This window comes from Nonomuraea sp. B5E05, assembly GCF_039880665.1.
Taxonomy (GTDB): Bacteria; Actinomycetota; Actinomycetes; order Streptosporangiales; family Streptosporangiaceae; genus Nonomuraea.
This window is the reverse complement of the sequence record NZ_JBDPMJ010000017.1, coordinates 113,438-169,273: the sequence shown is the minus strand read 5'-3', so window position 1 is coordinate 169,273 and position 55,836 is coordinate 113,438. Positions and strand designations below refer to the sequence as shown.

Below are 55,836 nucleotides of genomic sequence, written 5' to 3'. Positions count from 1 at the left end.
TGCCTGCGGCTGGTGGCGCCCGGCGGCATCGGACGCGTGGCGTTCACCGGCTCGCACGGGCCGACGGTGCTGCCCGTCAACTACACGGTCCACGACGGTGCCATCGTGTTCCGCACCTCCTACGGCGGGCCGATGGATCAGGACCTGCGCACCGGTCTGGAGGGCGTGGACATCAAGATCGGTTTCCAGGTGGACCAGATCGACGTGACTCGGCGTGAGGGCTGGAGCGTCCTCATCCAGGGTCCCGCCCACCATGTGCCGCACGACGAGACGCCCGATGCCGACGTCACCCCGTGGGCGGGCGGCGAGCGCCACCTGTACATTCGCGTCGTCCCGCACCAGGTCACCGGCCGCCGCATCCACGGCCTGTGAAGACCCTTCGCGGTCAGCCCTGCTCGGCCCTCACCACACGACCTCGGACAGGGGACGGCGTACCGAACCCTTCTCGTCGAAGGTGACGCCCAACCTCATGAGCATCTGCGGGTGCTCGCCCGAGCAGAGCCCCTGCCTCATGAACTCGCGCAGCAGGCCCATCTCCAGCGCCTGGGTGTGGAAGGCGGCGCTGACGCCGTACGCCGAAGCACGCAGCAGAACGTGCTGCAGCGCCTGCCCCGCGGCGATCCACTCGTGGCGGCCGTCACCCTGCGTGGTGAGCAGCGCTACGACTCCGACGGCCGCCGCGCCGCGCGGGTCGGCTTCGTAGCCCCAGTCATGCCGCCAGGCGTAGTCCCGCTGCGGGAAGCGCGGCTGGGTCGGCGCCGCCGCGCGCGGGTAGCCGTCCGCGGGCACCCCGTCGGTGCGGCTGCTGCCGGGTGGCCTGGCCCAGCGGATCACCTCGAGGCTGAAGCGCCGGTCCTGCGCCTGGACGCCCTGGGCGGCCTGGGTGAGCGCGGCGAGCACGTCGACCGCCTCCGGGGAGCGGACGGGGGTCAGCTTGGCCCCTTCGTTCGATGCCGCCGCGCTCAGCCGGTCAATGAGCCTGTCCGGCACCCGCACGTCGGCGAATCCCGCCCGGTGGGTACGGCGGTGGCGGATCTCGCCGGCCAGGACCTCGGTGGTTTCGTCGGGCTGCACCTCGGCACCCGGCTGGAGCGTGGCGAGCAACGACGGGCGGTCAGGGTCCGGCAGGACGCGTACGACGGGCTCGAAGCCCTCGTGGCGCAGCACCGTACGCATGGTGAACAGGGCCGCCCCGCAACTGATCAGCACCTCGCGGCCCGCGGCGTCGCCGACGCGCAGTTTCCTGTCCGGGTCGGCCCGCAGGCTGATCGTCTCCCCCGACACCGAGAAGGTCCAGGGCTGCGTGTTGTGCACGGACGGTGCCCAGCGCGCCGCCTCCACCGCGGCGTCGAGCACCTGCTTCGCCGAAGGGATGGCCATGACTCTCACCTCCATAGGGGGTCATGCTCAGCGCATCACGCAGGAGAGGTGCCCGGTCAGGGCCGAAGGTCCCGGCCTGGAGGGTCGTCGGCCCTCCGATCCGCGAACCTGCGGCGGGAACCAGGGGGTGGGACCGGTTGCGGAGGATGTTCCTTGTGCGTCGTGCCTCGGACATGGCGCTAGGCGAGGACGGCGCGGCAGACGGACACGATCAGCTCGTCCACGGACGGCGGCGGCGCTCGATGGCCCAGCAGGTGGCGCCGGACCGCGCCGTAAGGGACGTCGACCACAGCGAAGAGCAGCCGGTCACGGTCGACGCCGGAACGCGCGGCGAAATCGTCCAGCGTGACCGCCACCCGGGCGTCGCACTGGTCCAGATCCTGACCGAGCTCGGCCGGCCATCGCGCGGCCAGGTCCTCGCGGCGGTGCAGGAGGAGCAGCGCCGCCTCGGCAGGATGCTCACGGCACCAGCGTGGGACGTGCAGCGCGGCAGCCTCGGCGTCTCCGGCCGCCAGCGCACGGACGAACCCGTCCTGGAATCGTCGCACGGTACGCAACCACAAGCGGGCGATCAACAGATCACGTGAACCGAAACGGTGGTAGAGCGAGCCGGTCGGACCACCGAGTCGAGCGGCGATCGCCGCCATCGTGGGGGCGCCCGGGCCGCTCTCGGCCGCAATGGCCAAGGCCGCGTCCAGGATCTGGTCGTGGCTGAACTTGGCCGGTCTTCCCATGGAACGCGCCTCCTGATATTAGTTGATGCATTCTAGAATAACTCGACCTAAAAGGGGGGTGGAATGTCCACGGCATCCGCTGTCGTCAAGCGGTTCTACGCCGCCGCCCAAGTCGCCGACGGCGCCGCGATCCTGGCCCTGCTCCATCCGGACTTCCGGGCCCGGACCGCACCGGGCATGCCCTGTGGCGCCGGTGGCGCCTTCCACGGGCCGAAGGAGGCTCTTGCGCACGTCTGGGGCGCGGTCTTCGCCGACTACGACACCGCGCCCTACGACGAGACCTGGCACGAGACCACCGAGGGGATCATCGTCGTGACCGGACACTACCGGGGTACCGCCCGCGCCACCGGCCGCGCTCACGACGCCGAGTTCGTCCATCTGTGGCAAGTCACGGACGGCCAGATCTCCTGGCTGCACCAGTACACCGACACCGCCCGCTGGCACCAGGCGCTCGCTCAGGAGGCGGAGTGACAGGCCGGACCCCGGGTGCGGAGCTGACGCGGAACGACGGCCGGCGGGATGCGAGGCCACGCCAGTGCGCGCCCTGGTGCTGACCGGCCCGGGCCAGGCCGGCGTCCACGAGGTCGAGCCGCCGGCCGCGGCACCCGGGGAAGTGATCGTGGACGTCGAGCGGGTCGGCGTGTGCGGGACGGACGTCGAGCTGTTCACCGGCGGGATGAGCTACCTGCGCACCGGCCGTTCCTGGTATCCGTTACGTCCCGGCCACGAGTGGTGCGGGCGCGTCGCCGCGGCCGGGCAGGGCGTGGACGGCGCCTGGCTCGGCCGTCGCGTCACGGGCGACACCATGCTCGGTTGCGGACGTTGCGAACGCTGCCGCGACGGCCGCCACCACGTCTGCGCCGGCTCGGCCGAGATCGGCATCAGCCGGGGCCGCCCGGGCGCGCTGGCCGAACGGCTCGCGGTCCCCGTCACGGCCCTGCATCGCCTGCCGGACACCGTGGATCCCACGCTCGGCGCGCTCGTCGAGCCGGGAGGCAACGCGCTGCGGGCCGTGCGCGCCGCCGAACTCGGCTCGGGCGAGCGGCTGCTGGTCCTCGGCACGGGCACGATCGGCCTGCTCGTGGCGTTGTTCGCGCACGCTGAGGGAGTCGACGTTCACCTGATGGGCCGCGACGAGGAGGCCCTGTCGCCGGCCCGGCGGCTCGGCTTCGCCAACGTCTGGACCCGCCCCTCGCTGCCGCCACTGCGCTGGGACGCCGTCGTCGACGCCTCCAACGCGGCCGGGTCGCCCGGCCTCGCGGCACGGCTCGTCGAACCCGCGCGGCGCGTGGTCTGCATCGGGCTGGCCGGCGCCCCGTCCACGATCGACACCCGCGAGCTGGTGCTCAAGGACGTCACCGCCGTCGGCATCCTGGGCGGTTCAGCCGGGCTGGAGGGAGCCATCGCCGCCTACGCCCGTGGCTCGGTGGACGCCCGCCCGCTCGTGGCGGCCACGGTCGGCCTCGCCGAGACCGCCGGAGTCCTCGCCGGCCACCGTCCCCCCGGCGCCGGCCCCGGCCCGAAAATCCACATCGACCCACGACGCTGAACCGGCCGCGGCTGGACGGTCCCTAGCGTGTAGATCGTTTATGGCGTAAAAAGCCCCATATGAGATCGTTTGCGCGTCGTTTATCTTCCCTGTCGGCCGCCGGGGTCGTCGCAGTGACCCTCGCCTCGGGCCCGGTGGCCGCCACGACCCCGGAAGGGGGCGACGGCCTGGACTTCACCGTGCTCTCGTCGCGCCCGCAGGTCGTCTCAGCCGGGAACGCCCTGGTCCGCCTCGACGTCCCGGACGGATCCGCCGAGAAGGTACGGGTGAAGCGCGACGGGACGGACGTGACCTCGGACTTCCGGCCCGTCGACGGCGGCAGGGCGCTGGAAGGGCTGGTGACGGACCTGCGGGCCGGGCGCAACGTCCTCACCGCGTCGGCGCGCGGCGTCCGGCCGGCGCGGATCGTTCTCGACGACCACCCGGTGACGGGACCGGTGTTCTCGGGGCCGCACGAGCAGCCGTTCATCTGCGACACGGCCGAGTTCACCACGGTGACCGGGAGCAAGCTCGGCCCGCCGGCGGACGAGGACTGCTCGATCGCCACCCGGGTCGACCACGTCTACCGCACCACGGCCGGGAAGTTCGCACCGCTGCCCGCGGGCCAGACCCGCCCGGGCGATCTCGCCTGGACGACGACGAGCGAGGGCCGCCGGGTGCCGTACATCGTGCGGGTGGAGACCGGCACCATCAACCGGGCCGTCTACGAGATGTCGATGCTGGCCGATCCCGCCGCCGAGGAGCCGGATCCGTGGCGGCGCTCGCCCGGCTGGAACGGCCGGCTGATCTACACCTTCGGCGGCGGCTGCTCCAGCGGGTGGTACGTCCAGGGCCGCAACACCGGCTCGGTGATGGACGACAGGATGTTGCGCCAGGGGTACGCCGTGGCGTCGTCCTCGCTCAACGTCTTCGGCAACAACTGCAACGATCTCCTGGCCGCCGAGACGACGAGCATGGTCAAGGAACGCTTCATCGAGGCGTACGGCGCTCCGGCGTTCACGATCGGCTGGGGCTGCTCGGGTGGGTCGTACCAGACGCACCAGATCGGCGACAACTATCCCGGCCTGCTCGACGGCATCGTCTCGGGATGCAGCTTCCCCGAGGTCGGCTTCGGCACGGTCAACACCATCACCGACGCGCGCCTGCTCGACCACTACTTCCGCGAGGTCGCGCCCGATGCCTTCAGCCAGGAGCAGCAGCAGACGGTCTCCGGCTTCGGGCGCTGGGAGAGCATCGCGAACCTCGGCCGGGGCGGCGGCCGGATCGACCCGCGGATCTTCTGCCCCGGCCGGCTGCCCGCGCCGTTGCGCTACCACCCGGAGAACAACCCGACCGGCGCCCGGTGCGACGTGTACGACCACACCGTGAACGTCTACGGCCGCGACCCGCGGACCGGGTTCGCCCGGCGGCCGCTGGACAACACCGGCATCCAGTACGGGCTGGGCGCCCTGCGGGACAAGGCGATCACGGTCGAGCAGTTCCTGGACCTCAACGAGCGGATCGGCGGCTTCGACGCCGACGCGAACCACGTGCCGGAGCGGACGCGGGCCGACCTGGCCGCGACGCGCGCGGCGTACCGGAGCGGGCGGCTGCTCAACGCGGGCGCCGGCCTGGCGCGCATGCCGATGATCGACTACCGCGCCTACACCGACGACGCGCCGGGCGGGGACATCCACATGCGGTTCCAGTCGTTCTCGACCCGGGAGCGGCTGCTGAAGGCGAACGGGACGTTCGGCAACCAGGTCATGCTCGTCGAGGACAACCGGTACGGCGGCTTCTCGCTGAACAGCCCCGTCCTCCTGGACGCGCTGACGCAGATGGACCGGTGGCTCACCGCGATCGCCGCCGACCACCGCCCCGGCCGCCCCGCCGACAGGGTGGTGCGGAACAAACCGCGCGAGCTCACGGACGCCTGCTGGACCCGCGACCCCGAACCCCGGAAGATCACCGAACCCCAGGTCGCGGGCAACGGCACGACCACCTGCAACACGCTGTACCCGGTGTGGACCTCGCCGCGGCTCGTCGCGGGCGGAACGATGGCGAACGACATCGTCAAGTGCCGGCTGGGGCCGATCGATCCCGCCGGGTACGGGACGCCTCTGACGAAGCCCCAGCTCGACCGGCTCCGGAAGATCTTCCCCGGCGGGACCTGCGACTGGAGCGCGCCCGGGATCGGGCAGCAGGGCCTCGCGGGCACCTGGCAGTCGTTCGGCAAGCACTGATGTAGGTCGGCGCGGCGGCCGTGGACAACGAACGCCTGCGCTTCGCCCGCGACATGCACGACCTTCTCGGGCACAGCCTGGCCGTGATGCCGGCCCCCCCGCCCCCCCCCCCGACATATGACATTCGTCAGGGTTCGGCGGGGATGGTCGCTGGCTAGGGTGGACCGCATGAAGGCCCGCCTGTGGACCTCCGTCTATCTCGTCGTCCTGGTGTGGCCGGTGCCCGCGTTTCTGGCGTCCGGCCCTCCGGGCGCCCTGACCGGGCTGATGTTCGCAGGGATGGCGTGCTTCGTGCTCCTCTACCTGCGGGTCGCGTGGACCGCGCTGGAGCGCCCGCACCTCAACGCCACCCCGTACGCCCTGATCCTGCTCTACCTGGTCGCGGCCGCGATGGCGCCCCTTCTCGGTGAGATGTGGGTGTTCGCGACGTCGTACTTCCTCATCACCGCGGCGGCCACGTCGCTGCCCGCACGGGCCCTGCCGGCGGTGACCGTGGCCGTCGCCGGGGCGACCGCGCTCGCCCTTCCGCTGCTCGGCAGGTCACTGGCCGACTACTGGTGGATGCCGTTGCAGACCGTCGTGTTCGCCGCCGCCATGCACGCCTTCCTCCAGCTGAACGCCGCGAACAAGGCGCTGAGCGAGGCGAACGTCGAGGTCGAGCGGCTGGCCGTGGACAACGAACGCCTGCGCTTCGCCCGCGACATGCACGACCTTCTCGGGCACAGCCTGGCCGTGATGACGGTGAAGAGCCAGCTCGCGGACAGGCTCGCCATCGCCGACCCGGAACGGGCCAGAGCCGAGATGCGGGACGTCGAAGAGCTCTCCCGGCAGGCGTTGTCGGAAGTGCGCGAGGCGATCGCGGGTTACCGGGAGCTGTCGCTCGTCGGAGAGCTCGACGGCGCGCGCCGCGCGCTCGACACCGCGGGCGTGCGGCTGGAGGTGGCGGCGGACCCGCTCCCGGCCGATGCCGAACCCGTTCTGGCCTGGGTGGTCCGGGAGGCCACGACGAACGTCGTCCGGCACAGCGGCGCCCGCCGTTGCCGCATCCGCCTCGGTGTCGAGGGCGGGCAGGCGTACGCGGAGGTGCTCGACGACGGCCGCGGGCCCGCCGGAGCCGCGGACGCCGGCGGCAACGGGCTGCGCGGCCTCGCCGAGCGCATCCACGTGGCGGGCGGCACGTTGCACGGCTCGGCCGCTGAGGAGGGCGGTTTCCTGCTGACCGCCCGGCTGCCCGTGGCGGACGTGCCGTGATCCGCATCCTGCTGGCCGACGACCAGCACCTCGTACGCGAGGCGCTGGCGGCGCTGCTCGGCCTGGAGCCCGACATCGAGGTCGTCGGCCAGGTCGGCCGGGGCGACGAGGTCGTGGGCGCCGTCGCCCGGCTCCGTCCGGACGTCGTGCTGCTCGACATCGAGATGCCGGGCCGCGACGGTCTCACCGCGGCGGCCGAGCTCACCGGCGTACGCGTGATCATCCTGACCACCTTCGGCCGCCCCGGATACCTGCGGCGGGCCATGGACGCCGGCGTCGCCGGCTACGTGGTCAAGGACGCCCGGGCCGGGGAACTGGCCGACGCCGTCCGGCGGGTGCACGCCGGCGAGAGGGTGTTCGACCGCAAGCTCTCCGCCGCCAGCCTCTCCGCCGGCACCAATCCGCTCACCAGCCGCGAACGCGACGTGCTGCGCGCCGCCAACGAGGGCGGCACGATCGCCGACATCGCCCGCCGCCTCTACCTGTCCGACGGGACCGTACGCAACTATCTGTCGTCGGCCATCGGCAAGCTCGGCGCCCGCAACCGGGCCGAGGCGGCGCGCGCCGCCGAGTCCAAGGGCTGGCTCTGACGAACGTCACTACCGGCCGCACCCCTGGCCTGGCCAGGCTAGGGGCATGGGAAGACGTATCGCGCCCGCGCTCGGGCTCTTCTTGTTGTCGCCGCTGATCGGCGAGTTCCTGCTGGGCAACCTGCCCGTCACCATGCTGGTCGCGCTGATCACGCTGGCCCCGCTGTACGGGGGCGGCGCGCTGCTCGTCCGTGAGCTGGCCAGGCGGCGGGGGGCCGGCTGGCCGGGCATCGTCCTGCTCGCCGTCGCCTACGGTCTCGTGGAGGAGGGCCTGGCCACCCGCTCCCTCTTCAACCCCGGCTACGCCGGGATGGACCTCACCTCGTACGCGTGGATCCCCGGTCTGGAGGTGAGCGCCTGGTGGGTGAGCTTCGTGCTGGGCGGCGTGCACGCCGTGGGCAGCATCTGCGTCCCCATCGCGATCATGGAGTCTTTCGTGCCGGCCAGGGCGACGGAGCCGTGGCTCCGCCTTCCCGGGCTGGTGACCGCCGGGCTCCTGTTCGGGTTGGGGGCGGTGGCCACCGCCCTGTTCGACCCGGCCGCGTACGAGCCCTCCTTCGCGCAGGCCGCCGCCGTCGTCGTCCTGGCCGGGCTGCTGGTCCTCCTCGCCCTGCGCCGCCGCGGCCGGGCCGTCGGGGCCCAGGGGCGGGCTCCCGGGCCGTGGCCGGTGCTCGGCTTCTCCCTGGCGGCCGGAGCGGTGTTCTGGCTGGCGGCCCTGGCTCTCGACACGCTGGGCGCTTGGCCCGTCGTGGCCGTCAACCTCGTCGTGTACGCCACGGTCTGCACTCTGGTGACCCGCTGGTCCCGGCGGCCCGGGTGGGGGCCCGTCCAGACGTTCGCGCTGGCGGCCGGCGGCGTGCTCACCTACGCCTGGCACGGCTTCCCGCAACCGCCCGCCACACCCGTGGAACCGGCGATCGACCTGGCGGGGAACACCGCCTTCGCGCTGGCCGCCGTCGCGCTGCTCGCCGTGGCCGCGGCCCGGCTGCGATCACCGCGGCCCGCACGCCGGGAGGGAGCCTCCGCGTCCATGGAGGGATCTCCATGAACGCCTTGTTCTCCTGGATATAGTCACATCGTGTTCACCCTTCGTTCGCTGGCGGATCGTTCGTCCCTCCACCTCACCGTGCTGGTCGCGGGCAGGCCGGGGGCGATGGACGAGCCGGTCGCCTGGGTGCACAACACCGAACTCCCCGACCCGTCCCCCTACGTGCGCGAGCGGGAGCTCGTGCTGACGAACGGCCTGTGGCTCGACCGGGTGTCGCCCGCGCGGTTCGTCAGGAGCGTCAAGGGCGCCAAGGGCAGCGGCATCGTCTTCGGCCTGCGCGCCGAGCTGCCCGCCACGCCCCCGGACCTGGTCGAGGCCTGCCGGGAGGCGGAGCTGCCGCTGCTGGAGATCTCCATCGAGGTGCCGTTCACGGCGGTCTCCCAGGCCGTCGCCGACATGCTGGCCGACGAGCGGAAGCAGGCGCTGGTCGGCATGGTACGCCGGGGCGACGCGCTCGCCACGGCGATCTCCCGGGGAGCCGGCGCCTACGGGGTGCTCGACGTTCTGCGGCGTGACTACGACCTGCCCCTCGCGGTGGTCGACAGGATGGCACGCTCGCTCGCGGCGGTCGGCGCCGACCTCGGCGCCGACCAGCTGCACGCCGTCGCCACGGGGCTGGCCAAACGTCCACCGGCTCTGGAGGTGGAGCTGGGGGACGCGGGGCGTGCCGCGCTCTTCCCGGTGGGCGCCGTCGGCGACATCGACGCCGCCCTCATCTGCCTGCGGCCCCTGCGCCGGCTCACCTCGGCCGAGCGGGAAGGGCTCGAGCAGGCGGCCAGGTTCCTGAGCCTGGAGGTCGCCAAGCAGCAGGCCGTCCAGGCGATCGAGATGCGCTTCGCCAGCGAGCTCCTGGAGATGATCCTGTCAGGGGGCAGCCGGGCTGCCGAGGTGCCCGGCAGGCTGCGCGCCTTCGGCGTGGACCCGGGTGGCCCGCTGGCCGTGTGCGCCGTGGCGTTCGCGCAGCACGAGACCGCGACGATGCACGGGCTCGCCGAGGCGATCGGGGAGTTCTTCGCCGCAGAAGGCGTGCCGGTGGTGGTCGCCGGCGGCACGCAGGACGTCGTCGCCGTACTGCCGTGGCGCCATCCGGAACAGGGGCTGCCGCCGTTCGCGCAGCGCCTGGTGCGCGGCGTCGAGCGGCGCTTCCCCGGCCTGCGCCCGGTCGCGGGGCTGGGCGGCATCGCCTCGCAGGCGGCCGAGCTGCGGCCTGCCCTCCTGCAGTCCAGGGAGGCCTGCCGCGTGCTCCTGCGCGCCCGCGCCGGCCCCCGCGTGCGGGCCTTCTCGGAGCTGGGCACGCACCGGCTGCTCCTCGGGCTGCTCGACGCGGAGACGTCCCGCCGGTTCTCCGCCGGGCTCCTCGGCCCGCTGAAGGACCACGACGCGCGGCGGGGCGGCGACCTGGAGCTGACGCTGCGCACGTTTCTCGATCACGACGGGCAGTGGGCGGCGACGGCCACGGCGTTGCATGTCCATGTCAACACCCTCCGCAACCGCCTGGCCAAGATCACCGAGCTCACCGGCAGGGACGTGGGACGCACCGAGGACCGGGTCGACCTGTTCCTGGCGCTGACCATCGACGCGATGGACTGAGCTCAGTCCGGGTAGACGTCCGGCGAGGCCTCGGGCGGCCCGGGGCGGCGCACGGCCAGCCCGGCGTCCGCGGCGGCCGACTCGGCGACGTCGCGGCAGCGGGCGAACGACACGTCGGCGCAGCTTCGCGCGTATTCCAGGAAGCGTCGCAGCGCCAGGGCCCGCCCCGGCCGCCCCGACAGGAACGGATGCACGCACAGGTTGAACAGGCCGCCATAGTGGCGCATCCCGTCCAGCTCGGCCCGCCACAGCTCCAGCACCTTCGCCGGGGACTCGATGACCGAGCCGACGTGCGGAGCCGGCAGGAACGCGTACTGCTCCCAGTCGTCGAGCGACCAGTGGACGGGCAACTCGATGATCTCGCCCGCCGGCGTCTCCACCTTGTACGGCCGGTCGTCCCCCATGAGGGAGGAGTCGTAGCGCAGCCCGTGCTCCGCGACCAGGTCGCCGGTCTGCCAGGACGCCTCCCACAGGGCGGCCCGATGCCCCCGGATCTCGATGCCCTGGCGGTCGAAGACGGCCAGGGCCCGCTCGAAGTCGGCGCGCTCCTCCTCGGCCGTCATCGACGTGGGCGGGCGGTGGCTGTAGGAGTGGTGCGCCACCTCATGGCCCCGCCCGGCGATCGACGGCGCCAGCCACGGGCGGTGCTCGGCCACCCAGCCGGGCACGAAGAACGTGGCCGGCACGGACACCTCGTCGAGGAGGTCCAGGATGCGGGGCAGGCCGACCTCGGGCCCGTACGCCTGGTGGGACATCGTGCCGGCGTGGCCGGCGTAACGGCGGCCACGCGCCAGCACGGGCGTCTCGGCGTCCACGTCGAAGGTCAGCGTGACCACCGCGGCGGCCCCCTCACGCCAGCCCGGGCCACCGGACCCCGAGGGCGGGCCCAAGCCGTCGCCCTGGCCGCCGGACCCCGAGGCCGCGCTCAAGCCGTCGCCCCGGCCGCCGGTCGCCACAGCCGGGCGTTGTTCAGCGTCGCCATCGGCTGGAGCATGCGGTGGTCGAAGTCCGCCATGGGCAGGCCGAGAGCCAGGCGCCGCGGGAAGTCCGGGTTGGCGAGCGCGCCCCGGCCCAGGGCCAGCACGTCGGCGTGGCCGTCCGCCAGCACCGTGGCCGCCCGGTCGGCGTCGTGCATGCCGCCGTTCGCCAGCACCGGCAGCCCGGTCACCTTCCTGGCCAGGCCCGTGATCGTCATTCCCCCGTCCAGGGTCGCCGTCTCCACCCAGTCGCGTCCTTCGCTGGCGATGTGCAGGTAGCTCGCGCCCGCCTCGGCGAGCGCCGCGAAGATGATCTCCGCGTCCCTGGCTCCGCCCGCCCATCGGTGGGTGTGATCGTTGACCTTGCCCTGGGACAACCGGATGCCCACGCAGAAGCGCGGGCCGACTTCCGCCCGGATGGCGGAGACGATCTCTGCTGCCAGTCGTACCCGGCTGGAGACCCCGCCACCGTATCGGTCGTCACGGGTGTTGGTGTAGTCGGTCAGGAACTGGTCGATCAGGTATCCGTTGGCGCCGTGCACCTCGACTCCGTCGAAGCCGGCCCGCTCGGCGCGGACGGCCGAGTCCACGAAGCCCCGCACCGCCAGGTCGATGTCCTCCTGGCGCATCGAGCGGGGCGTGGACCAGGGCCCGTGACCGCCGTATTCGGGCATCTTCTCGCCGCGCGGCGGCACCGCCGACGGCGCCATCGTGTCGTCACGGTAGCGGTTGCCCTGCGACAGCGCGCCCGCGTGCATCAGCTGGAGCACGAAGGCCGCGCCGGCGGCGCGCACCCTTCCCGCGATCTCCCGCCAGCCGGCCTCGTGGCCGTCGCTGACCATGCCGGGCTGGTTGAAGTATCCCTGGCTGTACCGGGTGTCGGTGTAGGTCCCCTCGGTCACGACGAGGCCGAACCCGCCGCGGGCGAACGCCGCGTAATAGTCGGCCATCTCCTCCGTCGGCGTGCCGTCGGAGGCGGCCGACACCCTGGTCATGGGCGAGACCGCCAGCCGGTTGGCCAGGCTCAGCTCGCCGATGGTCTCGGGACGCAGGGCGGGATGCTGGACATCGTTCATTTCACTGGTTCCTAGGCTCGTGAGTCGTGGTCGCTGAGGAGATCGATCGCCAGCGGCGTCGGCCGGTGGCCGTTGATCTCCACCAGGTCCTGAGGGCAGGCAGAGACGACGAGGACGCAGTCCACGGCCGCCTCGAACGTGATCGTGTCACCCGGGCGGCTGATCGCGGTCAGCCAGCTCAGCCGGCCGTCGCCCGACACCGGGATCCTCATGAACAGGTTGACCGGCTGCGGAGTGCGCGGACTCGTCAGGCCCAGCGCGGCCAGGCTCCGGCGCAGGTTGTCCGCGCACGAGGCATGGAATCCGGTCACCCCCAGGGCCCGGTAGCGCTCCGGGTCGCAGGCCGCGATGAGCATGTCGTGCACGCCCGGCGAGGTGTCGCCCACCAGGGTGAGAATCGGCCTGCGCCGATCGGTCACGAACTGCTCGCCCACCGCCGGGAACAGGCGGCTGGTGGCGGCCCGCGTGTGGGACGCGCTGAGCTGCTCGGTCGTGTCATCGGCGGCGAACGCGAACAGGTCGCCCACCTGGCCTCCTTCGAGGTCGGTGACGCGTACGCGCTGACCGGCGCCGACCTTTACCGCCCGCCCTTCAGCGGCGGGCACGATGACTCGCATGGCCCCAGACAACCAGCCGGCGCCCCGGCCCCACCATGGAGGTTCCCACCATGTCCACCCTCACCAATGGATGAACCTCCACCGCGGGACCTCGGCCACGGGAAGAGCACCCCGGCACCGCAGGCGACCGTCACTCGCGGGCGGGCCCGCCGCGCTCCACCAGCCGGCCGCCGGACAGCTCCAGCCAGCGGCCCACGTTGATCTCCGCGAGGAACCGCTCGTCGTGGCTGACCACCACGAAGGCCCCTTCGTACGCGCCGAGCGCACTCTCCAGCTGGCCGACGCTGACCAGGTCGAGGTTGTTCGTGGGCTCGTCCAGCAGCAGGAGCTGGGGAGCCTCATCCGCGCACAACACGCAGGCCAGCGTGGCGCGCAGGCGTTCGCCGCCCGAGAGCACCCCGACGGGCAGGTGGGCGCGCGAGCCCCGGAACAGGAAACGGGCGAGCAGGTTCATCCGTTCGGACTCCTGCATGCCGGAGGCGAACGCTGACAGGTTCTCGGCCACGGTGCGCTCGACGTCGAGCAGGTCGAGCCGCTGCGACAGGTAGGCGACCCGGCCGCCGGCCCGCCTGACGGTGCCGTCGTCCGGCTCCAGCTCACCGCTGATCATGCGCAGCAACGTGGACTTGCCCGCGCCGTTGGGGCCGATCAGCGCGATGCGCTCGGGCCCGCGGATCTCCAGGTCGACGCCGGGCTCGGCGAACAGGCCGCGCGCCTGCAGGCGTTGGCCGAGGAAGACCGTGCGCCCGGCGGGCACGTTGGTCCCGGGTAGCTGCAGCGCGATCCGCTGGTCGTCGCGCACGGCACGGCCCGCCTCCTCGAGCCGGGCCCTCGCGTCGCTGACGCGGGCGAGGTGGGTCTGGCCTGCCCGCCCGGCCGACTCCTGGGCGCCGCGCTTCATGTTTCCCGCGAAGATCCTCGGCAGGCCGGCGTTCTTGAGGTTGCGGGCGGCGTTGCTCGCCCGGCGGTCGGCCCGTTCGCGGGCCTGCTGCAACTCCCGCTTCTCGCGCTTCAGCTCCTGCTCGGCACTGCGCACGGTCCGCTCGGCGGCCTCCTGCTGCGTGCGTACGGCCTCTTCGTACGCCGTGAAGTCGCCCCCGTAGAAGCGGACCTCGCCCTGCTCCAGCTCGGCGATGCGGTCCATGCGGTCGAGCAGGGCCCGGTCGTGGCTGACCACGAGCAGACAGCCGTTCCACTCCCCCAGCACGTCGTAGAGCCTGCGGCGCGCATCGAGGTCGAGGTTGTTCGTGGGCTCGTCCAGCAGCAGGACGTCCGGCCGCCTGAGGAACTGCGCGGCCAGGCCGAGCGACACCACCTGGCCGCCGCTCAGCGTTCGCAGGGACCGGTCGAACGCGAGACCCCCGAGGCCGAGCCGGTCGAGCTGGGCCCGGGTGCGCTCCTCGATGTCCCAGTCGTTGCCGATGGTGGCGAAGTGCTCCTCGCTCGCGTCGCCCGACTCGATGGCGTCCAGCGCGGCGATGACGGGGGCGATGCCGAGCACCTCGGCCACGGTCAGGTCGCCCGAGGTGGGCGCGGACGTATGCGCCGAGTCGGGCGCCGAGATGGTCAGGGTCTGCGGCAGGTAACCGAGCACGCCCTCGACGGACACGCCGCCGCTCTGGGGCCGGTGCTCGCCTGCGATCAGCTTGAGCAGCGTGCTCTTGCCCGCGCCGTTCGGGGCGACCAGACCCGTACGGCCGGCGGCCACGGTGAAGGACAGGCCGGCGAAGACGGGGGTGTCGTCGGGCCAGGAGAAGGACAGGTTGGAGACGATGACGAACGCGTCGGACATGGAGAAGGACCTCGTGGCGATGCGCGGGGCGCGCCGAAAGCCGCCCGGCGGAAGGGGACAGGGATTCGGGAACGACGACCAGGGCCACATCGGCGGCGGTCATGGCGCCTGCCGGGGCCGGTCACTCTCCGGTATCACCCGGAGATGTCGTCGTCACCTGCCACGTCTGGATCTCCTCATCCGGTCAGAAGTGCCCTACACCATAGCAGCCGCCGGAACCCGTACGACGCCCTGGCAACCGTGGGAGCCACCGGGCGCCGATCGCAAGCACGCCCGGACGATGAGTTTCCGCGCCGCCGCCGGTCATCACGGTCATGACAACCTTCGTTCTCATCCACGGCGGCGGTGGCAGCGCATTCGACTGGCACCTGGTCGAAGCCGAGCTCCGCGACCGCGGCCATGACACGATCGCGGTGGACCTGCCCATGTCCGATCCGCGGGCAGGGCTGTGGGACTACGCGGACGCCGTCGTCCGGGCGGCCGGCGAGCGGCGGCCCCTCGTGGTGGTGGCTCACTCGTGGGGCGGCCTCGTGGGCCCGCTCGTCTGCGCGCGTACAGAAGCCTCGGCGCTCGTGCTGGTGACCGCCATGATCCCGAGCCCGGGTGAGGCGCCGGACGACTGGTGGGAACGCAGCGGCTGGGTCTCGCCGGACATCGACGACGTCCATGAGCTCTACCTGCACGACGTTCCGCGCGAGCTGGCCGAGCGGGTGCTGGCCCACGACGGCGCGCTCGCCGAGACGATGAGCATGGAGCGGGCGTGTGGCGAGCCCTGGCCGCTGGCCGCCTGGCCGGACGTCCCGACGCGATATCTGCTCTGCCGCGACGACCGCTTCTTCCCGCCCGGCTTCGTGCGCCGCCATGTCGAGGAGCGGCTCGGCATCACCCCGGACGAGATGCCCGGCAGCCACATGGTGATGTTGTCACGCCCGGCCGAGCTGGCCGGCTATCTGGTCCAGGTCCGGCCGTGAGGCCGCGCGCTCCGGTCAGGTGAGGCCCGCGTCGTGGGCGAGGAGCGCGATCTGGGTGCGGTTGCCCAGGTCGAGCTTGGTCAGGATGCTGGAGACGTGAGCCTTCACCGTCGTGACGCCCATGGCGAGGTCGGCGGCGATGTCGGCGTTCGTCCTGCCCTGGCCGATCGCCACCGCCACCTCCTGCTCGCGCGGGGTGAGGGCGGCCAGCGCGGCGCGGGCCCGTGCGTACGCCCCGGCCTGGGCGACCGTGCGGTCCATCAACCGCCTGGTGACGCCCGGGGACAGGATCGGGTCGCCTGCCGAGACCCGGGTGATCGCTTCCACGATCTGCGGTGGCGAGGTGTCCTTGAGCAGGAATCCGGCGGCACCCGCGCGGAGCGCGTGCAGGACGTTCTCGTCGGTGTCGAACGTGGTCAGCACGATCACCTCGGGCGGCCGGGCGCGGGCGCGCAGCCGGCGGGTCGCGGTGATGCCGTCCACGCGGGGCATGCGCAGATCCATCAGGACGACGTCGGGGGCGTGGGCGTCGGTCGCGGCGATGGCCTCCTGGCCGTCGCCCGCCTCGGCCACGACGGAGATGCCGGCCGCGCCGTCGAGCATCATGGACAGGCCTGCGCGGACCAGGGCGTCGTCGTCTACCAGGAGCACGCGGATCACGCGGGCCATGGTAGCCGGGCCTGAAGCCGGAACTCACCCCCGGTGCTCTGGTGGTCCAGCTGCCCGCCGGCCAGGCGTACCCGCTCGGTGAGCCCGACCAGGCCGAGGCCGCTGCCCGGCACGACGAGGGCCGCGTCCGCCGGGGGCAGCGCATTGCGCATCTCGATCAGCAGGGGCGTGCCGGGGGTGCCGCGCAGCAGCACCTCGATCGGCTGGCCCGGGGCGTGTTTGCGGGCGTTGGTCAGCCCTTCCTGCACGACGCGGTACGCGGTCTGCGACGCGGCCGCCGGCAGGGCGTCGACGTCGGTGACCTCCTCGTGGAGCCGTACCGCCTGGTCGGCCTGCCGTGCGTCGGTGATCAGGCCGGGCAGGTCGGCCAGGTCTGGCCTGGGCTGCAGCTCGTCCGTCTGGTCGTCCTGCTCGCGGAGCAGGTTGATCACCTGGCGCAGCTCCTCCAGCGCCTGGTGCACGCCGACGCGGATCACGCCGGCTGCCCGGGCGCGCTGTTCAGGGGAGGAGTCGGGGCGGAATTCCAGGGCCCCCGCGTGGGTGGCCACCAGGGAGAGGCGGTGGGCCAGCACGTCGTGCATGTCTCTGGCGAGCCGGCGGCGTTCGGCCATGCGCGCCTCGGCGATCCGCCGGCCCTGCTCGGCCTCGGCGCGGTGGGCGCGTTCGCGCAGGGACTCCAGCAGGGCGCGGCGGGAGCGGGCGAACGCGCCCCAGCCGAGCAGCGCGCCGTAAGCGACGCAGATCAGCAGCAGCCACCAGCCGAAGGAGATGCCCGAGTTCGGCCGCCACAGGCCCTGGACCACGTGGGCCGCGATGCCCGCCCCCGTCACAGCCGCCGCGATCGGGAAGCGCCTGCGCTGGGCCACCTGCAGCGCCCCCATCGAAGCCGCGGGCGTCGCCACCGGGGAGAGCGTGGCCAGGAGGGTGGCGGCCAGCGCCCCGGAGACCGGCCACCGCAGCTGGGCGAGCGCCGCGCCCAGGCTCACCGCCGCGAGAGCGAGGTCCAGCCCCCAGGTGGGCCGGCCCGCCAGGCTCCACAACGACACCGCGGTCAGCGCGCCCATCACGACGAGCACGCCGGCGACCGCGGCCAGGTGCGGGGGTCGAGTCTCGTTCACCGGCCCAGGCTAATCTCCGGTACGCCGGAGCCATCACCTACCAAAGTCGGACCCGCGCCCCACCGGTGGAGGAGAGGGTACGACCGCGCGCCCGATGGGGCGACGCCCGCCCCACGGCAGGTGTCTCAGCCGCAGGCCTTGCCCGTGGTGCCGCTGCCCTTGTTGACGCGGCCGATCCCGTTGGTCACGCTGCCCGACGCCTTGGCGCAGACGCCGCTCGGGGCGTAGACCATGTTGCCCCAGTGGTGCCCGCCGTTGCCCGCGCGGTAGGTGAAGGACCTGCTCCTGGAGCTGGTGAAGACCGTGATCTGGCCGGTCGCGTGCTTGGACACCCTCGCCTCGCCCCAGTTGGTGCCGCACTTGCGGGAGTAGTAGAGCCGGATCGTGCCCAGGCTGTCACCGATCTCGTTCTTCAGCGAGGCCTTCTTGCCGGTGTACACCTTGGAGGCGGCGCACCCGCTCCGGTAGGGGTCCTTCCCGTCGTACGGGTGGGCGCTGGCTGGCCCCGCGGTCAGCAGGAGCGTCGAGATCGCCGTGACGGACACCGCGGCCGCTGCTACATGGATCTTCATGTCGGATCGACTCCTTTATGGTGAGGCGGGCGTGGGGTCGCCCGAGGTTGCTGGGGTGCGGGGACGCCGGGGACGCCGGCGCCCGGCGATCAGCAGTCCCTGCTGATGTTGGTGAGGTCCTCGGCCAGGCCCTTGCCGAACTTCTTCTTGCCCTTGGTTCCGCCGTTCGTGGCGAGGCACTCCGTCCTCGTCCCCGCGGGGCCCTTGAAGTGCAGCTTGGCGTACACCCGGTGGGAGCAGTGGTTGTTGAAGTAGACCGTCGTGGAGGAGTTGCCGTTCGTCCAGGAGTAGTTGGTCTTCTTCCCGCTGGGCTTGATGCAGGCGGTGCTGTCCCGTTCGGCTGCCTGGGCCGCGGCCGTCATGGTGGTGACCGTCCCCGCCGTGGCGGGCGCGGACAGCAGCGCCAGTGCGGCGCCGCAGCCCGCCAGGGCCAGGGCCGGTTTCTTTCCACTCACCTTCTCATCCTTTCTTTCCACGAAAAAAGAAACGCGCCAGTGCGGCGCAGCACAGAAGTAAGCACCGGACCGGAGCGAAGGGGGGAACGGTTCCGACTATGCCGGGCCCTCTCGGGCGGCGGCAACCGCCATTCATCTGAGAATTGTCCAAACATTGTCCAGCCAACCGGCTTGGACAATGGAACCGCAGCTCGGCGGCCTGATGAGGGATTATCGGGAAAACAATGAGCACCTGCTCATGATGGCCGAGAACGCGTTACTCGGGTGTATTCCCGTTGGCGCCGCGCGCGTCGATACGGGCGACCGGCAGCGCGCGGCGCCGGCGCCTCACCAGGTGACCGGGAGCTCGTGGGCGCCGTAGATGATGGACTCGGTCTTGAGGGACAGCTCCTCGACCGGCAGGGCGAGCCGCAGCGTGGGGATGCGGCGGAACAACGTGTCGAAGACGATCTGCAGCTCCATCCTGGCGAGGTTCTGGCCCAGGCACTGGTGCGGGCCGAAGCCGAAGGCGAGATGGTGGCGGGCCTCGCGTCCGACGTCCAGGACGGCCGGATCCTCGAACACGGCGGGATCCCAGTCGGCCGACAGGCTCGAGACGACGACGCCCTCACCGGCCTGGATGTCCGCCCCGCCGATCCGCACGTCCTCGGCGGCCACCCGCGAGGTGACCGTGTCGGCGATGGTGAAGTAGCGCAGCAGCTCCTCCACGGCCATGGGTGTCCGGGCCGGATCGGTTCTGATCAGGTCCAGCTGTACCGGGTGGGCGAGCAGCCCGATCACGCCGAGCGAGATCATGTTCGCCGTCGTCTCGTGCCCGGCGGTCAGCAGCAGGAAGGCCATGCTGGTCAGGGCCGCGTGGTCGACGGCGCCGTCCTGGCGTTGCCGGGCGATCTGCCGGCTGAGCAGGTCGTCGCCGGGCTCGGACTCCTTGCGGGTGACCAGTTCGCCGAGGTAGGCGCGCAGTTCGAGGAAGGCCCGCTGCCGCTCCTCCGGCGACGAGGTCCGGCGCACCCCCACGGCGGTGCGGCTCTGGAAGTAGTCGTGGTCGGCGTAGGGCGCGCCGAGCAGTTCGCAGATCACCAGGGACGGCACCGGCAGCGAGAGCGCCTGCACCAGGTCGACCGGGCGCTGCTCGGTGGCGAGCATGTCGTCGATGAAGCGGTCGACGATGTCCTGGATCCGCGGGCGCAGCGCGGCCAGCCGCCTCACGGTGAACTCGCTGATCAACGGGCGCCGGGCCGCGGCGTGTTCCGCGCCGTCCATGCCGACCATCAGCGGCGGCTGGCTGCGGAGCCGGCGCAGGGTCGCCGCGTCGACGTTGAGGATCGGGAAGCCGTCCTTGCGCCGGTCCGAGGAGAAGCGGCGGTCGGCGAGAACGGCTCGGCCTTCCGCGTGCCCGGACACCCACCACGCCTCGGCGCCGTTCACCAGCCGGACCTTGCTGATCGGCGCCTGCTCGCGCAGCCCTTCGTAGGCGGCGGGCGGCGCGAACGGGCAGCCCCGTTCGACCGGCAGCTCCACGCCGGCGAGATCGCCCGTTGCGTCCTTCGTCATCGATGACCTCTCAGGAGTTGGATCGGGTTGAGTCCGGCGGGCAGGCCGAGCCTGCTCGCCGGTGTCAAGTGCGGGCGGTGTTCATCGCCGGGTGAGCAGGGTCTCGGACTGGACGCGGGTCAGCTTCTCGGGGTTGCGGACGTAGTAGAGGCCGGTGATGCGGGCCCTGTCCTCGACGCCGTCCTCGACGCTGATCGCCAGCACGCCGTCGAGCTCGCCGTCCAGGCTCAGGACGAGCGCCGGGTTGCCGTTGACCACGGTGGGAGCGGCGGTGATCGTGCCGTCGTACCTGCCGATGCCGCCGACGATCAGGCGGCTCACCTTCCAGGCGCCGATGACCCGCTGCGACGCGGCCTGCTTGACCCCGCCGCCGTCGGCTACCAGGACGACCTCAGGGGCGAGCACGTCGAGCAGGCCCTGCAGGTCCCCGGTCTCGACCGCACGCTGGAACGACTCCAGAGCCGCCCGGGTCCTGCTCGGAGGGACCGCCTCGCGCGGGCGCCGGGCGCTGACGTGCCGGCGGGCGCGGTGGGCGATCTGGCGAACGGCCGCGGGGCTCTTGCCGACCGCGGCCGCGATCTCGTCGTAGCCGACGTCGAAGGCCTCGCGCAGGACGAAGACGGCGCGCTCGGTCGGTGAGAGCGTGTCGAGGACGAGCATGAGCGCCATCGACACGCTCTCGGCGAGCTCGGCGTCGTCGGCCACGTCCGGCGCGGTGAGCAGCGGTTCGGGCAGCCAGGGACCGACGTAGGCCTCCTTGCGGCGCGTCATCGTGCGCAGCCGGTTGAGCGACTGCCGGGTCGTGATCCGCACCAGGTAGGCGCGCTGGTCGCGCACCTGGCCGAGGTCGGCCTTCACCCAGCGCAGCCAGGTCTCCTGGAGGACGTCTTCGGCGTCGGCCGCCGACCCGAGCATCTCGTAGGCGACGGTGAAGAGCAGATTGCGATGGGCGACGAAGGCTTCGGTCGCCGGATCGGTGGTGTGGTCGCTCATGCCTCGGCTCCTCTCCGTCGCGGCAGGCGTTCGCGTCTGTTCACCACGGTAAGGTCCTTTCGCTGGTAGCCGTCCGGCCGCCCCGGCGGCCGGGAACGGGACCGGTCAGCGGGTGACCGTCGCATCGCCGCGCCTGGCCTGGAGCACCTGCCCGCGCTTGGTGTCCTTGGCCCAGGCCGGGAAGTTCAGCGAACCGGGCCTGCGTGCCTGGTGCGTCAGCTGCCAGAGGATGCCCTTACAGATGGACTCCTTGATCATCGCGCCGGGGCGGCCACCGATGTGGAGGCCCATCGCGACGTCGTTCTTGTGGGCGAGCTGCATGATGCCGGCCCGTCGTCCCAGGCTGATGCACTGCGCGACGAGCGCCATGGCCAGGGGCGCGGGACGCTCGCCCGCGATCCGGCTGAGCACCGTGTCGGCGGCGTGCGGGCCCAGCTGGACGGCGGCCTGGCAGCTCATCCGGAACGGCAGGTCCGACGGCGCCGCCGCGTCACCGGCCGCGACGATGCGCACGTCGTCCACGCTGGTCAACGTCTCGTCCGTACGCAGCCGGCCCAGGGCGTCGGTGCTCAGCCCGCTGCGTACGGCCAGGTCGGGCACGCCGAAGCCGGCCGTCCAGATGGTCACGTCGCTCGGCAGTTCGCGGCCGTCGCCGAGCCGCACGGCGTCACCGGTCACGGCCGTCACCGTCGTGCCGGGGCCGTTGAGCACGGTGACGCGAAGTTTGGCCAGGTGCCTGGCGACGGAGCGCCGCCCCCGCGGGTGCAGGTAGGGGCCGAGTACTCCGCCGCACACCAGGGTCACGGCGCGGCCGGCCTCCGCCAGCTCGGCGGCGGTCTCGATGCCGGTCGGACCGGCCCCCACCACGGTGATCGCGGCCGTGGCGGGCGCGGCGCCGAGGTTCTCCCGCAACCGCCGCGCCTGCTCAAGAGTGGCGATCGGGTAGGCGAACTCGGCCGCTCCCGGCACACGCGGGTCGGCGCCGCCGCTGCCCACCGCGTAGATCAGGTAGTCGTAACCGGCCGTGTCGCCGCTCGCCAGCACCACGCGGCGCCCGGCCGCGTCGATCCGGGTCACGGTGTCGACCACCAGCCCGACCTTCTCCGCCAGGACGTCCCGGTAGTCGGCGACCGCGCTGTGGGACCCGCCCACCAGCTGGTGCAGGCGGATTCGCTCGACGAAGCTCGGACGCGGGTTGATCAGGTTCACCGTCACGTCGTCGCGCTGCGTGAGGCGATTGGCGGCCAGGACGCCGGCGTATCCGCCGCCGATCACAACGACCCGGGCGTTCTCGGTCATGGTGCTCCTTCATCCCGAACAGCGGTTCGGGCATAGGACACCGCCCGCTCCCCCGTTGTGACCTGGTGTGAGGCAGATCACCCCGGGAGCTTGGTCACGCCGCGGCATCCCGGCGGGTGCTCGTCATGAGGTCGTCAGCAACACGATCGTGGTCGCGCTGGTGAGCAGTGCCAGCACTACGGGGGCCGCCGCGTGGGACCGGTGCTGCCGCCGGGAGAAGTCCCTGGCGCGCAGGTGGTAGCCGACGGCCCCCAGCAGGAGCAGGGTGAGGCCGCCCGCCGAGGCGACGGCGAGCGGCCGGGCCCATACGCCTGCCACGAGCCCGAGGGATGCGGCGATCTCGAGAAGCCCGATGGACCGGGTCATTGCCGGACCCACGCCGATACGCAGCATGTTGGCGCTGACCTGGGGCCGCAGCAGGGCCTTCTGGGTGCCGGCGAGGAGGAAGACGAGCGCGACCAGCGCGCTCAGGACGATCGCCGTGACGGACATGGGGATGCCTCTCTCATAGAAAACGAACGTTCTTTCACTATGCTGAAGGCGATCAGGTTGTCAAGGACGAATGTTCGTTCTACCTTGAGGTCCCATGGCCCGCATGCCCAAAGAACATCTGGAGGCCCGGCGCCGCCAGATCCTCGACGCCGCCCGGCGCTGCTTCATCCGCAACGGCTTTCACGCCACGTCCATGCAGGACATCCTGGCCGAGGCCGAGCTGTCGGCCGGCGCCGTCTATCGCTACTTCAAGAGCAAGGACGACATCATCGCGGCGACCGCCTCCGAGGCCCTCGCCGAGCTGGCCGCGGCGTTCGAGGCGGACGAGTCGGCCGCGCCGCCCGGCCTGGACGACATCGTCGACGTCGTGCTGCAGGTGGACCGTCCGCCACTGTCCGGCTCGCGGGAGTCCGCGCAGTTCCTGGTCCAGGTGTGGGCCGAGGCGCTGCGCTCACCGCTGCTGCGCACGAAGCTCCAGACCGTCATGGAGGAGGCCCGGCGGGTGGTCGGCGGGCTGGTGGCGCGCCATCAGCGGCATGGGCTGCTCTCCGGCGACGTCCCGGCCGAGCAGGTGGCGGACGTCCTGATGGCGCTGGTGGACGGTTTCCTGGTGTCGCGGGCGGTGTACGGCCACGACGGCCGTACGGACTCGGCGGCTTTCCGTAACGGCCTGCGCGCCCTGATGTCGGCGTCGGGCCGGGCCCACGGATAGCGAACGAACATTCGCTCTTGACCATCCGAGTTCCCCTGTGCTGTTCTAAAAGAACGATCATTCGTTTTTTATGGAGGAGCAGTGACCGTCGGAGAAGACGTCCTCATCGTCGGCGCGGGGCCGACCGGCCTGGTGCTGGCGATCGAGCTGGCCCGCAGAGGGGTGGTGCCTCGCGTCGTCGACGCGGGGGCCGCCGACCATCGGGAGAGCCGAGCGGTGTCCATCGTGGCCCGCACTCTTGAAGTCCTCGACGACCTCGGGCTGGCCGAAGACGCCCTCGAACGCGGCATACCGCTGCACGCGCTGAACTTCTACCAGGGCACCTCGACGCTCGCCGAGATGGACGTCACGGCCGTGGACTCGCCGTTCCCCTTCGACCTGTGCATCCCGCAGTGGCAGACGGTCAGCCTGCTGCGCGAGCGTGTGGAGCGACTCGGAGTCTCCATCGAATGGGGCACCCGCCTGCTGGACCACAGGGCGGGTGAAGACGGCGTCACCGTGGAACTCCAGCACGCCGACGGCCGCCGCGAACGCTGCGCGACCACGTGGTTGATCGGGGCTGACGGCGCACACAGCACCGTCCGCGAGACGGCCGGCATCGGCAGGCAGCGGGCCGACCTGCAGCGGGCATTCATCCTGGGTGACGTCGCCGCGGACTGGCCGCTGACGCGCGACCGCTTTCACGTCTACTTCGCCCGATCGGGCCTGGTCGCTGTCTTCCCCATGGCGGGAGGCTACTGGCGGATCCTGGCCGGCACCCCCGGAACGGCCGGCACCGCCGCGTCGGCGACACCCGGCCTCGACGACTTCAGCACCCTGGTCGCCGATCGTACGCCGCTGGACTCGCGCCTGCGCGACCTGCAGTGGAGCTCGTCGTTCGTGGCCCGCGAGAGCCTGGCCGAGCGTCTGCGCGACGGTCGTGTCCTGCTCGCCGGAGACGCCGCGCACAACCACAGCCCGGTGGGCGGGCAGGGCATGAACACCGGCATGCAGGACGCGTACAACCTGGGCTGGAAACTCGCTCTCGTCGTCACCGGCGAGGCCGCCGAGACGCTCCTGGACAGTTACGACGCCGAACGACGGCCCGTGGCCAAGGCCGTCGTCGACGCCACCTCGACCACGACCAGAATCGTCACCAGCGGCACCCTGGTCGCCCGCAGAGCCAGACGGCACGCGCTGCGCCTGCTCGGCCGGCTCAACCCCGTGCAACAGCGGCTGTCCAGCGCCTTCGGCGAGCACCTGGTCCACTACCACGACAGCCCTTTGGTCTTCCAGCGCTGGACCGAGTCCCCGGCCAAGGCATGGAACGACCTCGCCGTCGCGGGCCCGCGACCGGGGGACGTGATGCGCGACGTCCACCTCGAAGAACGCGAGGGCCCGGTGGCGCTGCGACACCTGCTGCGCGGACCCGGGCATCACCTGCTGCTGTTCGCCGCCGACACCACCGACCCCGCCGCCCTGGAGGCCTGGCGATCCGCGGCGTGCGCGGCGATGGCCGGGCACGGCGAAGCCCACCTCATCACGCGCGGCCACCTGCCACACGGCCTGACCGGCGGCGTCGCCGCGGACCCGCGCAGCCAGGCGCACAACCGCTACGGCGTGCGCCGGCCCAGCCTCTACCTCATCCGCCCGGACAAGTACGTCGGCTACCGGGGTGACAGCGCCGACCTCGCGGCCGTGCACGACTACTTCCGGGCCCTGGCCGCCCCGCACGCCGAAAAGATGGCTCGATGACGGGTGGCACCCGCGGCGCCCCGGCCGCGCGCCGCGGGTGCCCGGACGGCCGCTGAGCCTGGGGGCGGGCGTCCTGCGGTGGACGCCCGCCCCTGCCGTCACTGCTCGACGTTGGCGTTGTACTTCTGGATGGGCGTCTGCAGCGTGGCGGCGGCGTTCTGCATCGCCTGCTCGGCCGGGGTACGCGGCTCCTGCCCCGCGCCGGCGGGCACGGCCTGCTCGAGGCCGACCTCGGCCGCCTTCCTGGCCTCGGGCATGACGCCGAGGAGGCAGCCCGACGTGGCCGCCGACGGCTGCTGGGCGCGCAGTTGCGTCACCGCGACCTGGAAGTTGGGGTTGTCGTTCGCCTTGGCCTGCGGGTTGACCGGCACGTAGCCGGTCGCCTCGTGCCACTTCGCCTGCTGCTCAGGCGTGTTGGAGAACTTCACGAACTCCCAGGCGGCCCGCTTCTCCGCGTCGCTGTGCCCGGCCGCGTTGATCCACAGGGAGGCGCCGCCGATGATCGTGCCACCGCTGGAGGAGTCGGACACCTTGGGGAACGGGGCGGTCTTCAGCTCGAACTTGCCCTCCGCGGCCTCGGTGTAGCCGCCGAGGGCGGAGGTCGACTCCAGGTGCAGGGCGATCGTCCCGGTCTTGAACGCGTTCTGGGCCTGGTCGGTCGGCCGGCCGGTGTTGGTGGCGTAGCCCTCCTTCACCAGGTCGCCCAGCCACTGGGCGAACTTGGGCCCGGCGCCGGTGCCGAAGTTCACCTTGGTGGCCAGGCCGTTCCTGCCGTTGCCGTTGTCGCAGTACTCGGCGTTGTCCTGGGCGGTCAACTGCTCGACGAACCAGCCGTAGAGCGCGGCGTTGAAGCCGAACTGCTTGACCGTTCCGCCCTCCTTGACGGTGAGCTTCTTCGCCCACTCGCCGACCTCGTCGAGCGTGGCCGGCGGCTTGTCCGGGTCGAGCCCGGCCTTCTTCACGGCGTCCGCGTTCATGTAGAGCAGCGGCGCCGAGGAGTTGAACGGCATCGACCAGAGCTTGTTCTTGATCGTGTAGTAGCTGGCGATGTTGGGCTCGATGTTCGCGTTCTGGTCGAACTTGTCCTGCTCGATGAACTTGTACATCGGGACGACCTGCTGGGAGTCGTACATGAAGCGCGAGCCGATGTCGTAGATCTGGACCAGCGGGGGCGTGGCCTCCTGCTGCACGGCCTGCTTGTAGGCGACCACCATCTGGTCGTAGTCGCCCTTGAAGACGGGCTTGACGGTGATCTTGTCGTTGACCTTCTTGAAGTCCTCGACCATGGCCTTGATGGCCTGCTCGTTCTTCTCCTTCATCGAGTGCCAGAACTCGATCTCGATCGGTTCCGTGATCGCGTCCGCGCCGGGCGCCGTGGCGGCCTCGCCGCCTTCGCCCGAGCCCGCGTCGCCGCCGCAGCCCGTCAGAGCGAGGGAGAGCGCGGCCGTGACCACCAGCCCGTCGCGCGTACGCCGAAATCGGGGTCGTGCCATCTGGGAACTCCGTTTCTTGTTCACGATTACTTCACCGCGCCTGCGGTGAGGCCGCGGATGATGAAGCGCTGCCCGAAGATCACGAGTACGAGGGTGGGCAGCAGCGCGAGGGTGACCCCGGCCAGGATGAGCGTCGGGCTGGACGATTCGGCGTCGTTCAACATGGAGACGCCGATCTGCAGCGTCTTGTACCGGTCGTCGTTGCCGAGGATCAACGGCCAGAAGTACTGGTTCCAGGTGGTCATGAACACGTAGACGCCGACGGCGGCGATGGCCGGTTTCGACAGGGGAAGCAGGATCCGCCACAGGAACCGCAGGTGGCCGCATCCGTCCATCACCGCGGCGTCACGCACCTCGATCGGGAACTGCAGGAACGACTGCCGCAGCAGGAACGTGCCGAAGGCGTGGGCGAGGAAGGGCAGCGTGAGCCCGAGGTAGGTGAGCGGCCCCTTGGTCAGCCCCAGGTCCGAGATCAGCAGGTAGTTGGGCAGGATGATCGCTTCCCACGGGACCATGAGCGTCACCATGAACAGCGCGAACATCGCCGTCTTGGCCCACATCCGCAGGAACGCGAACGCGTAGGCGGCAAGGACGCTCGACAGGAGCTGGCAGAGGGTGACGATGCCGGTCTGGATCGCCGAGTTGAGGTACTGCCTGGCCAGCGGGATGGTGTCGAGCGCCGAGGAGAAGTTGCCGAGGTCGATCCCCGTCGGGACGAGCTTCGGCGGATAGCTGGCCAGGTCGCCCGGCGTCATGATGCCGCCGATGAACGCGTAGTAGAGCGGGAAGACCACCGGGACCGCGCACACGATGAGCACGAGATAGACAACGATCTTGCTCGCGACCGAGGATGGGGTGCTCATCGGTAGTGGACTCTCCTTTCCAGCACACCGAACTGGATGCCGGTACACACCAGGACGACCGCCAGGAGCACGATCGCCGCGGCGCTGGCCGTGCCGAAGTCCGACGACCCGTAGCTGAAGGCCTTCTCGTAGATCCAATAGACCAGCGTGGACGTCGCGCCGTCGGGTCCGCCCTTGGTGAGGATGTGGATCTGCCCGAAGCTCTGCAGCGCGTGGATCGTGGAGATCACGATGAGGAAGAAGAGCTGCGGGGAGAGCATGGGAACGGTGATCCGGCTGTGCAACCGCCATCCCGTCGCGCCGTCGAGCCTGGCCGCCTCCACCACCTCGGTGGGGATCGCGCCGACGCCCGCGGAGAGCACGAGGACGTTGTAGCCGAGCGTCATCCAGACCGTGGTGATCGAGATCGAGATCAGGGCCAGGTCCGGCTCGGTCAGCCAGCCGATCCGGTCGACGCCGACGTAGCTGAGGATGCCGTTGGCCATGCCCACGGCCGGGTTGTAGATGAGGGCGAAGATCACCGACGCGGTGGCCACGGAGAAGGCGAACGGCAGCGCGAACACCGTACGGAACATCCGCTGCCCGCTGATCCGCGACTCCAGCAGCAGGACGACCACGAGTGCGCCGACGATCGCCGGGACGACGGTGAAGAGGGCGAACAACGCCGTGGTCCCCAGCGCCTTGAAGAAGGCCGGGTCGCTGAACATGCCCGCGAAGTTGTCAAGCCCGACGAACTTGTTGGCCCGCCCGATGATGTCCGTCCCCATCGTGGACAGGTAGAACGTCCTGCCCAGCGGATAGAAGACGAAGATGGCAAAAATGATCAGCGAGGGCGCCAGGTAGAGCAACGACAACCGGCGCTCGCCCGTCGGTCCCCGTTGCCTGATGGTGCGAGCTTCCATCGTCGCGCAGTCTCACTTTCCGTCAACCTGGGTGGTTACCTTCGTGCTCGCTGGATTCTTCCTACTGAGGCCCTGTTTCGGTAGTCCTGGGCACCGAAGCGCATGATGAACGTTCGCGGAACGTTATCCGCGGCGGCAGCCACCACCGTCAGGCGATACGGGTACGCTGGCGCGCGCGAGGCCGGGCCGTCAGGTGGGGGTCTCGCGCAGGCGCTCCACGCGAATGCCGCGCAGCAGCAGCTCCGACACGACCACCGCGGCCAGCAGGCTGGTCAGGAGGGCGGCGCCGGCGACGAGGGCGACGGGCACCGCCGCCACCTCGTGCGGCAGCGGCGGCGTGACGGGCGGCGAGGTGAACTGCGGGATCCTGCCGAGCGCCACCCGCGCCGCCACCAGTCCCGCCACCAGCCCGGCCAGGGTGCCCGCCGCGATCGTGATCACCTGCTCCAGCAGGAGCGCCACCCGCAGCGCCGCCACCTTGGCACCGGACGCCTCCAGCGCGGCCAGCTCGTACCCACGCCTCCTGGCCGAGGTGTAGAGCGCGAGCACGGTGCGCCCGAGCGCCAGCGCCGCCGCCGCCAGCGCGGACGCCAGCAGCAGCAACAGCGCAAGCCCCGGCCCCTGCCCCGCGAACGACGCGGTCAGGTCGGCCACGTGCCGCCGCGACACCACCGACAACCCCTGCCGCTCCAGTTCCCGCTCCAGCGCCGCCGTGTCGGCCAGGCCGGTCCACACCTGGTACACGGCCTTCTCGTGCACGCCGTACGCCATCCGGTCGGCCTGCTCCAGGTTCATCAGGACGCCCGCGTCGGTCAGGCCGGGCGCGGCGGCGGACGCGACGACGGTGCGCACCGGGCCGGCGTAGGCGTTGTCGAGCCCCGGCACCACCCGGGTGCCGATGTCCCCGACCGCGACCGCCGGCGGCCGCTGGTCGTACGTGGCGGGGCGCAGCGTCTGGTTGCCGACCATGGTGATCGCGAACGTGCCGTCGCGCCGGCCCGGATCGGCATCCCAGCGCGGCATGGCCAGGGAGCGCCAGCGGCCCTGCTCGCGTACCGCCATCCCGGTGACGGTCACCCGTACGAACGCGGGGTCCTCGAACTGCGCGGGCGGGAGCGGCTGCCCGCGGAAGGCGCGCAGCTCGCACCGGGCCTGCCGGCAGGCCGGCGGCAGGTTCCATTCGTGCACGCCGGAGCGTCCGGCGAGGTCGCCGAGCGGGAGCTGGGCGGGCCGCAGCTGGCCGGGCACCCGGAACGTGACGAACAGCTTCATCGTCCAGCCCTTGGGCGGCCGGTCGTGCGCCACCTCGGCGCGGAACCTGTCGCCGCGCACCCACACCCGCGGCTCGTCCGGGGTCGGCAGCTTGGCGGCGGCCTGGGCCAGGGACGCGCCGTCCGCCAGGTCGGGCCGCCAGGCCGCGCCCACGGCGGCCAGCCGCCGGGGGTCCGTGGCGATCAGCTGCGGCGGACCCGGCACCTTGATCACCGGCGCGGCGGTCTCGCCGCCGGGGTCGGCGGCGGCCACGGCCTCGATCAGCTTGCTCGGCTCGACCGGCCGGACCGTGATCGCGGTGGCCGCGCCGTTGTGGAAGCGCGCCGTCTCCGCGTAGTCGCCCGACGTGGCGCTCCACGCCGACACCGCGAACGTGGCCAGCCCGAACGCCGCTCCCAGCACGATCACGCTGCCCGCGGCCACCGGCCCCCTGGCCACCTGCCGCAGCGCCAGGAACGGCCCTAGCCCGCCGCGCCGCCTGGTGACCCCGAACAGCCGCCTGGTCAGCACCGGCAGCGCCCGGGCGGCCAGCAGCGCCACGCCCAGCGCGACCAGCCCGGGCACCGCCAGCGCGCCCGAGCTGCGTCCCGACACGTCCGTGATCAGGCCGGTGGCCAGCAGCTCGACCAGGCCCACCGCGGTGACCGCGAGGACCACGGCGTCCAGCACCCAGCCGCGGGCCGTACGGCGGGGCGTGCGCCGCCACTCCTCGGTGACCGGCCGCGTCGCCGTACGCCAGGCGGCCATCGCCGCAGCGAGCACGCCGCCCAGCATCGCCGCGACGCCGGCCAGCGCCGCTTCCGGAGGGAAGGTCACCGGGATGCCCGCGGGCAGCAGCGCGCCGATCATCACGCCCGCCGCGGCGTGCCCGGGCAGCAGCCCGAGCGGCACGGCGGCGGCGAGCAGCAGCAGCGGCTCGGCCAGCGCGAACAACCACACCCGCGCCCGCCCGTGCCCGCGCAGCCGGGCCAGCGCGATCTCCGCGCCGCGCGCCCTGACCAGGTCGCCCACGGTCTGGAAGAGCAACATCCAGCCGAGCGCCACCACCTGCGCGATCACCAGGAGCGTCGGCACGCCCAGCGCGCCGGCGCCCGCGGTCACGGCCCTGACCGTGTCGGCCACCCGGGAGAACACGATGTCGCCCGAGTTGCGGCCCGTGGACTCGGCGGTGGCCTGCATCGCGGCGAGTTTCGCGAGGTCGGTCCCCTCCAGCCGGTCCGCGACGATGGAGACGATGGCGTAGTCGGTCCAGCCGCCCTCCTCCCCCTGCCCGCCGGAGACGGCGTACGTCTCCAGCCGGGTCTCCGGCACGGTGAACAGCGCGTCGGCCTTGTCCTGGCTCGGTTCCCCCGTAGGGGAGAACAACGTCCTGCCGAACCAGAACGGGTCGCCGGCCGGCCCCGGCCGGTAGATCCCGACCACGGTGAGCGACGCCGGTTTCCGCCCGGTGGGGGTGTACTCGACGTCCACCACGGCCGACAGCCTGATCTTCTCCCCCACCTTGAACCCCGACGCCTGGCTGGCCATCACCTCCTTGGCCGCGTCCGGGCAGCTGCCCTCGACCAGCGGCAGGTGCCGGCACTGCCCGTCCTGCCAGACCAGCGAGAACGCGCGCCGGTCACCCGGCCGGCCGCTGCTCGCCTCCATCCCGAGCACCGGCGGGCCGGTGAAGTCCGCGCCCGCGGTGAACGCCGCCACCTTGGCCTCGATGCCGCCCTGGGTGGTCGTGTACCGCCAGCCGCGCCCCTCCGGCGGCGCCGCTTTCACCGCGTCCCTGGCGATCGTCGTGCGGGCGGCCGCCGAGTAGATCGGCCCCACCGCCGCCGACGCGATCGGCACGATCGCGATCAGCAGGACGACCAGCGAGAGCGTACGGCGTTCCCAGAGGCCGCGCAGGATCACGGCTCCGCCCTCCTGAGCGCGATGCCGTCGTCGAGCTCCTCGATCCGCGCCATGGAACCGGGCGGCAGCAGGTGATGGTACTCGGGCGGCACCTGGACGGCGCCCTCCCGGCCGACGACCACGAAGTCCTCGCCGCGCCTGCCCTCCGCGCCGACCCGGCCGTCCCTGATCGTCACCGTACGGCTCAGCGCCTCGCTCACCGCGGTGTCGTGCGTGACCACGACCGCGGTAGTGCCGCCGGCCGTGGCGACGTCCTTGATGAGCTCGATCACCCGCGTGCCCGACTCCTCGTCGAGCTGGCTGGTGGGCTCGTCGGCCAGCAGCAGCCTGGGCGCGTTGGCCGGCGCCACGGCCAGGGCGAGACGCTGCTGCTCGCCGCCGGACATCCGACCGGCCGGCCGGTCGCCCGCGTCCGCCAGGCCCACCCGGGCCAGCAACTCGCGGGCACGCCGGCGGGCGGAGCGACGGGCACGTCCGGCGGCGCGCTGGGCGAAGGCGATGTTCTGGGCGGCGGAGAGGTAGCCGATGAGGTTGCGTGCCGGGTTCTGCAACATCATGCCGCTGTGCGCCGCCCGCAGCCGGTCGAGCCTGCGCTGGTCGAGCCGCCCCACGTCGGTGCCGTCCAGCCACAGGCGGCCCGCGCTCGGGCGCAGCAGCCCGGCCAGCAGCCACAGCAGTGTCGACTTGCCCGCGCCCGAGGGGCCGAGCAGGGCGACCGTCTCGCCCGCCTCGATCGTCAGGTCCACGTCGCGCAACGCGACGACCTCGGCGTCCTGCGCCTTGTAGATCTGCACGATCCCGTCACACCTGATGACGCTCATGTGCGGCTCTCCCGGGTGCCGCGGTCGCGGCGCATGGACGGGCAGGGCTCATGGGTGCCCGCCGCGCTCACAGGGTGCTCCTGGACTGCCGGCGGTGGGCCCGGGCGCGCAGCTCGATCACCCGGTCGCAGCGCTCGGCCACCTCGGGGTCGTGCGTGGCGATCACCAGCGTGGTGCCGCCGTCCGTCGCCGCGAGCAGCTCGTCCAGCACGAGTGCGCGGTGCGTCTCGTCCTGCTCGGCCGTCGGCTCGTCGGCCAGCAGCACCTGGGGCCGCAACGCCAGCGCCCTGGCCACCGCGACGCGCTGCTGCTGACCGCCGGACAGCTCCTCGACCAGGTGGTCGGCGAACTTCGACACCCGCAGCCGTTCCAGCGCCTGCGACGCCAGGCGTAGCGCCTCGCGCGGCGTCCGCCCCGACGCCCTGAGCGCCACCTCGACGTTCTCGGCCGCGGTGAGCAGGCTGAGCAGCCCGTACGACTGGAACACCAGCGCCAGCCCGGCCCTCAGCTCCGGCTGCTCGTCGAGGGGCACGCCGCCCACCAGGACCCGGCCCGCGGCGGGCGGGAGCAGCCCGGCCAGCGTGGTCAGCAACGTGGTCTTGCCGGACCCCGACGGGCCCATCAGCGCCACGCGCTCGGCTCGGTCCAGTTCGAGGGTGAGGTCTTCGACGATCGTGCGCCCGCCCGCCTGGCAGGTGAGTGCGCGGCAGGCGAGTGTCGGTCCAGGCACCACCCGCGGATCATCCTCCCGGAGGTGATCCACGTCAACGGCGGGGAGGACGCGACCGGATTGCGAGTCGGCCACGCCGCCCCGCCTCCACCTGCCGGCCGTACGGCTCAGGTGGATCGGCCGGTGAGCCGGAAAGCTCTTCGAGCCCGCTCAGCGCCGCCAGACGACGGGCTTGTCGCGGTAGTCGTCATCGTCGAACTTGGCGCCGGCGATCGCGATGCCGGTCCTGGCGCCGCCCAGTCTGCAGGACGTGAAGGTCGCTCCGGCCGTGGAGAAGTCCCTGGGCGCGCTCTCGCGCTCGCAGCCGGGCATGCTGCCGGTGACGATCGCGCCGGTGCCGCTGCCGTCCGCGGTCACCAGCGACAGGCTGGGGCCCGACGAGTAGGAGTGGTCGGTGCCGTCCACGTTCTCGACGGTGAAGCGGATGTAGTAGGGGGTGATGCCCTTGGCCCGCTGGCCGCGTTCGCGTACGAGGTCGGCCGGGTCGCCCTTCTCCACAGCGGTCACGGTGACGCCGATCGTGCCCTTCCTGAACGGGACCACCGCGCGCTCGCCGAGCTTGAGCCGCGTGCCCGCCGCAGTGGTCTCCGCGTTCGTCCGCCCGGTCTCCTGCTCCGTGCTCTTCTGCTCCGTGCTCTCCTGCTCCGTGCTCTCCTGCTCCGTGCTCTCCTGGGGGGCCGGCTCGCTCTCCTCCGTCTCGGCAGGTGCCGCCGACTCGCGCGCCGGAGCCTGCGCCTGTGCCCGGTTCTCGGCCGAAGGCTGGAGCGCGCCGCAGCCGGAGACCGTGAGGGCGGCGGCCATGGTCAGAACGCCTGCCAGCGCCCGTCGCAGGACCGCGGGGTCATGGGTGATGAACATGGCAAACGATCTTCACTCATCCGTACGGCGGACGTCGATGGCACAGGCTCCACGATTGTTTAACCCAGCGTCTTCCGCGCAGGTCCGCACCGCCGGCCTCGCGACGACCCGCAACGCCGGCGGCAGGCGGCCGTGGGTGAGCCGCGTAGATGAGCCGCGTAGATGAGCCGCGCGGCGCCGGGGCGATGGCCGGGCGCCGGCGGCACCGTTGTCAGGCGGGCAGCAGGCGCATCAGGAGGTCGCGCGGCGCTCCCGTCAGGCGGCCGGCGACGGCCAGGCGGGTCATCCAGCGCGACGCGGTGACGATGCGCTGGGCGGCCGGGCGCCTGCGGGCGTCGTAGGCACGCAGAGCCCCCGGCACGTCGCCCGCAGAGGCGTGCAGGCGGTCGGCGAGTTCGATCGCGTCGAGCAGCGCCTGGCAGGCCCCCTGTCCCAGGGCCGGCGCCATCGCGTGGGCCGCGTCGCCGATCAGCGCCACGTTTCCCTTCACGTACGAGGCCGGCGGCGGCGCCAGTTCGTGGACCTCGTGCCGCAGCACGGCCCCGTCGTCGGCCTCCGCCAGCACCCAGGGAATGGGATCGTGCCAGTCCGCGAAGCGGGCACGCAGGTCGTCGAGGCTCTCGTTGTTCCCTCCAGGGGTCCGTACGGCCGCGTACCAGTTGGTCACCCCCGGGGCCTGCGGCGTCATCCCGAACATCTGCCCGTGGCCCCAGGTCTCGCCGTAGTGCCGGGGCTCGTACCCCTTGATCACGCCGCGCCACGCGACGATGCCCGCGTAGCGCGGCTGGGTCGCATCGCCGAAGAACGTCCGGCGTACGGCGCTGCGCACCCCGTCGGCGCCGATCACCAGGTCGTGGCAGACACGCAGGGCGGAGGGGTCGGTGATCTCCACGCCGGTGCTGATCGTCGCGGGGTCCACCTGCCGCAGCAACATCTCGATCAGCGAGGCTCGTGACAACATGCGGACCGGTGTCCCCGTGCGCCGTTCGATGCGTTCCAGGGGCAGGTCGGCCAGGCGCCTGCCGTCAGGTCTGCGGACCTGGGCCTGCCTGTAGGGGACGGTGCGCTCGTGCAGGTCCTCTCCCAGCCCCAGGCTCGCCAGCCCGGCCTGGGCGCCCGGCTGGATGCCGAGCGCGGTCCCTTCGGCGACGACTTCGGGCCACCGCTCGTAGACGGAGACCTTCCAGCCGATCGCGCGCAGGGCGATCGCGGTCGTCAGCCCGCCGACGCCGGCGCCGACGATGACAGCTCGTTTCATTCGATCACAGTCCTATGGTCGGCCACCCGGCTCACGCGCCGGTGCTCCTGCTCTGCTCTTCCACGGCCGCGGTGACCCCGTTGGCCGCCGGCGGGATCCTTCTCTCCAGGGCGAGCGCCATGGCACAGAGCGCCAGGCACCCCACGACCATCAGGCCGACGTACGCGGCGGCCAGGTCGAGGCCCAGCAGCAGGCCGGCGAGCGCCGGCGCGGCCATCGCCCCGCCGTTGAACGCCGCCGCGTTGAGCGCGTTGTACCGCCCGCGGGCGTCGTCGGTGGCCAGGTCGTTGGTGACCGCCGGAACCGTGGGCTGCAGCAGGGTCTCGCCGAAGGCGAACACCGCCATGAAGGCCAGCAGCCCGGCGATCGCGACCGCCGGGCCGAGCCCGGACCCCGCCGCGCCGAGCAGCAGCCACGCCCCGGCCCACGAACCCGCCATCACGATCATCACCCTGGTGCGACGGCGGCCGCTGATCCGCGCGAGCACCGGCAGTTGCAGGACGACGATCATCGCGGTGTTGACCGCGTACGCGACGCCGATGGCACTGGTGGAGACGCCGGCGACCTCCCGCGCGAAGCTGGGGACGCCGGCCTGGAACTGGCCGTACCCCACGAGGACCCCGGTGAAGGTGAGCGCGGCGAGCCAGCGCACCGGCGGCCGCCCGAGGATGGCACGGTAGCCGGGCGCCGCCGTACGCGGTCCCGGGTCGCGCCCGGCGGGCCCGCGCACGTTACTGAGCGGTCCCAGCAGCACCACGATCGGCGCCAGGGCGGCGGCGGCCTCGGCGAGGTAGATCGTGGTGAACGTGGCCGGGACGTCCACGTCGACGAACAGCCCGCCGACGACGCCTCCCACGCCGATGCCGGCGTTCATGAGCGCGAAGTGCACGCCGAAGAACCGTTGCCGCACGTCCCCGTCGACGACCGCCGCGATCAGCGTGTTGAAGGCGGGAAGCGCCACACCGAAGTTGAGCCCGATCAGGACGAGCGCGACGGCCGCCGTCCAGGGCCCGGTGGCGAACGCGAGCAGCGTGCTGCCGGCCATCATGGCGCTCTGCCCGCCGATCAGGACGGCGCGGGTGCCGTACCGGTCCACCAGCGAGCCGCTCGGGGCGGTGACGACGAATCCGGCGATCGCGACCAGCGACATCAGCGCGCCGGCGACGCCGAGGTCGAACCCGCGGACCTCACGCAGGTAGATGATCGTGAAGGGGAGCGTGAGGCCGCGCCCGAGCGTCTGCACGGCGATGATCGCGAGCAGCCACCGCCCCTCGATCGGCAGCCCCCGCCAGAACGTGCGCAGCCAGGCCACGCGGCATCACCTTTCCAGCTCCGCTTCCCGTCAGCTCGCGCGGGCGGCGAACTCGGCGAGGCCGGCCGCTCCCGAGGCGGCGCGGACGGCGATCTCCTCCCCGTCCTCGGTGCGCAGGCCCACCCCGTGCAGGCCGGGACCGCCGGAGACGAACCGCAGCGGCAGCGCGTCGAAGGTCTCCTTGCCGAGGTGCTCCTCCACCTCGGCGGGGTCGTTGCCGATCTCGAGCCAGGCGACCGCGACCAGGGCACGCTCGTGCGTCATCGGCGCAGTGCGCGCCGGGTGCCGACTCATGTCCTCGTGGTAGTACCAGTTCGGCAGCCCGCGCGCCCAGGTCATCCCGGCGTCGCCGGGCGCCATGACCGTCGTCGCGGACGATCCGTCGGGGTGCTGGGCGCCCTGGGAGGTCACCACCTCCCCGCCGAGGCGGCGTGCCACCTCCTCGAGGTCGGCGTAGCTGCGCGCCCGCAGGTTCCACGTCATCCAGTGGTCGGCCTGCCGGGTGGTCTGCTCGAACCAGGTGCGGAACGCGCCGACCCCCGGGGGCAACTCGGCGTAGTGGTCGATGACCGACTCGACGTTGATGAAGGCGTCGCCGGGCAGCGGGATGACCCGGTGAGCGGTGGGCATGACCTGCAGCCATCCTCCCTCGTGGCTGCGCAGCCCGGTTTCGCGGCGCAGCCGTTCCGCGCTCTCGTAAAGGTGACGTACGCCGAGGGTGACGTGGTCGAGATCGTACACAGGCACGCGGGGCCTCCAGGTGATCCGATGACACTAAAAGCAAATCAGATTTGAAAGCAAACCTAATCTGGGCACGGCTGACTGTCAACGCATCCACCGGTTCAAGGAAGCCGACGGATCGCAGGCCGATCGGAACACGGTTCCAGATATTTCCGGAAGACAGTTCCGTTTCAGTCGCGCCGGGCTATTCTCCGCCGTCGCCGTCGTTCCCGTCACCGTCGGAGCCGCCGGGCCAGCCCGAATGGCGCTCGGCGTCCCCGCCGCTGTCCGGCCAGCCGTCCTGCCCTCCATCCGGCCCTTCATCCGGCCCGCCGTTCTCGAACATGTAGCGCGTCTCCTCCGTCACGGCCAGATCGCCGTTCCGCGCAGCGAACGCCCAGACCACGCCTCCGTGGCGCGGGCGCAACCGCGCCGGGCCGCGTACCGAGGGGCCGTCGAACAGATCGAGCTGCACCGAGCCCGCCGGCAGCATCGCCGCGTCCTCGGCTCGTGCGAACGCCAGACGGATGTACTGCGCACGCCCGTCCACCCGGGCGACGACGGTACGCACCGGGTAGCCCGCCACCGTCCGGCCTCGTCGCAGCGCCACACCGGTGAGACCCCGCACCACCTCCCCGCGTCCCGCGCGCTGCCATGCCCGCCGCATCCTCAGCCTGATGGAGGCCTCGCGCACACCCGAGGTTCCCGTGACGGCGGCGAGCACCGCCGGGAAGATGATGAAGAGCACCGAGTCGGATGTGACGGGCTCATCGCCCTGCCCCGACACCATCATGGTCACGAAGTGCACCAGCAGTCCCATGGCGACGGCCGCGATGCCGAGTGCCGAGGTGGGATCGGGCGCGTCGCGCATACCGGCACGGCGTGCCGCCCGGAACGCCCTGCTGTCCTCCCGCACGCCGGTCATACCGAGCCGGCGGCCGTCGGCGGACGGGGTGTCATATGGATCACGAGACATTAGACGCCGGTTCGATCGGCCTGGTTCTCGGGTCTCCGGCCTCTGGCGCCGCACCCCTGCTGACTGTCAGGCCCGGCTTCCCGCGGTGGCGAGGATCGGGTGCGGGCCGAGTCCGGCGGACGCCGGTCAGTCGGGCTGGCGGGTGCGCCTCATCGTCTCGCGCTCGTAGGTGAGCAGCGCGTCGATGACCAGCTGCCGCTCCGACGGGGCCAGGGGCCCCAGCGCGGTACGCCACGCGTCCGCACCCGCGGCCAGCCAGCCCTCGATCGCCTCGCGGTGCTCGTCGGTGATGCTGACGATGGTCCGCCGCCGGTCGCGCTCGTCCTCGGTCCGGGCGAGGATGCCCTTGCGGCTCAGGTCGCCGACCATGAGGCTGACCGTCGTCGAGGCGACCTCCAGCTGTCCCGCCAGCGTCTTGACCGTGGCCGGGCCGTCGTGCAGCAGGAGAGCCAGCAGCGACAGGTGGCGCGGTGTGAGCGCGAAGTCCTGCAGCTGCTCCGGAACCGCGATGCGCTTGGCCCGCGCGATGAGCCGCGGCATCAGCAGGATCATCTCTCGCACGCCTTGATCGACGGTCGGGCCGTCCGTGGGCATCGAGTGGTCCCTCTGACTCGCTGGCGGATGTGTCGTGGCTGCTCGCGCACCAAGTATCACGGAGGGCGCGGCGGGTTGTCCAATGATCTCCATGGCCGCGTGCCCCTCAGTCCCACCAGCCTCCGGCGAGTTCGACGCCCTCCTTCTCGAGCGCGTCGTGCCAGACGGGGTCACGCAGCAACCGCGCCTCCCAGGCCCGTACGACGCCGTCCGGACCCGCGACCGCGTCCTCGCGCGACGGATGCAGGAACAGCTCGCTCGTGCCCTCGGGAAGTGCGGCGAGCCGGCGGAGGTAGTCGTCGCGGAGCCGCTCGTAGGCGCCGAGCTCGTGTGCCGTGCGCCGATTGGTGGCGATCGTCTGCGGGATGGCCACGCCGAGCGCGTCGGCGAGGGCGACGGCGCGCTCGTGCGCCTCCGCGAGCTGCGGCGGGAGCGGCCCTCCGACGTACGGCTCGGGGTCGCGCGGCAGCCGGAAGGCGAGGCCGTGGCGCGCGCACCATTCGAGCGTCTCGGTGAGCCATGACCGGCCGTGCAGGCCGTAGAGGGTGCCGGCGTGGGAGTCGGCCGCCTCGGGCGCCAGGCGCCGGCCGCGCATCCAGCGCAGCTGCGCCTCCGCCTCCCTCATGACGTCGCGCGCCTCACCACGGGCGCCGAGCACGAACGGATCGTCATGGAACGTCCCATCAGAGTCGACCAGACCGGCCGCGCCGTGGGTGAACGGATCGTCATGGGAGGTCACATCAGGGCCGGCCGTGCCGTTGAGTGACCGCCAGCGCGGGAGCCCGCGCTCGCTCGTGAGGGTCACGTGCAGCCGCGGCACGACACCGAGCTCGCCGACTTGGGACGCGGCCTGCTCGGAGGCCGGCGAGACGCAGATGAGCGTCGTCGCGGTGACGTGTCCCTCGGCCAGCAGCGCGACGATGACCTCCGTCGTGCCCGGTTCCCTGCCGAGGTCGTCGGCCGTGATCACGACACGGCGGGTCATCGGGGACGCTCCGAGGCCGGCTCGTCCGCGGGGCCGGTGGGCGGCGGGTCGACCAGGTCGGCCGCGGGGCCGTGGGGCGGCCCGACCGGTTCGGGCGCGGAGCCGGAGGGCGGCGGCTCGACCGGGACGGAGACGAGTCGCGCCGCGACCGCGCCGATCGCCGTCAGCACGAACGGATAGACGCACAGGTACATCCGGAACGCGAGCCCCGGGTCGGCGCCGGGATCGTCGCCCGAGTTGTAGCCGAAGAACACGCCCAGCGAGGTGAGCGCGAGCCCGGTCACGATCCCGTTGAGCCGGCCGAAGAAGCCGAACGCGGACAGGAAGAGCCCTTCGCGGTGCTCCCCGTTGCGGGCCGCGTCGACGTCCAGCACGCGCGCGACGATGAGGTCGTTCGTGGCGAGCATGCCCGACCAGCCGGCCCCGACGAGCACGCCCGCGGCGATCGCGGTGACGAGGCCGGTGGCGAGGAACAGGGCGGCGAAGCCGGCCGCGAGGACCGCGAAGGCCAGCCGCCAGGCCCACAGGGCGCCGCGGCGCGCGACGACGCGCGTCCACACGACGAGGCCGCCCGCCGAGATGAGGATGACGATGCCCTGCAGGTAGAGCGCGTTGCCGACCGGGAGCCCGAGCGAGTAGCGGACGTACAGCTGGATGCCCGACAACACCAGCGCCATGGCCATCCCGTAGCAGGCGCCGGTGAGGCCGACCGTCCAGAACATGGGGTTGCGCACGATCGACCACACGCTGGGCAGCAGCCGCGGCCGCTCGCGCGTGGAGTAGCGGGGACGCTCGCGGGCGCCGAGCGCCATGAACACGATCACGACGAGCGCGATCGCACCGTAGATGACGGCGGTGATCTGGAAGCCCCGGGTGGACTCCTCGGTGCCGAACACGCTCGTCGTGAGCAGCGGGGTGACCGCGAGCGAGATCACGAGCGCCACGAGCTGGAAGCCCTGGCGCAGGCTGTTGGCGACGGCGCGGTCGCGCTCGCGCGGATAGAGCTCGGGGAGCAGCGCGCCGTAGTTCGCGTTGAGCATCGAGTCGAAAGCCTCACACAGGATCGCGAACACCGCGAACCAGAGCACGAGGCCGATGCCCTGCAGGGAGTCGGGTGCGGAGAAGAACGCGATCATGCAGGCGGCGAGCATCGGCGCGCCGGCGAGCAGCCAGGGCCGGCGCCTGCCGAACCGGCTTCTGGTGCGGTCGGAGAGGTGGCCGAGCAGCGGGTTGTCGAGCGCGTCGATGACCGCGTAGATCACCATGACCACGCCGTACGCGCGTACGTCGAGCCCGAGGATGTCGACGTAGAAGAGGATCGTCGATCCCTTGATCATGTTGATCGGGATGGACGTGCCGAACATCCCGATGGCGTAGCGCCACGCGGGAGTCCACGCAGGGGCGGCGCCCTCACCGGGCTGGGACACACGATCACCTTCCTTGCTGATGCTGACGATGCAGACAACCGGCACAGGATGTCAACGGCGGGATCGTGGCCTTCGCGGGGGTTAGAGGCCGTAGACGCGGGTGGCCGTCGCCGCGAAGACGTCGCGGATCTCTCCGGCGGATCGCCCGGCGAGCGCGTCCTGCCAGGTGGACAGCAGGGTGGGCAGGTCGGTCCAGAGCTTCTCGACGGGGAAGTTGCTCCCCCACATGCAGCGGCCGGAGCCGAACAGGTCCAGGCACGTGGTCGCCACCCGCTCGATGAGCGGCCGGTCCACGCGGTGCACGAAGGTGCCCTGACCGGTGAGCTTCACCACGACGTTGGGGAGTTCGGCGAGGAGTTTCATGCCCCGCGTCCACTGCGCGACGGCGGGCGGGGCGGAGTCCACCGGCATCCCGGCGTGGACGAGGACGAACGTCAGCTGCGGGAAACCGGCCACCAGGTCGGCGGCGTCGGCCATCTGGCCCGGGAACACCTGGAGCTCGAACAACCAGCCGAGGTCGGCCACCACGGCGAGGTTGCGCCGGAAGACGGGGTCCCTCATGCGGTCGGGGGCGGCGGCGAAACGGAACTCGGGCCGCTCGTGCCAGTGCAGTTGCAGCCGGGTGCCGCGGACGAGGGGGGTGCGGGCGGCCTGGCGGCGCAGCACGTCGGGGGCGTCATCGGCGAAGAGGTCGGCGCAGCCCACCACGGCGGTGGGCCAGCCGGTCTCGGCATGGACGTCCCGCAGCCAGCGCACCTCGTCCACGGAGCGGTCGAGCGGCCAGTTTGCCTGGACGTAGACCGCCGAGGAGATGCCGCAGGGGGCCGCCTCCTCGACGTACTCGGAGACGAGGTAGTCGCGGCGGATCGGCTCGTACGGGCCGAAGATGCGCGGGACCATCTCCCCTTGCAGCCAGGGCAGGTCGGCGGCGCGCCAGATGTGGTGGTGCGAGTCGACGATCCCGGTCATCGCGGTGCTCCCGAGGGGGTCGTGGGCCAGTGGCGCGCCGCGGTGTGGCGGCGGCCGGACAGGACGGCGGGCAGGCGGCGCACCTCGTCCAGCGCGGTGGCCAGGTCGCGGACGCCGCCGAGATGATCGAGGCTCGGGAGCAGGGCGGACATGGCGCGCGTGGCGGGGCGGAAGGCGGGCGAGCAGGCCAGCGGGGACCACCAGACGAGCCGGTGGCCGAGCCGCGACAGCCGGGCGGTGGCGCGGACCATGAGGGCGGGGTCGCCGCGTTCGAGCCCGTCGGACAGGACGATCACGAGCGCGCCGCGGGCGAGCGCGGCGAAGCGCGGGCCGGCCAGGAAACGTTGCAGCGACGCGCCGATGGCCGTGCCTCCGTCGGCGTCCGTGACCAGCGCCGACACCGACGTCAGCGCCTGGTCGGCGTGCGGGTGCGCCAGCGCGGCGGTGATCCGGGTGAGCCGGGTGCCGAAGGTGAACACCTCGGTGCGGGCCGGCGCGGCGCGCAGCGCGGTGTGCGCCACCCGCAGGAGGTCCGGGGTGTGCTGCCGCAGCGACCCCGAGACGTCGACCAGGATCAGCAGGCGGCGGGGGCGGGGCGGGCGGGCGAGGTGGCGCAGTTCGATGATCTCCCCGTCGTGGCGGTGGGCGCGCCGCCACGCGTGCCGCACGTCCAGCCGGTCACCCGACCTGCCGCGGGCCGGGCGGCGGCGCCGTGACGCGGTGGCGGGCAGCGCGGCGGGCCAGGCGGCTTCGAGAGCGCGCATGAGCGTGCGCCCGCGGGTCCGGCCGAAGTCCCGCGTGCCGTGGGTGCTCAGGGTGCTGGCCTCGGTGCCGTCGCCCGGCCGTGCCTCGCGGGCCGGCGGGTCGTCGTCGCCGGGACCGCCGGGGGACGGTGCGCCGTCGTCCCTCGGGACCGGCGGGTCGCCGGGGGCGCCGTGCCGGAACCAGGCGTCGAAGACGCGGTCGAAGGCGGGCAGGTCGGCCACGTCCTGGAGCAGGGTGATCCGGGCGGACCAGTACAGCGCGGTCATGCCGGACGGCGGGGAGTCCGCGACCACGCGCAGCAGGTCGGCCCGCTTGGCCGGCGCGGTGCGGAGCCCGGCCTCGCGCAGCGCGGCCAGGAACCCCCACAGGTGATCCGCGGCGAGCCCGGCCGGATCGGCCCCCGTCCAGCCACCCGAGCGGGCGTCAGGCATCGCTGAACACGTCCTCGGCGTGGCCGAGGAGGAGCCGGGTGTCCTCCTCGTCCTTGATCAGCAGGCCGAGGGCCCGGCGCAGGGCCAGGGGCCACGATTCGCCGCCCTCCGCCAGCGCCAGGGCGCCGCGGGCCCACTCCACCGACTCGGCGATGCCGGGCCGCTTGAGCAGCGGCAACCCTCGTACGCGCTGGACCGCCCGGACGAGCCCTTCGGCCGCCCGCTCCTCCAGCCCGGGCACGGACGCACGGAGGATCGCCCGCTCGCGTCCCGGTTCCGGGAAGGCGATCCAGTGGTAGAGGCAGCGCCGCTTGAGCGCGTCGTGCAGCTCGCGCGTCCGGTTGGAGGTCAGCACCACGATCGGCGGCGTGCCCGCCCGCACGGTGCCGAGCTCCGGGATCGTGATCTGGTGGTCGCCGAGGAACTCCAGCAGGAACGCCTCGAACTCGCTGTCGGCCCGGTCGATCTCGTCGATCAGCAGCACCGCGCCCCGCTCGGCCTGCACGGCGCGCAGCAGGGGACGGCGCAGCAGGAACTCCTCGCGGTACAGGTCGCCGACGTCCTGGCCGCGGCTCTCGGCCACCCGGACGTGGAGGAGCTGCTTGGGGTGGTCCCACTCGTAGAGGGCCTGGCCGGAGTCCAGCCCTTCGAAGCACTGCAGGCGGATCAGCTCCAGGCCGGTGATCCGCGACAGCACCGAGGCCACCTCGGTCTTCCCGACGCCCGGCTCACCCTCCAGCAGCAGCGGCCGCCTCAGGCGCAGCGCCAGGTGGATGGCCGTGGACAACCCTTCGTCCGCGAAATAGCCCTCCCTCTCGAGCGCCGCGGCCAGCTCGCCGGGGCCGGGGGTCACAGCTGCGCGTGCTCGGTGGTCAGCAGGTGGATGCGCGAGGAGGTGTGCGCGGACGCGTCGGCCGCCGCCGCCTTGCCGTGCTCGGAGCCGAACGCGGCGGCGCGGGCGTCCTCGTCGTCGAAGTACAGCTCGTGCACCGAGTCGTACGCCGCGTCGTCGCCGTTGACGACGTTGACCGTGTACTTGCGCAGGCCGGGCAGCTTCCTGGCGAACGCGACGTGTTCCTCCAGGGCCCACGTGGCGTACTCCTCGCGCGACAGGCCCTCGGCGCGCTTGAGCAGCGACATGACCTTCAGCATGGTTCCTCCATCTTCAAGGCGTCCAGCCCTCGCAGGACGCGTTCCGGGGTGAACGGCATCGCCGTCAGGCGCACGCCGCAGGCGTCGAAGATCGCGTTGGCGATGGCCGGGATCGGGGCGTTGGCCGTCATCTCGCCGATCCCCTTCGCCCCGTACGGCCCGTTCGCGGCCGGCCGCTCCAGCAGCAGGCTGTGCTGGACCGGCAGGTCGGCGGGCCCCGGCATCAGGTAGCCGGCGAAGTCGCGCGGGCCGTGGTCGCGGAGCGGGTAGTACGGCTCGGTGGTCTCGAACAGGGCGTGCGACACGCCCATCCACGCCCCGCCCTCCACCTGCTGCGTCGCCATGGCCGGGTTGAGCGCCCTGCCCACCTCGTACGTGTTGAACAACTCCAGCACCTCGACCACCCCGGTCTCGTCGTCGACCTCGACGACGGCGACCGTGCACGCGTGCGCCTGGCAGGAGTCGGGGTCCATCTCCCCCGTCTCGGGCACGGGCGCGCTCGGCTCCTTGAGGTAGACGCCGCGGCCGGAGATCGTCCGTCCGTGCTTGAAGTGCGCGGCCATGGCCAGGTCGGTGACGTGGACGCGCTTGTCCTGCGCGCCCTTGACCATGACGAAGCCGCTGCCGTCGGTCTCCAGGTCCGCGGCGTCGACCTCCAGTTCCTCGGCGGCCACCTCCAGCATCACGCCGCGCGCCTCGGCCGCGGCCATGATGACGGCGTTGCCGACGCGGTGGCTGCCGCGGCTGGCGAAGGTGCCCATGCAGTGCGGGCCGGTGTCGGTGTCGGCGGTGTCGACGAGCACGTTCCCGATCGGCAGGCCGAGCGTCTCCGCGGCGCACTGGGCGGCGATCGTCTTGATGCCCTGGCCCAGGTCCACCGAGGACAGCGAGACCACGAACGTGCCGGTGGTCGTGGCGTGGATCAGCGCCTGCGAGGGGTCGCCGCCCAGGTTCATGCCGGTGGGGTAGTTCACCGACGCGTACCCCCGGCCGCGCAGCTTCGCCATCGCTACAGCCCCTCTCGGGTCGTGGAGGACATCCTGCGGTACGCCTCGGGCAGCTCGTGCCCGGCCAGCTCCGCCGCCTTCTGGATCACCTCGACCAGGGCCGTGCCCTCAGCGATCTTGCGGTGGGCCTTGAGGTCGCCGTCGCGGTAGGCGTTGAGCAGCCGGAGCTGGAGCGGGTCCATGTCGAGGGCGCGGGCGATCCGGTCCATCTGCGACTCCAGCGCGAAGTCGGCGATGGTCACGCCGAACCCGCGCATGGCGCTGGACGGCGTGCGGTTGGTGAACACGCAGTGGCAGTCGGCCCACACGTTGGGGATGGCGTAGGGGCCGGGCAGGTGCGCGGCGGCCTTGGTGGTGCCGTACGGGCTGTGGCGGGCGTACGCGCCGGCGTCGACGTACAGGGTGACCTTGCGGCCGATGATGCGGCCGTCGTCCATCACGGCGTCCTTGATGAAGATGCGCTCGGCCGCGCGCGGCGAGGAGACCTGCATCTCCTCGGCCCGGTCGTAGACGTACTTGACGGGGCGGTCGACCGCCATCGCGGCGACGCACGCGATCGGCTCGGCCACCACGTCCACCTTGCCGCCGAAGCCGCCGCCGACCGTCCCGCCCACGATGCGCAGCCTGTTGAACGGCACGCCCAGGATCAGCGCGGTGTTGTCCAGGGTGAAGAAGCACGCCTGGGTGTCGGAGTGGATGCGCAGCCGCCCGTCGGCCTGCGGGACGACGACACAGCCGGTGGTCTCGACCGGTGCCTGCTCGATCGGCGACGACTGGTAGCGCCACTCGAAGACGTGGTCGGCCCGGCCGAACGCCTCCTCCACGTCGCCGAACCGGATCCGCCGGCAGTGGTGGCCCTCGTAGACGAAGTGGTTCTGCCCCTGGTACTCGTTGACCAGCGGCGCGCCCTCCTTCAGCGCCTCCTCGACGTCGAAGACGGGCGGCAGGTCCTCGTAGCCGACCTCGATCCTGGCCGCGCCCTCCAGCGCGGCCGCCTCGGTCTCGGCGACCACGGCGCAGATGGGCTCGCCGAGGTAGCGCACCTTGTCCACGGCGAGGACGGGCTCGTCGTCCGGCTCGACGCCGATCAGCTTGAGCACGGTGTAGACGTTGTTCGGGACGTCGGCGTGGGTGAGGACGCGCAGCACGCCGGGCACGGCCAGCGCCCCGGTCACGTCCACGTGGGCGATCCTCGCGTGGTGCCGGGCCGAGCGGTGCATCTTGAGGTGCGCGAGCCGCGGCGGAGCCACGTCCTCGAAGAACTCGGTGCGTCCCGTGACGTGCCCGCGCGCGTCGGCGCGCTGCACCACCGAGCCGATGACGGTGAGGTGGCCGCCGTCCCGCTCGGCCGCGAAGGCGCCGGTGTCGATGGGGGCGGGCCGGTACGTCATCGCGGCACCTCCTGCTCCCGGCGCCGCCTGGCCGCCTCCATGACGGCGAGCACGACGGGCCGGTAGCCGGTGCACCGGCAGACGTTGCCCGAGATCGCCTCGATGACGTCGTCCTCGCTCGGGTCGGGGTTCCGGTCGAGCAGCGCCTCGGCGACCATGATCATGCCGGAGGTGCAGAAGCCGCACTGGGTGGCGAAGCAGTCGATGAAGGCGCTCTGCACCTCGTCCAGCTCGCCTCCGGCGGTGACCCCCTCCAGCGTGCGGACGGACCCGCCCGCGACGGTCTCCACCGCGACCAGGCAGGCGGCCTCGGGCCGGCCGTCGACGAGGACCGTGCAGGTGCCGCAGGCGCCCTGCGCGCAGCCTCGTTTGGCCGCGATCAGCCCCAGCGATTCGCGCAGGCAGGCGAGCAGCGTGGTCCCCGGCGCGGCGATGAACTCCCGCCGCTCACCGTTGACGACGAGCGAGACGATCTGTGACGGCACGATCCCACCTCTTCTGGTGCGGGCGCTTCACGGGTTCTGGTGCGGGCCCTTCACGGGAGGAAGGCACGGCGCAGGTGCACGGGCAGGACTCGCGCCCGGTACCACGCGCTGGCGTAGGCGTCGTCGAAGGGGTCGATGTCGGCGCGGGCCGCCTCGCCCGCCTCGGTGAGGCTCTCCGGTGTCAGCGGCCGGCCGCTCAGCAGGCGTTCCGCGGACACCGCGCGCACCGGACGCGGGGCGAGGCCGCCCAGCGCGATCCGGTGGCCGCCGGCGGAGGTGACGGAGGCGACGGTGACGATGGCCGCCGAGTTCAGGCGGCGGCGCATGGCCTTGTGGTAGTGCCAGGCGCCCGGCTCCGGCAGCGTGACCCGTACGGCGACGACGACCTCGCCCGCGGCGACCCCGGCGGCCAGGACGTCGGCCACCGGCGCTTCTCTCCGGCCGGCCGGGCCGGCGATCTCGCAGGTCGCGTCGAGGGCGAGCAGGCAGACGGCCAGGTCGCCGTACGGCTGCGCGACGAACAGGTTGCCGCCCACGGTGGCCTGGTTCCTGATGGTCGGTGAGGCGATCGTGCGCAGCGCCGGCCGTAGGAAGGCGAGGCCGGGATGCTCGCCGACGTCGGCGAGCGTGGCCGCCGCCCCGATCGTGGCCACCCCGTCGTTCACCTCGACGCCGCCGAGCCCCGCGCGGCGCAGGCTGACCAGCTCGGTCACGGCCGCGGACCCGCTGGTGACCAGGGGCATGACGACCGTGCCTCCGCCCATGATCTGACCGCCCCGCGCCGAGCAGGCGACCACGCCGTCGAGGGACTCCGGTACGTGCACCGCCTGGATCGCCATGCGCGGCCTCCTTGCGCCGAGGTCCTCTAATTATCGATAATTGATTATCGACATGAGGGCGTCAAGAGATCGTCTTCATCGATAATCGGTAGGATCGTTCACGTGACCGAAGAGCCCTCCAAGCTGCCGCGTCTCACGCTGGCTCGGCAGATCCGCGACTCACTGGTCGGCAGGATCGTCTCCGGCCAGGTCAGGCCCGGTGAGCGGCTGGTGGAGACGCGGCTCGCGGCCACCTACGGCACCAGCCAGGCACCCGTACGCGAGGCGCTGCGCGAGCTGGAGGCCATGCGGCTGGTGGAGACCCAGCCGCGCCGGGGCACCTTCGTGCGGCCCTTCATCCAGGAGACGCTGCGCGAGAGCTATGTCGTGCGCGCCGCGCTGGAGGAGACGGCCACCCGGCTGGCCCTGCTGGCCGGGACCGTGCCGGTGGAGTCGCTGCGGGCCGACGTGGAGGCGATGCGGGCCGCCGCCGTACGCGGCGACAGCGAGGCGGCGACCCGGGCGAGCGTGTCCTTCCACCGGCACATCGTCGAGGCCGCGCGCAACGAGCTGCTCAAGCTCACCTGGGAAGGCCTGCAGATCGAGGCGCGCACGTCGGTCACGATGGTCGCGACCGAGGTCGACCTGCACGACATCGTCCGCGACCACGCCGAGCTGCTGGCCGCGATCGAGGGCGGCGACCTGGAGACGGCGTGCCGGCGGGCCCGCGACCACCAGTGGCACTACGCCGACCTCCCGCACGACGCCCACGGGCGCATGCGCGACTCAGCGACGGGCTGACCGGGCGACGCACCACCCGGCCCGATAGCACGCTCCCCGGCCCCGGCGACGGGCCGGCCGGGTCACGCACCGCCCGGCTCGGCGGTGCGCTCCCACATCGACCTCATCTCGGCGAATCCCTGCTCCATGATTTCCACCATGGCCTGCCTGGCCCGCTCGCCGTCGCGCCGCTGGATCGCGTGGGCCACGTCGGTGTGCAGCTGCAGCGCCCGCTCGTCCGGGTAGTGGGGCATCAGGTGATAGTGGTGACGACCGGCGAGCACCTCGGCGACGATCAGCTGCAGCTCCTCGAACATCTCGTTGCCCGAGGCGGCCAGCACCCGCCGGTGGAAGTCGATGTCGAGGTCGAGGAAGCGCGCCTCGTCACCGGCCTTGCCGGCGGCCCACAGCTTGGCCGAGACTCCGACTAACTCGCTCGCGTCGTCGTCGTCGATCCGCTCGGCGGCCAGCCAGGCGGCGTGCGGCTCGATCGCGGTGCGCAGCTCGGTGATCGAGCGCAGCTGCGCCATCCGGGCGTCGGAGGCCAGCCGCCAGCGGATCACCCGCGGATCGAAGACCTTCCACGCCCTGGCGGGCTGGATCATGACACCGACCCGGCGCCGGGACTCGATGAGACCCATGGAGGCGAGCACCCGCAGCACCTCGCGGATCACCGAGCGGGAGACCTGGCAGCGGTCGACCAGGTCGTCGATGCTCAGGACGGAGCCGGCGGCCAACTCGCCGCTGCAGATGGCGGTGCCGAGGTGGTCGAGGACACGCGCGTGCAGCCCAGCCTCGGCAGGGGCACGCGGGGTGGGTGCGCCCCCTGGGGCTGAAGACTGATCCACGGAATAAAGCATATCAGTTAGACGTCGACACTTGAATAAATCAGCTTATTTGTCCTAGCATCCCGGCATTAAGCGGATGCTATAGAGAGCGTGGCGCTGTTCCGGGGGGCTGCGGCCATGACAGAAAGGCGAGATGACGTGCGACGACGTCAATCGATACTCGGTACATCTCTGGCCATGGTCGTGGCCATGGGCCTGTCCGCCTGCGGCGGTGGCGGCGACGACGCCGGCGCGTCCAAGACGATCCGGGTCACCCTGGCCAACCACGTGTGGACGGAGAACGTCAAGAAGGCGCTGCCCGAGTTCGAGAAGCAGACCGGGCTCAAGGTCGAGGTCACCCAGCTCGGCGAGGACCAGCTCTCCGACCAGTACAACGTCAAGCTGAACGCCGGCTCGGCCGACATCGACGTGATGATGTACCGCCCGCTGCAGGAGGGCAAGCTCTTCGCCAAGAACAAGTACCTCGCCGACCTGTCCGCCCAGGTGAAGTCCGAGAGCTGGGACTTCGGCGACTTCCAGGCCGGCCCGGTCGAGGCCACCACGTACGAGGGCAAGCCGGTCGGGATCCCGATCATCACCGAGCAGGAGGTCCTCTACTACCGCAAGGACCTGCTCGACAAGGCCGGCCTGAGCGCCCCGCCCAAGACCCTCGACGAGCTGAAGGCCGCGGCCGCCAAGATCAAGGCGGCCGAGCCCGACGTCGCCGGCTTCGTCTCCCGCACCGGCAAGTCGACGGCGGTCACCCAGTTCTCCAGCTTCCTCTACAGCTTCGGCGGCGACTTCGTCGACGGCGGCGGCAAGGCCGCGGTCAACAGCGCGGCGGCCAAGCAGGCGTACGCCTACTACGGCGAGCTGATCAAGGACTCCGGCCCGGCGAACGTCAGCACCGACATGGGCTGGCCCGAGGCGATGGCCATCTTCACCCAGGGCAAGGCCGCCTTCTACACCGAGGCGAACTCGCTCTACAAGAACGCCACCGACCCGGCCAAGTCCAAGGTCTCGGACAACGTGGGCTTCGCCCCGTTCCCGGCCGGTCCCGCCGGTTCCAAGCCGTACAACATCCCGTCGTGGGCGCTGGGCATCAACGACAGCTCCGAGAACACGGACAACGCCTGGAAGTTCATCGAGTGGGCCACCGGCAAGGAGCAGACGCTCGCCCAGCAGAAGTCCGGCGTGCCGGGCGCCCGCACCTCCGTCTGGGCCGACCCCGAAGGCACCTCGACCTTCCCGGAGGACCTCGCGGAGGCCATCGCGGCCAGCACCAAGGACGGGGTGGGCCATGACCGGCCGCTGGTCGTCCAGGTCGCCGAGGCCCGCGAGATCGTCGGCCAGCCGATCGTGGACGCGATCACCGGCAAGGACGCCGCCGCGTCCGCCGACACGGCCAACGCCGCGTTCCAGAAGTTCCTGGACGACGAGGCCAAGTAAGCGGCACACGCGGGTGGCGGGAAGGAGCGCCCGCCACCCGCCTACCCCGCCCCTCCCCTGGAGACCTCATGGCAACGATCACGACCAAGGCGCCGCGCGGCACCCCCACCGCCCCGGGCACGCCCGGCTGGGTGCTCTGGGTCAACGACCACCGCAAATGGCTCTTCGCCGCGCCCGCGATGACCTTCGTCGCCGCGCTGCTCGTCTTCCCCCTGGCCTGGACCGGCTACCTCAGCCTGACCGACGCCGAGGGGTCCGTTCGCGCGGAGAGCGAGTTCGTGGGCCTGCAGAACTACCTCGACGTGCTCTCCGACACCGCACGGTTCTGGCCCGCCGTCGGCAGGACCGCCGCGTTCACCGGCGTCGCGCTGCTGTTCGAGGTGATCCTCGGAATGGCGATCGCCCTGCTGCTCTGGCGGCCGTTCAAGGCCCAGAAGTGGGTACGCGTCGCCATCCTGCTGCCGCTCGTGGCCACCCCCGTCGCGGTCGGCATGATGTGGCGGCTCATCTTCGACCCGAACATCGGCCTGGCCAACCAGCTGCTCGGCTGGTTCGGCATCGGGCCGCAGCCGTGGCTCGCCGGCCAGTACACGGCACTGCCCACCACGATCTTCATCGACGTGTGGCAGTGGACGCCGATGGTGGCGCTGATCCTGCTGGCGGGACTGACATCGCTGTCGGACGAGCCGCAGGAGGCGGCGCGCATCGACGGCGCCAGCACCTGGCAACGTTTCCGGCACGTCACCCTGCCGCTGCTGGCGCCCACGCTGACCGTGGCGATCCTGCTGCGCGGCATCGACGCGCTGAAGACCTTCGACATCCTCTACGCCACCAAGGGGCGGGGCGGCGGTTCGTTCCACGAGGTGGAGACCCTCAACGTGTACGCCTACGGCCTCAGCTTCGACTACAACGAGTACGGCGTCTCCTCCACCGTCCTCATCCTCTTCTTCCTGATCATCATCGGGGCCATGTGGGCCCTGACCGCCCGGCGCAAGGAGGCCGACCGATGAGGCCACGGCCCGCGTACCGGGTGTTCCGGGTGGTGGCGCTCACCGTCGTGGTGCTCGCGCTGATCGCGCCCCTGGTCTGGATGATCGCCGCGTCGTTCAAGACCAACGTCGACATCTACGATCCGGGCAAGGCGCTGGCCTTCTCCCCCACCCTGGCCAACTACGCCAAGGTGCTCCAGCAGGCGAACTACGTCGAGTTCATCCTCAACAGCCTCTGGGTGGCGTTCGCCGCCACCGTGGCCTCGCTGGTCCTCGGGTTGCCGGCGGCGTACTCGATGAGCCGGTTCAACATGAAGAAGTCCGCGCTGGTGGTGCTGATGGCCCGGGTCATCCCCGGCGTCTCGCTCCTGGTGCCGTGGTTCTACGTCTTCTCCAACCTGAAGATGGTCGGCGGCTTCGGAGTGCTGATCATCAGCCACATGTTCGTCTCGCTGCCGCTGGTGGTCTACATCATGATGGGCTATTTCGACAGCCTGCCGGCGGAGCTGGAGGAGGCGGCGCTGGTCGACGGGCTGACCCACATCGGCGCGTTCCGGCGCATCACGCTGCCGCTGTCCATGCCGGGGATCGCCACCGCCGGGATCCTGTCCTTCATCTTCTCCTGGAACAACTTCATGTTCGCGCTCGTGCTCTCCGACGCCGACACCAAGACCCTGCCCGTGGCGATCTTCGACTTCGTCGGCTACGCCAGCATCGACTGGGGCGGCCTGATGGCGGCCACCACCGTGGTGACGCTGCCGATCATGGTGATCGCGCTGTTCGTGCAGAAGTACGTGGTCTCCGGCCTCACGGCCGGCGCGACGAAGGGCTGACCGGCATGACGACCATCGCACGTATCGAGACCTTCCTGGTCGCCCCCCGCTGGCTCTTCGTCCGGGTGGAGACCGGCTCCGGGATCGTCGGCTGGGGCGAGGCCACCTGCGAAGGGCGGTCCGAGACCGTCCGCGCGGCCGTGCACCAGCTCGCCGAGCTGCTGGTCGGCCGGGACGCGCTGCGCATCGAGGACCACTGGCAGGTGATGACCAAGGGCTCGTTCTACCGGGGCGGCCCCATCCTGGCCAGCGCCGTGGCGGGCCTCGACCAGGCGCTCTGGGACATCGCGGGCAAACACTTCGGCGCCCCCGTGCACCAGCTGCTCGGCGGCCCCGTCAGGGACCGCATCCGGGTGTACGGCTGGGTCGGCGGCGACGAGCCCGGCGAGGTGCGCGACCACATCTCCGCCCAGGTGGAGGCCGGGCTCACCGCGGTGAAGATGAACGCCTCCGGCAGGATGAGCCCGGTCGCGTCGGTCGCCGAGCTGGACGGCGTGGTCGCCCGGGTGGCCGCCGCCCGCGAGGTGCTCGGCGACCACCGCGACGTCGCCGTGGACCTGCACGGGCGGTTCACCCTGGCCAACGCCCGCCGGCTGGCGCCGCTGCTGGAGCCGTACCGGCCGCTGTTCATCGAGGAGCCGGTCGTCCCGGAGAACTCCCACCTCATCGGCGAGTTCGTGCGCTCGACCACCGTCCCGGTGTCGACCGGGGAACGGCTCTACAGCCGGCAGGAGTTCCTGCCCGTCCTCCAGGCCGGCATCGCGGTCGCCCAGCCGGACCTCTCGCACGCCGGGGGCATCACCGAGGTACGCAAGATCGCCGCGCTCGCCGACGTGTACGACGTGCAACTCGCGCCGCACTGCCCGCTCGGCCCGATCGCGCTCGCGGCCTGCCTGCAGGTCGGCTTCGCCACGCCGAACTACCTGATCCAGGAGCAGAGCCTCGGCATCCACTACAACCGCGGCGCCGACGTGCTCGACTACTGCGCCGACAAGACCCCGTTGACCTTCGTGGACGGGCACGTCGAACGGCTCACCGCGCCCGGCCTGGGCATCGAGATCGACGATGCGCAGGTCCGTGCCGCCGACAAGAAGGGGCACGCCTGGCGCAGCCCTGTGTGGCGGCACCGGGACGGCTCCTACGCGGAATGGTGACATGTCCCAGCATCACCAGCGGGGCCGCCGCGCGTACACGGCCCGCGGCCCGGCCCCGTCCCCTGCTCGCACCACCCGTGAGAAAGGCACCACGTGAAGATCACCGCCGCGGACGTCATCGTCACCAGCCCCGACCGCAACTTCGTCACCCTCAAGATCACGACGGATGACGGGATCACCGGGCTGGGCGACGGCACCCTCAACGGCCGCGAGCTGTCGGTCGCGTCGTACCTGGCCGACCACGTCGTCCCCCTGCTGATCGGGCGCGACCCGCACCGCATCGAGGACACCTGGCAGTTCCTCTACCGCTCGGCGTACTGGCGGCGCGGGCCCGTCACCATGGCCGCCATCGCGGCCGTCGACGTGGCGCTCTGGGACATCAAGGCCAAGGCCGCCGGGATGCCCCTCTACCAGCTGCTCGGCGGCGCCTCCAGGAACGGGATCATGGCGTACGGGCACGCCTCCGGCCGGGACCTGCCCGAGCTGTTCGACTCGATCCGCCGGCACCTGGAGCTGGGATACCGCTCGATCCGGGTGCAGACCTCCGTTCCGGGCATCAACGCCGTGTACGGCGTGGCCGCCCAGCCGAGCGTCGACGGCAAGCGCTACGACTACGAGCCGGCCCAGCGCACCGCGCTCCCCGCGGAGGAGGACTGGGACACCCGCGCCTACCTGCGCCACCTGCCCGGCGTGTTCGAGGCGGTGCGGAACGAGTTCGGGCCCGAGCTGCCGCTGCTGCACGACGGGCACCACCGGATGACCCCCATCCAGGCCGCCAAGCTCGGCAAGGCGCTCGAACCGTACGACCTGTTCTGGCTGGAGGACTGCACGCCGGCGGAGAACCAGGACGCGCTGCGCCTGGTCCGGCAGCACACCACCACCCCGCTCGCCATCGGCGAGGTCTTCAACACCGTGTGGGACTACCAGACGCTGATCCGCGAGCAGCTCATCGACTACGTGCGCTCCGCCGTCACCCACACCGGCGGGATCACGGCCATGCGGAAACTGCTCGACTACGCCGCTCAATACCAGATCAAGTCCGGCATCCACGGCCCGACCGACATCTCGCCGGTCGGCATGGCCGCCGCCCTGCACCTGGATCTCGCGATCCACAACTTCGGCATCCAGGAGTACATGCAGCACGGCGCCGCCACCAACGAGGTGTTCCGGCAGTCGTTCACCTTCGCCGACGGCTACCTGCACCCGGGCGAGTCGCCGGGGATCGGCGTGGAGCTCGACGAGGAGGCCGCGGCGCGCTTCCCGTACCAGGCCGCGTAC

At 71.9% G+C, this 55,836-nt stretch carries 54 protein-coding genes (2 of these 54 only partly in view); 17 read left to right on the top strand and 37 right to left on the bottom strand.

The window, feature by feature from the left end:
* On the top strand, positions 1 to 372 hold the 3' portion of the coding sequence (locus ABGB01_RS29020) for a pyridoxamine 5'-phosphate oxidase family protein (RefSeq protein ID WP_347776701.1). It extends 78 nt beyond the left edge of the window; only the last 372 of its 450 coding nucleotides appear in the window; its start codon lies beyond the left edge, outside the window; the stop codon is at positions 370 to 372.
* Between the two features lie 30 nt (positions 373 to 402).
* Here the strand turns inward: ABGB01_RS29020 and ABGB01_RS29015 are convergent, their stop codons facing one another.
* Positions 403 to 1,380: a nitroreductase family protein gene (locus tag ABGB01_RS29015; protein WP_347776700.1), complete on the bottom strand. Its 978-nt coding sequence runs from the start codon at positions 1,378 to 1,380 to the stop codon at positions 403 to 405.
* Between the two features lie 179 nt (positions 1,381 to 1,559).
* On the bottom strand, positions 1,560 to 2,114 hold the full coding sequence (locus tag ABGB01_RS29010) for a TetR/AcrR family transcriptional regulator (RefSeq protein ID WP_347776699.1): 555 nt from the start codon (positions 2,112 to 2,114) through the stop codon (positions 1,560 to 1,562).
* A 63-nt stretch (positions 2,115 to 2,177) separates the two neighbouring features.
* On the opposite strand from ABGB01_RS29010, the gene ABGB01_RS29005 reads away from it, so the two are divergent.
* From ABGB01_RS29005 to ABGB01_RS28975, 7 genes are all read left to right on the top strand, one after another.
* A complete protein-coding gene (locus ABGB01_RS29005) occupies positions 2,178 to 2,585 on the top strand; it encodes a nuclear transport factor 2 family protein (protein WP_347776698.1) in 408 nt (135 codons plus the stop codon).
* Between the two features lie 64 nt (positions 2,586 to 2,649).
* Entirely contained in the window at positions 2,650 to 3,663 is a 1,014-nt protein-coding gene (locus ABGB01_RS29000; RefSeq protein ID WP_347776697.1) for an alcohol dehydrogenase catalytic domain-containing protein, read from the top strand.
* A 59-nt stretch (positions 3,664 to 3,722) separates the two neighbouring features.
* The gene (locus tag ABGB01_RS28995) at positions 3,723 to 5,885 is read left to right on the top strand and encodes a DUF6351 family protein (protein ID WP_347776696.1); all 2,163 of its coding nucleotides are present in this window, start codon (positions 3,723 to 3,725) and stop codon (positions 5,883 to 5,885) included.
* Positions 5,886 to 6,053: 168 nt separating this feature from the next.
* Positions 6,054 to 7,136, top strand: coding sequence for a sensor histidine kinase (locus ABGB01_RS28990; RefSeq protein ID WP_347776695.1), 1,083 nt, complete (start codon positions 6,054 to 6,056; stop codon positions 7,134 to 7,136).
* On the top strand, positions 7,133 to 7,726 hold the full coding sequence (locus ABGB01_RS28985) for a response regulator transcription factor (protein ID WP_347776694.1): 594 nt from the start codon (positions 7,133 to 7,135) through the stop codon (positions 7,724 to 7,726). Before ABGB01_RS28990 ends, ABGB01_RS28985 begins: the two co-directional genes overlap by 4 nt.
* A gap of 46 nt (positions 7,727 to 7,772) precedes the next feature.
* Positions 7,773 to 8,774, top strand: a complete 1,002-nt coding sequence (locus ABGB01_RS28980) for a hypothetical protein (RefSeq protein WP_347776693.1) — start codon at positions 7,773 to 7,775, stop codon at positions 8,772 to 8,774.
* Positions 8,775 to 8,804: 30 nt separating this feature from the next.
* A complete protein-coding gene (locus ABGB01_RS28975) occupies positions 8,805 to 10,364 on the top strand; it encodes a PucR family transcriptional regulator ligand-binding domain-containing protein (RefSeq protein ID WP_347776692.1) in 1,560 nt (519 codons plus the stop codon).
* Between the two features lie 2 nt (positions 10,365 to 10,366).
* Here the strand turns inward: ABGB01_RS28975 and ABGB01_RS28970 are convergent, their stop codons facing one another.
* From ABGB01_RS28970 to ABGB01_RS28955, 4 genes are all read right to left on the bottom strand, one after another.
* Positions 10,367 to 11,293 (bottom strand): polysaccharide deacetylase, encoded by a 927-nt coding sequence (locus tag ABGB01_RS28970; RefSeq protein WP_347776691.1) that lies wholly within the window; start codon positions 11,291 to 11,293, stop codon positions 10,367 to 10,369.
* Positions 11,290 to 12,417: an NADH:flavin oxidoreductase gene (locus tag ABGB01_RS28965; RefSeq protein WP_347776690.1), complete on the bottom strand. Its 1,128-nt coding sequence runs from the start codon at positions 12,415 to 12,417 to the stop codon at positions 11,290 to 11,292. Before ABGB01_RS28965 ends, ABGB01_RS28970 begins: the two co-directional genes overlap by 4 nt.
* A gap of 11 nt (positions 12,418 to 12,428) precedes the next feature.
* The gene (locus ABGB01_RS28960; protein ID WP_347776689.1) at positions 12,429 to 13,034 is read right to left on the bottom strand and encodes an urea carboxylase-associated family protein; all 606 of its coding nucleotides are present in this window, start codon (positions 13,032 to 13,034) and stop codon (positions 12,429 to 12,431) included.
* A 130-nt stretch (positions 13,035 to 13,164) separates the two neighbouring features.
* On the bottom strand, positions 13,165 to 14,826 hold the full coding sequence (locus tag ABGB01_RS28955) for an ABC-F family ATP-binding cassette domain-containing protein (RefSeq protein ID WP_347776688.1): 1,662 nt from the start codon (positions 14,824 to 14,826) through the stop codon (positions 13,165 to 13,167).
* Positions 14,827 to 15,140: 314 nt separating this feature from the next.
* Between ABGB01_RS28955 and ABGB01_RS28950 the strand changes: the two genes are divergently transcribed.
* The gene (locus ABGB01_RS28950) at positions 15,141 to 15,797 is read left to right on the top strand and encodes an alpha/beta hydrolase (RefSeq protein ID WP_347620554.1); all 657 of its coding nucleotides are present in this window, start codon (positions 15,141 to 15,143) and stop codon (positions 15,795 to 15,797) included.
* A 15-nt stretch (positions 15,798 to 15,812) separates the two neighbouring features.
* On the opposite strand, the gene ABGB01_RS28945 is transcribed toward ABGB01_RS28950, so the two are convergent.
* The 8 genes from ABGB01_RS28945 to ABGB01_RS28910 form a co-directional block, all read right to left on the bottom strand.
* Positions 15,813 to 16,466, bottom strand: coding sequence for a response regulator transcription factor (locus ABGB01_RS28945; protein WP_347776687.1), 654 nt, complete (start codon positions 16,464 to 16,466; stop codon positions 15,813 to 15,815).
* Positions 16,454 to 17,584, bottom strand: a complete 1,131-nt coding sequence (locus ABGB01_RS28940) for a histidine kinase (RefSeq protein WP_347776686.1) — start codon at positions 17,582 to 17,584, stop codon at positions 16,454 to 16,456. The genes ABGB01_RS28945 and ABGB01_RS28940 overlap by 13 nt, the downstream gene beginning before the upstream one ends.
* Before the next feature lie 125 nt (positions 17,585 to 17,709).
* Positions 17,710 to 18,156, bottom strand: coding sequence for a DUF2690 domain-containing protein (locus ABGB01_RS28935; RefSeq protein ID WP_347776685.1), 447 nt, complete (start codon positions 18,154 to 18,156; stop codon positions 17,710 to 17,712).
* A gap of 89 nt (positions 18,157 to 18,245) precedes the next feature.
* Entirely contained in the window at positions 18,246 to 18,611 is a 366-nt protein-coding gene (locus tag ABGB01_RS28930; protein WP_347776684.1) for a hypothetical protein, read from the bottom strand.
* A 327-nt stretch (positions 18,612 to 18,938) separates the two neighbouring features.
* Complete coding sequence (locus ABGB01_RS28925; protein WP_347776683.1) at positions 18,939 to 20,165, bottom strand: cytochrome P450; 1,227 nt, start codon at positions 20,163 to 20,165, stop codon at positions 18,939 to 18,941.
* A gap of 81 nt (positions 20,166 to 20,246) precedes the next feature.
* Complete coding sequence (locus tag ABGB01_RS28920; RefSeq protein WP_347776682.1) at positions 20,247 to 21,158, bottom strand: RNA polymerase sigma-70 factor; 912 nt, start codon at positions 21,156 to 21,158, stop codon at positions 20,247 to 20,249.
* A 105-nt stretch (positions 21,159 to 21,263) separates the two neighbouring features.
* Positions 21,264 to 22,457 (bottom strand): FAD-dependent oxidoreductase, encoded by a 1,194-nt coding sequence (locus tag ABGB01_RS28915; RefSeq protein ID WP_347776681.1) that lies wholly within the window; start codon positions 22,455 to 22,457, stop codon positions 21,264 to 21,266.
* Positions 22,458 to 22,580: 123 nt separating this feature from the next.
* Entirely contained in the window at positions 22,581 to 22,949 is a 369-nt protein-coding gene (locus ABGB01_RS28910) for a DoxX family protein (RefSeq protein WP_347776680.1), read from the bottom strand.
* Between the two features lie 103 nt (positions 22,950 to 23,052).
* Here ABGB01_RS28910 and ABGB01_RS28905 point away from each other — a divergent pair, with 103 nt between their 5' ends.
* Together ABGB01_RS28905 and ABGB01_RS28900 are read left to right on the top strand one after the other, a co-directional pair.
* Complete coding sequence (locus tag ABGB01_RS28905; protein WP_347776679.1) at positions 23,053 to 23,661, top strand: TetR/AcrR family transcriptional regulator; 609 nt, start codon at positions 23,053 to 23,055, stop codon at positions 23,659 to 23,661.
* A gap of 81 nt (positions 23,662 to 23,742) precedes the next feature.
* Positions 23,743 to 25,395 (top strand): FAD-dependent monooxygenase, encoded by a 1,653-nt coding sequence (locus ABGB01_RS28900; protein ID WP_347776678.1) that lies wholly within the window; start codon positions 23,743 to 23,745, stop codon positions 25,393 to 25,395.
* A 98-nt stretch (positions 25,396 to 25,493) separates the two neighbouring features.
* On the opposite strand, the gene ABGB01_RS28895 is transcribed toward ABGB01_RS28900, so the two are convergent.
* From ABGB01_RS28895 to ABGB01_RS28790, 22 genes are all read right to left on the bottom strand, one after another.
* Complete coding sequence (locus ABGB01_RS28895; protein WP_347776677.1) at positions 25,494 to 26,888, bottom strand: ABC transporter substrate-binding protein; 1,395 nt, start codon at positions 26,886 to 26,888, stop codon at positions 25,494 to 25,496.
* A gap of 26 nt (positions 26,889 to 26,914) precedes the next feature.
* Positions 26,915 to 27,751, bottom strand: a complete 837-nt coding sequence (locus ABGB01_RS28890; RefSeq protein ID WP_347776676.1) for a carbohydrate ABC transporter permease — start codon at positions 27,749 to 27,751, stop codon at positions 26,915 to 26,917.
* Positions 27,748 to 28,653 (bottom strand): sugar ABC transporter permease, encoded by a 906-nt coding sequence (locus ABGB01_RS28885; RefSeq protein ID WP_347776675.1) that lies wholly within the window; start codon positions 28,651 to 28,653, stop codon positions 27,748 to 27,750. The genes ABGB01_RS28890 and ABGB01_RS28885 overlap by 4 nt, the downstream gene beginning before the upstream one ends.
* Positions 28,654 to 28,842: 189 nt before the next feature.
* On the bottom strand, positions 28,843 to 31,827 hold the full coding sequence (locus ABGB01_RS28880) for an FtsX-like permease family protein (protein WP_347776674.1): 2,985 nt from the start codon (positions 31,825 to 31,827) through the stop codon (positions 28,843 to 28,845).
* Complete coding sequence (locus ABGB01_RS28875; RefSeq protein ID WP_347776673.1) at positions 31,824 to 32,648, bottom strand: ATP-binding cassette domain-containing protein; 825 nt, start codon at positions 32,646 to 32,648, stop codon at positions 31,824 to 31,826. The genes ABGB01_RS28880 and ABGB01_RS28875 overlap by 4 nt, the downstream gene beginning before the upstream one ends.
* A gap of 67 nt (positions 32,649 to 32,715) precedes the next feature.
* The gene (locus tag ABGB01_RS28870) at positions 32,716 to 33,378 is read right to left on the bottom strand and encodes an ATP-binding cassette domain-containing protein (RefSeq protein WP_347776672.1); all 663 of its coding nucleotides are present in this window, start codon (positions 33,376 to 33,378) and stop codon (positions 32,716 to 32,718) included.
* A gap of 150 nt (positions 33,379 to 33,528) precedes the next feature.
* A complete protein-coding gene (locus ABGB01_RS28865; RefSeq protein ID WP_347776671.1) occupies positions 33,529 to 34,236 on the bottom strand; it encodes a hypothetical protein in 708 nt (235 codons plus the stop codon).
* 211 nt (positions 34,237 to 34,447) lie between these two features.
* Entirely contained in the window at positions 34,448 to 35,494 is a 1,047-nt protein-coding gene (locus tag ABGB01_RS28860; protein WP_347620540.1) for an FAD-dependent monooxygenase, read from the bottom strand.
* Between the two features lie 31 nt (positions 35,495 to 35,525).
* Positions 35,526 to 36,806, bottom strand: coding sequence for an MFS transporter (locus tag ABGB01_RS28855; RefSeq protein ID WP_347776670.1), 1,281 nt, complete (start codon positions 36,804 to 36,806; stop codon positions 35,526 to 35,528).
* A gap of 30 nt (positions 36,807 to 36,836) precedes the next feature.
* Positions 36,837 to 37,553: a VOC family protein gene (locus ABGB01_RS28850; protein ID WP_347776669.1), complete on the bottom strand. Its 717-nt coding sequence runs from the start codon at positions 37,551 to 37,553 to the stop codon at positions 36,837 to 36,839.
* A 178-nt stretch (positions 37,554 to 37,731) separates the two neighbouring features.
* Complete coding sequence (locus ABGB01_RS28845) at positions 37,732 to 38,502, bottom strand: hypothetical protein (RefSeq protein ID WP_347776668.1); 771 nt, start codon at positions 38,500 to 38,502, stop codon at positions 37,732 to 37,734.
* A 126-nt stretch (positions 38,503 to 38,628) separates the two neighbouring features.
* Entirely contained in the window at positions 38,629 to 39,096 is a 468-nt protein-coding gene (locus tag ABGB01_RS28840; protein ID WP_347776667.1) for a MarR family winged helix-turn-helix transcriptional regulator, read from the bottom strand.
* A gap of 106 nt (positions 39,097 to 39,202) precedes the next feature.
* Entirely contained in the window at positions 39,203 to 40,081 is an 879-nt protein-coding gene (locus ABGB01_RS28835; protein WP_347776666.1) for a ChbG/HpnK family deacetylase, read from the bottom strand.
* Positions 40,078 to 41,508: an MFS transporter gene (locus ABGB01_RS28830; RefSeq protein ID WP_347776665.1), complete on the bottom strand. Its 1,431-nt coding sequence runs from the start codon at positions 41,506 to 41,508 to the stop codon at positions 40,078 to 40,080. Before ABGB01_RS28830 ends, ABGB01_RS28835 begins: the two co-directional genes overlap by 4 nt.
* 81 nt (positions 41,509 to 41,589) lie before the next feature.
* Positions 41,590 to 42,477, bottom strand: coding sequence for an amidohydrolase family protein (locus tag ABGB01_RS28825; protein ID WP_347776664.1), 888 nt, complete (start codon positions 42,475 to 42,477; stop codon positions 41,590 to 41,592).
* Entirely contained in the window at positions 42,474 to 43,673 is a 1,200-nt protein-coding gene (locus ABGB01_RS28820; RefSeq protein ID WP_347776663.1) for a VWA domain-containing protein, read from the bottom strand. The genes ABGB01_RS28825 and ABGB01_RS28820 overlap by 4 nt, the downstream gene beginning before the upstream one ends.
* Positions 43,666 to 44,526: a MoxR family ATPase gene (locus ABGB01_RS28815; RefSeq protein ID WP_347776662.1), complete on the bottom strand. Its 861-nt coding sequence runs from the start codon at positions 44,524 to 44,526 to the stop codon at positions 43,666 to 43,668. The genes ABGB01_RS28820 and ABGB01_RS28815 overlap by 8 nt, the downstream gene beginning before the upstream one ends.
* The gene (locus tag ABGB01_RS28810) at positions 44,523 to 44,825 is read right to left on the bottom strand and encodes an EthD family reductase (RefSeq protein ID WP_347776661.1); all 303 of its coding nucleotides are present in this window, start codon (positions 44,823 to 44,825) and stop codon (positions 44,523 to 44,525) included. Before ABGB01_RS28810 ends, ABGB01_RS28815 begins: the two co-directional genes overlap by 4 nt.
* A complete protein-coding gene (locus ABGB01_RS28805) occupies positions 44,819 to 45,832 on the bottom strand; it encodes a molybdopterin cofactor-binding domain-containing protein (protein WP_347776660.1) in 1,014 nt (337 codons plus the stop codon). The genes ABGB01_RS28810 and ABGB01_RS28805 overlap by 7 nt, the downstream gene beginning before the upstream one ends.
* 2 nt (positions 45,833 to 45,834) lie before the next feature.
* Positions 45,835 to 47,223: a molybdopterin cofactor-binding domain-containing protein gene (locus tag ABGB01_RS28800; protein WP_347776659.1), complete on the bottom strand. Its 1,389-nt coding sequence runs from the start codon at positions 47,221 to 47,223 to the stop codon at positions 45,835 to 45,837.
* Entirely contained in the window at positions 47,220 to 47,708 is a 489-nt protein-coding gene (locus ABGB01_RS28795; protein ID WP_347776658.1) for a (2Fe-2S)-binding protein, read from the bottom strand. Before ABGB01_RS28795 ends, ABGB01_RS28800 begins: the two co-directional genes overlap by 4 nt.
* A 50-nt stretch (positions 47,709 to 47,758) precedes the next feature.
* Positions 47,759 to 48,547, bottom strand: coding sequence for an FAD binding domain-containing protein (locus tag ABGB01_RS28790; RefSeq protein ID WP_347776657.1), 789 nt, complete (start codon positions 48,545 to 48,547; stop codon positions 47,759 to 47,761).
* Between the two features lie 102 nt (positions 48,548 to 48,649).
* On the opposite strand from ABGB01_RS28790, the gene ABGB01_RS28785 reads away from it, so the two are divergent.
* Entirely contained in the window at positions 48,650 to 49,327 is a 678-nt protein-coding gene (locus ABGB01_RS28785) for a GntR family transcriptional regulator (protein WP_347776656.1), read from the top strand.
* Positions 49,328 to 49,389: 62 nt separating this feature from the next.
* Here ABGB01_RS28785 and ABGB01_RS28780 read toward each other — a convergent pair whose 3' ends face one another.
* Positions 49,390 to 50,154 carry an FCD domain-containing protein gene (locus tag ABGB01_RS28780; protein WP_347776655.1) on the bottom strand — a complete coding sequence of 255 codons (765 nt, stop codon included), beginning with the start codon at positions 50,152 to 50,154 and terminating at the stop codon, positions 49,390 to 49,392.
* 177 nt (positions 50,155 to 50,331) lie between these two features.
* On the opposite strand from ABGB01_RS28780, the gene ABGB01_RS28775 reads away from it, so the two are divergent.
* The 5 genes from ABGB01_RS28775 to manD all read left to right on the top strand — a co-directional run.
* A complete protein-coding gene (locus tag ABGB01_RS28775; RefSeq protein ID WP_347776654.1) occupies positions 50,332 to 51,582 on the top strand; it encodes a sugar ABC transporter substrate-binding protein in 1,251 nt (416 codons plus the stop codon).
* A 68-nt stretch (positions 51,583 to 51,650) separates the two neighbouring features.
* The gene (locus ABGB01_RS28770; RefSeq protein WP_347776653.1) at positions 51,651 to 52,592 is read left to right on the top strand and encodes a sugar ABC transporter permease; all 942 of its coding nucleotides are present in this window, start codon (positions 51,651 to 51,653) and stop codon (positions 52,590 to 52,592) included.
* Complete coding sequence (locus ABGB01_RS28765; RefSeq protein WP_347776652.1) at positions 52,589 to 53,404, top strand: carbohydrate ABC transporter permease; 816 nt, start codon at positions 52,589 to 52,591, stop codon at positions 53,402 to 53,404. Before ABGB01_RS28770 ends, ABGB01_RS28765 begins: the two co-directional genes overlap by 4 nt.
* 5 nt (positions 53,405 to 53,409) lie before the next feature.
* Positions 53,410 to 54,558 carry a galactonate dehydratase gene (dgoD, locus tag ABGB01_RS28760; RefSeq protein ID WP_347776651.1) on the top strand — a complete coding sequence of 383 codons (1,149 nt, stop codon included), beginning with the start codon at positions 53,410 to 53,412 and terminating at the stop codon, positions 54,556 to 54,558.
* 93 nt (positions 54,559 to 54,651) lie between these two features.
* Positions 54,652 to 55,836 carry the 5' portion of a D-mannonate dehydratase ManD gene (manD, locus tag ABGB01_RS28755; RefSeq protein WP_347776650.1) on the top strand. It continues 45 nt past the right edge of the window, so the window shows 1,185 of its 1,230 coding nt (coding positions 1-1,185); it begins with the start codon at positions 54,652 to 54,654; its stop codon lies off the right edge, out of view.

What these genes read in the sequence shown, in the direction of transcription:
- ABGB01_RS29015 (WP_347776700.1), bottom strand. Translation starts at nt 1,380, where the DNA reads ATGGCCATCCCTTCGGCGAAGCAGGTGCTCGACGCCGCGGTGGAGGCG.
- ABGB01_RS29010 (WP_347776699.1), bottom strand. Translation starts at nt 2,114, where the DNA reads ATGGGAAGACCGGCCAAGTTCAGCCACGACCAGATCCTGGACGCGGCC.
- ABGB01_RS29005 (WP_347776698.1), top strand. Translation starts at nt 2,178, where the DNA reads ATGTCCACGGCATCCGCTGTCGTCAAGCGGTTCTACGCCGCCGCCCAA.
- ABGB01_RS28995 (WP_347776696.1), top strand. Translation starts at nt 3,723, where the DNA reads ATGAGATCGTTTGCGCGTCGTTTATCTTCCCTGTCGGCCGCCGGGGTC.
- ABGB01_RS28990 (WP_347776695.1), top strand. Translation starts at nt 6,054, where the DNA reads ATGAAGGCCCGCCTGTGGACCTCCGTCTATCTCGTCGTCCTGGTGTGG.
- ABGB01_RS28980 (WP_347776693.1), top strand. Translation starts at nt 7,773, where the DNA reads ATGGGAAGACGTATCGCGCCCGCGCTCGGGCTCTTCTTGTTGTCGCCG.
- ABGB01_RS28965 (WP_347776690.1), bottom strand. Translation starts at nt 12,417, where the DNA reads ATGAACGATGTCCAGCATCCCGCCCTGCGTCCCGAGACCATCGGCGAG.
- ABGB01_RS28960 (WP_347776689.1), bottom strand. Translation starts at nt 13,034, where the DNA reads ATGCGAGTCATCGTGCCCGCCGCTGAAGGGCGGGCGGTAAAGGTCGGC.
- ABGB01_RS28955 (WP_347776688.1), bottom strand. Translation starts at nt 14,826, where the DNA reads ATGTCCGACGCGTTCGTCATCGTCTCCAACCTGTCCTTCTCCTGGCCC.
- ABGB01_RS28950 (WP_347620554.1), top strand. Translation starts at nt 15,141, where the DNA reads ATGACAACCTTCGTTCTCATCCACGGCGGCGGTGGCAGCGCATTCGAC.
- ABGB01_RS28945 (WP_347776687.1), bottom strand. Translation starts at nt 16,466, where the DNA reads ATGGCCCGCGTGATCCGCGTGCTCCTGGTAGACGACGACGCCCTGGTC.
- ABGB01_RS28935 (WP_347776685.1), bottom strand. Translation starts at nt 18,156, where the DNA reads ATGAAGATCCATGTAGCAGCGGCCGCGGTGTCCGTCACGGCGATCTCG.
- ABGB01_RS28925 (WP_347776683.1), bottom strand. Translation starts at nt 20,165, where the DNA reads ATGACGAAGGACGCAACGGGCGATCTCGCCGGCGTGGAGCTGCCGGTC.
- ABGB01_RS28920 (WP_347776682.1), bottom strand. Translation starts at nt 21,158, where the DNA reads ATGAGCGACCACACCACCGATCCGGCGACCGAAGCCTTCGTCGCCCAT.
- ABGB01_RS28915 (WP_347776681.1), bottom strand. Translation starts at nt 22,457, where the DNA reads ATGACCGAGAACGCCCGGGTCGTTGTGATCGGCGGCGGATACGCCGGC.
- ABGB01_RS28910 (WP_347776680.1), bottom strand. Translation starts at nt 22,949, where the DNA reads ATGTCCGTCACGGCGATCGTCCTGAGCGCGCTGGTCGCGCTCGTCTTC.
- ABGB01_RS28905 (WP_347776679.1), top strand. Translation starts at nt 23,053, where the DNA reads ATGCCCAAAGAACATCTGGAGGCCCGGCGCCGCCAGATCCTCGACGCC.
- ABGB01_RS28895 (WP_347776677.1), bottom strand. Translation starts at nt 26,888, where the DNA reads ATGGCACGACCCCGATTTCGGCGTACGCGCGACGGGCTGGTGGTCACG.
- ABGB01_RS28890 (WP_347776676.1), bottom strand. Translation starts at nt 27,751, where the DNA reads ATGAGCACCCCATCCTCGGTCGCGAGCAAGATCGTTGTCTATCTCGTG.
- ABGB01_RS28885 (WP_347776675.1), bottom strand. Translation starts at nt 28,653, where the DNA reads ATGGAAGCTCGCACCATCAGGCAACGGGGACCGACGGGCGAGCGCCGG.
- ABGB01_RS28875 (WP_347776673.1), bottom strand. Translation starts at nt 32,648, where the DNA reads ATGAGCGTCATCAGGTGTGACGGGATCGTGCAGATCTACAAGGCGCAG.
- ABGB01_RS28865 (WP_347776671.1), bottom strand. Translation starts at nt 34,236, where the DNA reads ATGTTCATCACCCATGACCCCGCGGTCCTGCGACGGGCGCTGGCAGGC.
- ABGB01_RS28860 (WP_347620540.1), bottom strand. Translation starts at nt 35,494, where the DNA reads ATGAAACGAGCTGTCATCGTCGGCGCCGGCGTCGGCGGGCTGACGACC.
- ABGB01_RS28845 (WP_347776668.1), bottom strand. Translation starts at nt 38,502, where the DNA reads ATGTCTCGTGATCCATATGACACCCCGTCCGCCGACGGCCGCCGGCTC.
- ABGB01_RS28840 (WP_347776667.1), bottom strand. Translation starts at nt 39,096, where the DNA reads ATGCCCACGGACGGCCCGACCGTCGATCAAGGCGTGCGAGAGATGATC.
- ABGB01_RS28835 (WP_347776666.1), bottom strand. Translation starts at nt 40,081, where the DNA reads ATGACCCGCCGTGTCGTGATCACGGCCGACGACCTCGGCAGGGAACCG.
- ABGB01_RS28825 (WP_347776664.1), bottom strand. Translation starts at nt 42,477, where the DNA reads ATGACCGGGATCGTCGACTCGCACCACCACATCTGGCGCGCCGCCGAC.
- ABGB01_RS28820 (WP_347776663.1), bottom strand. Translation starts at nt 43,673, where the DNA reads ATGCCTGACGCCCGCTCGGGTGGCTGGACGGGGGCCGATCCGGCCGGG.
- ABGB01_RS28810 (WP_347776661.1), bottom strand. Translation starts at nt 44,825, where the DNA reads ATGCTGAAGGTCATGTCGCTGCTCAAGCGCGCCGAGGGCCTGTCGCGC.
- ABGB01_RS28805 (WP_347776660.1), bottom strand. Translation starts at nt 45,832, where the DNA reads ATGGCGAAGCTGCGCGGCCGGGGGTACGCGTCGGTGAACTACCCCACC.
- ABGB01_RS28800 (WP_347776659.1), bottom strand. Translation starts at nt 47,223, where the DNA reads ATGACGTACCGGCCCGCCCCCATCGACACCGGCGCCTTCGCGGCCGAG.
- ABGB01_RS28790 (WP_347776657.1), bottom strand. Translation starts at nt 48,547, where the DNA reads ATGGCGATCCAGGCGGTGCACGTACCGGAGTCCCTCGACGGCGTGGTC.
- ABGB01_RS28775 (WP_347776654.1), top strand. Translation starts at nt 50,332, where the DNA reads ATGGTCGTGGCCATGGGCCTGTCCGCCTGCGGCGGTGGCGGCGACGAC.
- ABGB01_RS28770 (WP_347776653.1), top strand. Translation starts at nt 51,651, where the DNA reads ATGGCAACGATCACGACCAAGGCGCCGCGCGGCACCCCCACCGCCCCG.
- ABGB01_RS28765 (WP_347776652.1), top strand. Translation starts at nt 52,589, where the DNA reads ATGAGGCCACGGCCCGCGTACCGGGTGTTCCGGGTGGTGGCGCTCACC.
- dgoD (WP_347776651.1), top strand. Translation starts at nt 53,410, where the DNA reads ATGACGACCATCGCACGTATCGAGACCTTCCTGGTCGCCCCCCGCTGG.